The 57,671-nt window shown below is 63.5% G+C and carries 45 protein-coding genes and 1 pseudogene (1 of these 46 running past the window's edge); 22 read left to right on the top strand and 24 right to left on the bottom strand.

Annotation, left to right across the window (positions count from 1 at the left end; genetic code table 11):
* Both ACWV14_RS00230 and ACWV14_RS00225 read left to right on the top strand, forming a co-directional pair.
* Window positions 1–271: the end of a pirin family protein gene (locus ACWV14_RS00230; protein ID WP_454901687.1), read on the top strand. It extends 626 nt beyond the left edge of the window; only the last 271 of its 897 coding nucleotides appear in the window; the start codon falls outside the window, past its left edge; the stop codon is at window positions 269–271.
* A 184-nt stretch (window positions 272–455) separates the two neighbouring features.
* Entirely contained in the window at window positions 456–1,010 is a 555-nt protein-coding gene (locus ACWV14_RS00225; protein ID WP_454901685.1) for a Spy/CpxP family protein refolding chaperone, read from the top strand.
* 106 nt (window positions 1,011–1,116) lie between these two features.
* Here ACWV14_RS00225 and ACWV14_RS00220 read toward each other — a convergent pair whose 3' ends face one another.
* Window positions 1,117–1,548, bottom strand: a complete 432-nt coding sequence (locus ACWV14_RS00220) for a serine/threonine protein kinase (protein WP_454901683.1) — start codon at window positions 1,546–1,548, stop codon at window positions 1,117–1,119.
* Between the two features lie 222 nt (window positions 1,549–1,770).
* Here ACWV14_RS00220 and ACWV14_RS00215 point away from each other — a divergent pair, with 222 nt between their 5' ends.
* The 4 genes from ACWV14_RS00215 (at window position 1,771) to ACWV14_RS00200 (ending at window position 5,485) form a co-directional block, all read left to right on the top strand.
* Complete coding sequence (locus tag ACWV14_RS00215; protein WP_454901681.1) at window positions 1,771–2,544, top strand: endonuclease/exonuclease/phosphatase family protein; 774 nt, start codon at window positions 1,771–1,773, stop codon at window positions 2,542–2,544.
* 10 nt (window positions 2,545–2,554) lie between these two features.
* Window positions 2,555–3,826: a cardiolipin synthase ClsB gene (gene clsB / locus ACWV14_RS00210; RefSeq protein ID WP_454901680.1), complete on the top strand. Its 1,272-nt coding sequence runs from the start codon at window positions 2,555–2,557 to the stop codon at window positions 3,824–3,826.
* 19 nt (window positions 3,827–3,845) lie between these two features.
* Complete coding sequence (locus ACWV14_RS00205; RefSeq protein ID WP_454901678.1) at window positions 3,846–4,829, top strand: lysylphosphatidylglycerol synthase domain-containing protein; 984 nt, start codon at window positions 3,846–3,848, stop codon at window positions 4,827–4,829.
* A 146-nt stretch (window positions 4,830–4,975) separates the two neighbouring features.
* A complete protein-coding gene (locus ACWV14_RS00200; RefSeq protein ID WP_454901676.1) occupies window positions 4,976–5,485 on the top strand; it encodes a polyhydroxyalkanoate granule-associated phasin in 510 nt (169 codons plus the stop codon).
* Between the two features lie 10 nt (window positions 5,486–5,495).
* Here the strand turns inward: ACWV14_RS00200 and ACWV14_RS00195 are convergent, their stop codons facing one another.
* The 3 genes from ACWV14_RS00195 to ACWV14_RS00185 all read right to left on the bottom strand — a co-directional run bounded on the left by ACWV14_RS00195 (window position 5,496) and on the right by ACWV14_RS00185 (window position 7,996).
* On the bottom strand, window positions 5,496–6,743 hold the full coding sequence (locus ACWV14_RS00195; RefSeq protein ID WP_454901674.1) for a metallophosphoesterase: 1,248 nt from the start codon (window positions 6,741–6,743) through the stop codon (window positions 5,496–5,498).
* A gap of 133 nt (window positions 6,744–6,876) precedes the next feature.
* Entirely contained in the window at window positions 6,877–7,362 is a 486-nt protein-coding gene (locus ACWV14_RS00190) for a hypothetical protein (protein WP_454901672.1), read from the bottom strand.
* Window positions 7,363–7,474: 112 nt separating this feature from the next.
* Window positions 7,475–7,996 carry a hypothetical protein gene (locus ACWV14_RS00185; RefSeq protein WP_454901670.1) on the bottom strand — a complete coding sequence of 174 codons (522 nt, stop codon included), beginning with the start codon at window positions 7,994–7,996 and terminating at the stop codon, window positions 7,475–7,477.
* Between the two features lie 287 nt (window positions 7,997–8,283).
* On the opposite strand from ACWV14_RS00185, the gene ACWV14_RS00180 reads away from it, so the two are divergent.
* Window positions 8,284–8,952 (top strand): hypothetical protein, encoded by a 669-nt coding sequence (locus ACWV14_RS00180; RefSeq protein ID WP_454901668.1) that lies wholly within the window; start codon window positions 8,284–8,286, stop codon window positions 8,950–8,952.
* A 3-nt stretch (window positions 8,953–8,955) separates the two neighbouring features.
* On the opposite strand, the gene ACWV14_RS00175 is transcribed toward ACWV14_RS00180, so the two are convergent.
* The 3 genes from ACWV14_RS00175 to ACWV14_RS00165 are packed head-to-tail and all read right to left on the bottom strand — an operon-like array spanning window position 8,956 to window position 17,729.
* Window positions 8,956–11,226: an AAA family ATPase gene (locus tag ACWV14_RS00175; protein ID WP_454901666.1), complete on the bottom strand. Its 2,271-nt coding sequence runs from the start codon at window positions 11,224–11,226 to the stop codon at window positions 8,956–8,958.
* 21 nt (window positions 11,227–11,247) lie between these two features.
* Window positions 11,248–14,526 (bottom strand): AAA family ATPase, encoded by a 3,279-nt coding sequence (locus ACWV14_RS00170; RefSeq protein ID WP_454901664.1) that lies wholly within the window; start codon window positions 14,524–14,526, stop codon window positions 11,248–11,250.
* Window positions 14,526–17,729 carry an AAA family ATPase gene (locus tag ACWV14_RS00165; protein WP_454901662.1) on the bottom strand — a complete coding sequence of 1,068 codons (3,204 nt, stop codon included), beginning with the start codon at window positions 17,727–17,729 and terminating at the stop codon, window positions 14,526–14,528. The genes ACWV14_RS00170 and ACWV14_RS00165 overlap by 1 nt, the downstream gene beginning before the upstream one ends.
* 401 nt (window positions 17,730–18,130) lie before the next feature.
* On the opposite strand from ACWV14_RS00165, the gene ACWV14_RS00160 reads away from it, so the two are divergent.
* The 4 genes from ACWV14_RS00160 (at window position 18,131) to ACWV14_RS00145 (ending at window position 21,739) form a co-directional block, all read left to right on the top strand.
* Window positions 18,131–20,647, top strand: a complete 2,517-nt coding sequence (locus tag ACWV14_RS00160; protein ID WP_454901661.1) for an RHS repeat-associated core domain-containing protein — start codon at window positions 18,131–18,133, stop codon at window positions 20,645–20,647.
* Between the two features lie 12 nt (window positions 20,648–20,659).
* Window positions 20,660–21,037: an Imm8 family immunity protein gene (locus tag ACWV14_RS00155; RefSeq protein WP_454901659.1), complete on the top strand. Its 378-nt coding sequence runs from the start codon at window positions 20,660–20,662 to the stop codon at window positions 21,035–21,037.
* Window positions 21,038–21,136: 99 nt separating this feature from the next.
* The gene (locus tag ACWV14_RS00150) at window positions 21,137–21,361 is read left to right on the top strand and encodes a hypothetical protein (RefSeq protein ID WP_454901657.1); all 225 of its coding nucleotides are present in this window, start codon (window positions 21,137–21,139) and stop codon (window positions 21,359–21,361) included.
* A gap of 51 nt (window positions 21,362–21,412) precedes the next feature.
* The gene (locus tag ACWV14_RS00145) at window positions 21,413–21,739 is read left to right on the top strand and encodes a hypothetical protein (protein WP_454901655.1); all 327 of its coding nucleotides are present in this window, start codon (window positions 21,413–21,415) and stop codon (window positions 21,737–21,739) included.
* Between the two features lie 452 nt (window positions 21,740–22,191).
* Here ACWV14_RS00145 and ACWV14_RS00140 read toward each other — a convergent pair whose 3' ends face one another.
* A complete protein-coding gene (locus ACWV14_RS00140) occupies window positions 22,192–23,214 on the bottom strand; it encodes a hypothetical protein (protein ID WP_454901654.1) in 1,023 nt (340 codons plus the stop codon).
* A 291-nt stretch (window positions 23,215–23,505) separates the two neighbouring features.
* On the opposite strand from ACWV14_RS00140, the gene ACWV14_RS00135 reads away from it, so the two are divergent.
* The 6 genes from ACWV14_RS00135 to ACWV14_RS00110 all read left to right on the top strand — a co-directional run bounded on the left by ACWV14_RS00135 (window position 23,506) and on the right by ACWV14_RS00110 (window position 29,595).
* The gene (locus tag ACWV14_RS00135; protein ID WP_454901652.1) at window positions 23,506–24,312 is read left to right on the top strand and encodes a class I SAM-dependent methyltransferase; all 807 of its coding nucleotides are present in this window, start codon (window positions 23,506–23,508) and stop codon (window positions 24,310–24,312) included.
* Between the two features lie 460 nt (window positions 24,313–24,772).
* Window positions 24,773–25,621 carry a three-Cys-motif partner protein TcmP gene (gene tcmP, locus ACWV14_RS00130; protein ID WP_454901650.1) on the top strand — a complete coding sequence of 283 codons (849 nt, stop codon included), beginning with the start codon at window positions 24,773–24,775 and terminating at the stop codon, window positions 25,619–25,621.
* A 92-nt stretch (window positions 25,622–25,713) separates the two neighbouring features.
* Complete coding sequence (locus ACWV14_RS00125) at window positions 25,714–26,352, top strand: LexA family protein (protein ID WP_454901648.1); 639 nt, start codon at window positions 25,714–25,716, stop codon at window positions 26,350–26,352.
* Window positions 26,349–27,128: a DUF5131 family protein gene (locus tag ACWV14_RS00120; RefSeq protein ID WP_454901646.1), complete on the top strand. Its 780-nt coding sequence runs from the start codon at window positions 26,349–26,351 to the stop codon at window positions 27,126–27,128. The genes ACWV14_RS00125 and ACWV14_RS00120 overlap by 4 nt, the downstream gene beginning before the upstream one ends.
* A gap of 65 nt (window positions 27,129–27,193) precedes the next feature.
* Complete coding sequence (locus ACWV14_RS00115; RefSeq protein ID WP_454901644.1) at window positions 27,194–28,459, top strand: three-Cys-motif partner protein TcmP; 1,266 nt, start codon at window positions 27,194–27,196, stop codon at window positions 28,457–28,459.
* 191 nt (window positions 28,460–28,650) lie between these two features.
* Window positions 28,651–29,595 carry a hypothetical protein gene (locus ACWV14_RS00110; RefSeq protein ID WP_454901642.1) on the top strand — a complete coding sequence of 315 codons (945 nt, stop codon included), beginning with the start codon at window positions 28,651–28,653 and terminating at the stop codon, window positions 29,593–29,595.
* A gap of 36 nt (window positions 29,596–29,631) precedes the next feature.
* Here the strand turns inward: ACWV14_RS00110 and ACWV14_RS00105 are convergent, their stop codons facing one another.
* The 8 genes from ACWV14_RS00105 to ACWV14_RS00070 all read right to left on the bottom strand — a co-directional run bounded on the left by ACWV14_RS00105 (window position 29,632) and on the right by ACWV14_RS00070 (window position 38,689).
* A complete protein-coding gene (locus ACWV14_RS00105) occupies window positions 29,632–31,671 on the bottom strand; it encodes a TniQ family protein (RefSeq protein WP_454905974.1) in 2,040 nt (679 codons plus the stop codon).
* A complete protein-coding gene (locus ACWV14_RS00100) occupies window positions 31,563–32,996 on the bottom strand; it encodes a TniQ family protein (RefSeq protein ID WP_454912669.1) in 1,434 nt (477 codons plus the stop codon). Before ACWV14_RS00100 ends, ACWV14_RS00105 begins: the two co-directional genes overlap by 109 nt.
* Window positions 32,997–33,175: 179 nt before the next feature.
* Window positions 33,176–34,141, bottom strand: coding sequence for a TniB family NTP-binding protein (locus ACWV14_RS00095; RefSeq protein ID WP_454901640.1), 966 nt, complete (start codon window positions 34,139–34,141; stop codon window positions 33,176–33,178).
* Entirely contained in the window at window positions 34,141–36,192 is a 2,052-nt protein-coding gene (locus ACWV14_RS00090; protein WP_454901638.1) for a Mu transposase C-terminal domain-containing protein, read from the bottom strand. The genes ACWV14_RS00095 and ACWV14_RS00090 overlap by 1 nt, the downstream gene beginning before the upstream one ends.
* Complete coding sequence (locus ACWV14_RS00085) at window positions 36,155–36,931, bottom strand: hypothetical protein (protein WP_454901636.1); 777 nt, start codon at window positions 36,929–36,931, stop codon at window positions 36,155–36,157. Before ACWV14_RS00085 ends, ACWV14_RS00090 begins: the two co-directional genes overlap by 38 nt.
* A gap of 246 nt (window positions 36,932–37,177) precedes the next feature.
* Window positions 37,178–37,702, bottom strand: a complete 525-nt coding sequence (locus tag ACWV14_RS00080) for a helix-turn-helix domain-containing protein (RefSeq protein ID WP_454901634.1) — start codon at window positions 37,700–37,702, stop codon at window positions 37,178–37,180.
* 98 nt (window positions 37,703–37,800) lie between these two features.
* Window positions 37,801–38,412: a histidine phosphatase family protein gene (locus ACWV14_RS00075; protein ID WP_454901632.1), complete on the bottom strand. Its 612-nt coding sequence runs from the start codon at window positions 38,410–38,412 to the stop codon at window positions 37,801–37,803.
* 67 nt (window positions 38,413–38,479) lie between these two features.
* The gene (locus ACWV14_RS00070; protein ID WP_454901630.1) at window positions 38,480–38,689 is read right to left on the bottom strand and encodes a helix-turn-helix domain-containing protein; all 210 of its coding nucleotides are present in this window, start codon (window positions 38,687–38,689) and stop codon (window positions 38,480–38,482) included.
* A gap of 113 nt (window positions 38,690–38,802) precedes the next feature.
* Here ACWV14_RS00070 and ACWV14_RS00065 point away from each other — a divergent pair, with 113 nt between their 5' ends.
* Both ACWV14_RS00065 and ACWV14_RS00060 read left to right on the top strand, forming a co-directional pair.
* Entirely contained in the window at window positions 38,803–39,285 is a 483-nt protein-coding gene (locus ACWV14_RS00065; protein ID WP_454901628.1) for a hypothetical protein, read from the top strand.
* A gap of 271 nt (window positions 39,286–39,556) precedes the next feature.
* Window positions 39,557–40,984 (top strand): AAA family ATPase, encoded by a 1,428-nt coding sequence (locus ACWV14_RS00060; protein WP_454901626.1) that lies wholly within the window; start codon window positions 39,557–39,559, stop codon window positions 40,982–40,984.
* Between the two features lie 256 nt (window positions 40,985–41,240).
* Here ACWV14_RS00060 and ACWV14_RS00055 read toward each other — a convergent pair whose 3' ends face one another.
* The 5 genes and pseudogenes from ACWV14_RS00055 to ACWV14_RS00035 form a co-directional block, all read right to left on the bottom strand.
* A complete protein-coding gene (locus tag ACWV14_RS00055; RefSeq protein ID WP_454901624.1) occupies window positions 41,241–43,037 on the bottom strand; it encodes a retron Ec67 family RNA-directed DNA polymerase/endonuclease in 1,797 nt (598 codons plus the stop codon).
* Between the two features lie 866 nt (window positions 43,038–43,903).
* Complete coding sequence (gene istB / locus ACWV14_RS00050) at window positions 43,904–44,707, bottom strand: IS21-like element helper ATPase IstB (RefSeq protein ID WP_454901618.1); 804 nt, start codon at window positions 44,705–44,707, stop codon at window positions 43,904–43,906.
* Window positions 44,697–46,286, bottom strand: a complete 1,590-nt coding sequence (gene istA / locus ACWV14_RS00045; RefSeq protein WP_454901620.1) for an IS21 family transposase — start codon at window positions 46,284–46,286, stop codon at window positions 44,697–44,699. The genes istB (ACWV14_RS00050) and istA (ACWV14_RS00045) overlap by 11 nt, the downstream gene beginning before the upstream one ends.
* 99 nt (window positions 46,287–46,385) lie before the next feature.
* Entirely contained in the window at window positions 46,386–46,847 is a 462-nt protein-coding gene (locus ACWV14_RS00040) for an OmpH family outer membrane protein (RefSeq protein WP_454901622.1), read from the bottom strand.
* A gap of 326 nt (window positions 46,848–47,173) precedes the next feature.
* Window positions 47,174–47,332, bottom strand: a pseudogene (locus tag ACWV14_RS00035) (IS5/IS1182 family transposase); the annotation flags it as partial.
* 98 nt (window positions 47,333–47,430) lie between these two features.
* Between ACWV14_RS00035 and istA (ACWV14_RS00030) the strand changes: the two are divergent.
* From istA (ACWV14_RS00030) to ACWV14_RS00020, 3 genes are all read left to right on the top strand, one after another.
* Window positions 47,431–49,020 (top strand): IS21 family transposase, encoded by a 1,590-nt coding sequence (gene istA / locus ACWV14_RS00030; RefSeq protein ID WP_454901620.1) that lies wholly within the window; start codon window positions 47,431–47,433, stop codon window positions 49,018–49,020.
* Window positions 49,010–49,813, top strand: a complete 804-nt coding sequence (gene istB, locus ACWV14_RS00025; RefSeq protein ID WP_454901618.1) for an IS21-like element helper ATPase IstB — start codon at window positions 49,010–49,012, stop codon at window positions 49,811–49,813. Before istA (ACWV14_RS00030) ends, istB (ACWV14_RS00025) begins: the two co-directional genes overlap by 11 nt.
* A gap of 168 nt (window positions 49,814–49,981) precedes the next feature.
* Entirely contained in the window at window positions 49,982–51,694 is a 1,713-nt protein-coding gene (locus ACWV14_RS00020) for a phage integrase family protein (RefSeq protein WP_454905972.1), read from the top strand.
* A gap of 646 nt (window positions 51,695–52,340) precedes the next feature.
* On the opposite strand, the gene gyrB is transcribed toward ACWV14_RS00020, so the two are convergent.
* From gyrB to dnaA, 3 genes are all read right to left on the bottom strand, one after another.
* Window positions 52,341–54,962 (bottom strand): DNA topoisomerase (ATP-hydrolyzing) subunit B, encoded by a 2,622-nt coding sequence (gene gyrB, locus ACWV14_RS00015; protein WP_454901617.1) that lies wholly within the window; start codon window positions 54,960–54,962, stop codon window positions 52,341–52,343.
* Between the two features lie 134 nt (window positions 54,963–55,096).
* Entirely contained in the window at window positions 55,097–56,203 is a 1,107-nt protein-coding gene (dnaN, locus tag ACWV14_RS00010) for a DNA polymerase III subunit beta (protein ID WP_093054972.1), read from the bottom strand.
* An 88-nt stretch (window positions 56,204–56,291) separates the two neighbouring features.
* Window positions 56,292–57,671: chromosomal replication initiator protein DnaA (dnaA, locus tag ACWV14_RS00005; protein WP_081269782.1), on the bottom strand; the 1,380-nt coding region annotated here is incomplete at its 5' end.

Raw genomic sequence — 57,671 nt, 5'->3', positions numbered from 1 at the left:
TCACAACGCGCTGGTCTACGTGTTCCGCGAATCGCTGTGGATCGCCGGTAGCGAGATACCGACGCGCCGCATGGCCATCCTTGCGAACGACGCGGGCAGCGACGGCGTGGTGCTGCGCGCGGGCGCGACCAACCACAGCCCCGCGCGCGCCTTGCTGATTGCAGGGAAGCCGCTGCACGAGCCCATCGCACAGTACGGCCCCTTCGTGATGAATACGCAGGAGCAGATCAAGCAGGCGGTGCACGACTTCCAGAACGGCAAGCTCGGCTGACCGGCGCCGGGCTGTAGTCGCCCACCTACCGAAAGACGGCATCCGGCGCGGGTGCTCTACGGGCCGGGTTCACCATTCTTTACGCAAGCTCACGCTGGACTAACGGTCGCGATACAGAGGTCTTCCACACTTCTTCTCACCTGCTGCCCATCGGTGGCGGGCTTCTTGAAAGGAAGCACTTCTCATGATTTCTCTTCGCCAACGCATCGTCTGGGCCAGCCTGCTGGGTTCGGCAGCCCTCGCCTCTTCGGGCGCCTTCGCTCAAGCGCCAGCCGCTCCCACCGCACCCAGCGCCGCGGTGGCCCAGGCCGACACCGCTGCAGCGCCCAAGGCGCAGCACAAGCGCATGGACCCCGCACAGCGCATGGAGCGCATGCAGGAGCACCGTGCCAAGCGCCTCGCTGCCCTGAAGGAAAAGCTCAAGCTGAGCTCGGCCCAGGAAGGCGCATGGAGCGCGTTCACCACCGCGACGCAGCCGCCCGCCGGCCCGCGTCCGCACATGGACCGCGCCGAGTTCGCCAAGCTGACCACGCCGCAGCGCCTGGAGCGCATGCAGGCCCGCCAGGCCGAACGCAGCGCGATGTTCGCCAAGCGTGCCGACGCCACGAAGAGCTTCTACGCCACGCTCTCGCCTGAGCAGCAGAAGACCTTCGACACCGAGACCGCGCACTTCGGCGGTCATCGCGGGCACCACGGCGGCCCTGACGGCCAACGCGGCCAGGCGCCCGCCAAGGGCTGATCCCGGCTTCATGGCGCCGTTGCCGGCGCCATCGACAAAAAGCCCGCGGCGCGAAAGCGCTGCGGGCTTTTTCATTGCACTGGCCCGAAGGCGGCCATTACCTGGGTTACTTGGGCGTGCCGGTCTTGTCCGTCGGATTGGTCACGACATCCGGGCGCTCGCCCTTCTGGCCGAACTGCGGCTTGACCTTGCGGCCGGTCTGGCTGACCTCGGCGCGCGACATCTCGCCGGTCGGCTGCGGCATGGCGTTGGGCTGGTGGTTGACCGTGGTGGTCGCCTCGCCCTTGGGCACCATGCTGTTGGCGTTGTTGCGGTTCTGCACGCGGGCTTCGGCCTTCACCGATTCGCGCGAGGCGGGCATTGAGTTGTCCGGCCGCTGCGGCGGATTGGCGACGCCTGCCGGCGTCATGGTGCTGGCCTCGCCGCCCACCGAGGGATCGGGCTGCGCGGGAATGGACGTGGCCTGCGCCTGGGCCATGCTGGCGGCGCCCAGCAGGGCTGCGAGAACGGTGGCGTGGAAGATGGTGGCTTGCTTCATGGTGTGTGCTCCTTGTGGTTTGTCTGTCTCTGTATCGGTGGATGAAACGAAGGGCCGTTGCCTCAAGCCCTGGAACCCACCGTAGGAGCCACCAGATTGGTGCCTTGTGGGGGTGTGGCAGGCGTGGCTGTAGGAGCCCGCCGCCCACGCGCGAAGGGGTCGGAAGAAGGTGGCGCGTTCCTACAGTCGGCGCGCGCGGGGCAACGTACAACCCGGTCAACGATGTCTTCTTCTCCCACCGAATCCGCGCCTGCCTCGCTGAAGGTCATGACCGTGAACACCCACAAGGGCTTCACGGCGCTCAACCGCAAGTTCATCCTGCCCGAGCTGCGCGACGCGGTTCGCACCGTGGGCGCGGACGTGGTGTTCCTGCAGGAAGTGCTGGGCACGCATTCGCGCCACTCGCGCAAGGTGAGCAACTGGCCCGAGGCCCCGCACTACGAATTCCTCGCCGACAGCATGTGGCCGCAGTTCGCCTACGGGCGCAACGCGGTGTATCCCAAGGGGCACCACGGCAACGCGGTGCTCTCTAAATTTCCCATCGTGCATTTCCGCAACCACGACGTGTCGGTGAGCGGTCCCGAGAAGCGCGGCCTGCTGCATTGCGTGCTGCGCCTGCCGGCCCGCGTGGTCGACGTGCACGTGATCTGCGCGCATCTCGGCCTGGCCGAGGCGCACCGCCAGCAGCAGCTCGAGCTGCTTTGCCACATCGTGCGCGACGAGGTGCCTGCCGACGCGCCGCTGATCGTGGCCGGCGACTTCAACGACTGGCGCGGCCGCGCCCACGCCGTGCTCGAAAAAGGCGCTTCGCTGCGCGAGGTGTTCGTGCATGCCCACGGCCGCGCGGCGCGGACCTTTCCGGCGCGTTTTCCGATACTGCCGCTGGACCGCATCTACGTGCGCAACGCCGGCGTGCATGCGCCCGTGGTGCTGCCGCGCCGGCCCTGGTCGCACCTGTCGGACCATGCCCCGCTGGTGGCGGACATCGACCTTTGAGCACTACTCCATGAACAACAACAACCATTGGACCGGCGGCAACCGCGTGGAGCTGCTCGAGAACGGCGAGGAATTCTTTCCGCGCGTGTTCGAGGCCATCCGGCTGGCGAAGCGCGAAGCCATCGTCGAGACCTTCATCCTGTTCGAGGACAAGGTCGGCCTGCAGCTGCATGCCGCCATGCGCGAGGCCGCGCTGCGCGGCGTGAAGGTCGACCTGATGATCGACGGCTTCGGCTCGCCCGACCTGACGCGCGAGTTCATCGAAGGCCTCACGTCGGCAGGCGTGAAGGTGCGCGTGTTCGACCCCGGACAGCGTTTCCTCGGCAAGCGGCTCAACGTGTTCCGCCGCATGCACCGCAAGATCGTGGTGATCGACGGCGAGCGGGCCTTTGTCGGCGGCATCAACTACTCGGCGGACCACCTGCTCGATTTCGGCCCCAAGGCCAAGCAGGACTACGCGGTCGAGCTGCACGGGCCGATCGTGGCGGAGATCCACCAGTTCGTGCTGCGCGCCATCGCGCTCGGCGGAAAGGGCGCGGGCTGGTTCCGCCGCCGGCTGCGGCAGGCGCCGGCTGCTGCTGCGCACGCGCGGGCCGGCGAGGCCGACGCGATGTTCGTCACGCGCGACAACCGCCGCCACACCAACGACATCGAGCAGCAGTACCGCGCCGCCATCCGCGCGGCGCGCGAGCGCATCGTGATCGCCAACGCGTATTTCTTTCCGGGCTACCGGCTCATCAAGGAGCTGCGGCGCGCTGCGCGGCGCGGCGTTGACGTGCGGCTGATCTTGCAGGGCGAGCCCGACATGCCGATCGTCAAGACCGCCGCGAGCATGCTGTACCACCACCTTCTGCATGCGGGCGTGCGCATCTACGAGTATTGCGACCGCCCGCTGCACGGCAAGGTCGCGCTGATGGACGACAAGTGGAGCACCGTGGGCTCGAGCAACCTCGACCCGCTGAGCCTGTCGCTCAACCTCGAATCGAACGTGATCGTGCGCGACCAGGCCTTCAACGGCGTGCTGTGGGAACGGCTGGACCATCTCATGCAGCACAGCTGCAAGAAGATCGACACTGCCGACCTCGCAAGCGAATGGAGCGGCTGGCGGCTGGTGCGCAGCTTTTTCGTCTTCCACATCCTGCGCTGGTATCCGGCGCTGCTGGGCCGGCTGCCGCGCCACGTGCCGCGCCTGACGCCGGCCGAGGCCATCGAACTCGCCAGCCGCCGCGACACCGGCACCAGCCAGCCGACCGGCGGCGCGACGCAGACGGAAGCCGCCTGAGCCGCGGCCCGATACGCACATGAGCACCTTGGCCCTGTCCCGCCAGTCCTGGTGGCCCTGGGTCCGCCGCGCCGCGGCGTGGGGCTTCTTCGCGCTGATCGCATGGCTGCTGGTGAAGCAGGCGCGCACCATCGACTGGGACGACGTGCTCGACGCGATCCGCGCGCTGCCCGCCGCCACGCTGCTCGCGGCCGGCGCGCTGGCGGCCTGCAGCTTCCTGCTCTACAGCACCTATGACCTGCTGGGCCGGCACCTCACGCGGCATCGGCTCGGCACCGGCACTGTAATGGGCGTGACCTTCATCAGCTACGCCTTCAATCTCAACCTGGGCTCGCTGGTGGGCGGCGTGGCGTTCCGCTACCGGCTCTATTCGAGGCTGGGGCTGGGCAACGAGACCATCACGCGCGTGCTGGGCTTCAGTATGCTGACCAACTGGATCGGCTACCTGCTGGTGGCCGGCGTGGCCTTCTGCTTCTGGCCACTGGCGTTGCCGCCCGGCTGGAAGATCGGCAACGACGGGCTGCGCATGCTCGGCGCGGTGCTGCTGATGCTGGCGCTGGCCTACGTGCTGCTCTGCGCCTTTGCCAAGGGGCGTGTGTGGCGCGTGCGCGGGCATGCGTTCAGGACGCCGGGGCTCGCGATGGCGCTGCTGCAGCTGGCGATGTCGTGCGCCAACTGGTCGCTGATCGGCGGCGTGATCTGGTTCCTGCTGCAGGGCGCGGTCGGCTATCCGCATGTGCTGGCGGTGCTGCTGGTGGCGGCGGTGGCCGGCGTGGTCACGCATGTGCCGGCGGGGCTCGGCGTGCTCGAGGCGGTGTTCGTGGCGCTGCTGGCGCACCAGGTGCCGGAGGCCACGTTGCTCGGCGCATTGCTGGCCTACCGAGGCCTGTATTACCTGCTGCCGCTGACGGTGGCGACGCTGGCTTACCTGGCCACGGAGGTGCGTGCCAGGCGGCTGCGCGCGATGTCGCGCAAGACGGAGCCCCCTGGAAACGGAATATGACAACCGTGTGCTCAATTTGCACATCGAAAAGTGGGAATTGATCGACAAAAATTACCGATCTGTATTTGTTGCACTGCAGCAATTTCAGCCCGTGAGGCCTATAGTGGCCTGACCTCCTCCAAGCGTCCTCTCGCGCACACCCCACCATGTCGTCGTCTCTCACCTCCGCTCCCGGTCTGGTTCATCCGCTCATGCAGTGGTTCGACCTGGCGTTCAAGACCAACGAGATGCTGCTGTCCTCCGGCTCCGTGATCCGCATGCGTACCGAACGCATCGCCAAGGCGGGGCTTGCGCCCAGCGCGGCCGATCTCGCGGAATTCCAGCTCATGGGCCATGAAAAGCTCGCCGCCGCGAGCGAGTCTGGCATCGCGATGGTGAAGCAGTGGCACAGCAGCCATCTCTCGCTGGCCAACCGCGTGCTGCAGCAGTGGGTGCAGAGCACCACGGCGTTCTTCTCGCTGGCCGGCAGCGTCACGCCGGCACAGGCGGCGGCGCACGGCGATGCGCTGGTGCAGTCGGCCGCCGGCACGGTGAGCGCGGCGAGTCAGCTGTCCGGCATGGCGGTGCACATCGCACGCGAAGGCCTGGAGCCGATCCACGCAGCCGCCACGTCGAATGCCCGGCGCCTGGCCGAGCTCGAATCCAGCCCCGATTGATCGAAGCCGCTCAGGCGGCCGCAGGCACCAGCGTCAGCAGCGTGATCTCGGAGGGCGCGCCAAAGCGCTTCGGCGGGCCCCAGTAGCCGGTGCCCCGGCTCACATAGACCCACATGTCGTGCAGGCGGTGCAGGCCCGCCGTAAAAGGCTGCTGCATCGGCACGAAAAAATTCCACGGAAAGAACTGGCCGCCGTGCGTGTGGCCCGACAGCTGCAGCTGGTAGCCGGCCGCGGCCGCCAGCGGCGCACTGCGCGGCTGGTGCGCCAGCAGCACACGGGTGTGGACCAGCGGCGGCGCGTCGTGCAGCGCCAGGTGCGGATCGCTGGCATGGGCCGCGTCGAAATGCCCGGCGGTGAAGTCGGTCACTCCCGCCAGCACCAGCGCGCTTTCGAACAGCTCTTCATCTGTCTGGGCGCCGCGCACATTGCGCGTCTGCAGCACCACATGCTCGTTCAGCAGCACCTTCAGGCCCAGGCGGCGCAGCTCGGCGATCCAGGCATGCGCGCCCGCGTAGTACTCGTGGTTGCCCGTGACCACGAAAGTGCCGTGCCGCGCACGCAGCCCGGCCAGCGGCGCGATGTGCTCGCGCAGTTCCGGCACGCTGCCGTCCACCAGGTCGCCTGTGATGGCGATGGTGTCGGCGCCCAGCCGGTTCACCGCGTCGACGATGCGCTGGATGTACCCGCTCTTGATCGTCGGCCCGACATGGATGTCGCTGAGCTGCGCGATCGTGAAGCCCTCGAGCGCCTGCGGCAGCCCGCGGATCGGCACGTCGACCCGCTTCACGCTGGCCGTGCGCCGCGCATTGAGAAAACCGACCGCCGACGTGGCCGTGGCCACGGCCAGCACCGCCAGCGCGGTCCATGGGCGCAGCGAGTTCCATTGCACCTGCACGCCGCCCAATGCGCCGGCCAGCCACGTGAGCAGCAGGCCCGCGTCGCGCACCAGCGTCAACACGAACATCGAGGAGAACCAGCCCATGCTGATCAGCCCGACCCACTTGATCGCCTCGCCCATCGACGCGTTGCGCTCGATGCGGCGCGACAGGAAAGGCAGCGGAATCGTGACCGCCGAGACCACCAGCGCAAGCAGCGCCAGCGGCCATGCGGGCGTGAGCACGGCGAGCGCGGGCAGCAGGCGCAGCGCAATGTAGGCATGGAGCAGCGCGGTCAGCGCGCTCAGGGGACGGATCGGCATCGGGGCAATGGGGTCGGGCATTGCCCGGGATACACCATCTGCAAGGCGCATGCCGCGCATTCAAGACGCCCAAGGGCGCCGCAAACGCTATTTTTTCTATAGCGATAGGCGCCCGGATAGCGGGCGTTATGGCCCAACCGGAGCCAGAAAACCTGCGCCGGCGACATGCGGTGCCGGCGCCCGTTTTCACCCGTTATTGCACCGTGCGCGTGCCGGCCGAAGCCATGTCGGTGCCCGCCGGCCAGACGAAGGTGGCCTTGGCGGACGCACCCTGCGGCACGCGCAGCTGCTGCTTCAGGACCTGGCTGCCGATGCGGGCCTCGACTTCGTAGCTGCCCGGGTCGAGCCGGGCCACCATGAACGGGCCGCCCGACACCACGTCGTCCAGCAGGGCCACGCCGCTGCTGTCGCGCACGGTAACGTGCACGTTGGCGGCGAACTCGGCGCCCTTGTGGTCCTTGATCGCGAACTCGAAACTGGCGGGCCAGCGCGGCAGCACCGTTTCCATCAACTGTGCTTCGTCACTGCCGATGCCGCCGCTCATGTACTCGACGCCGTGCGTCATGTAGATCGGCGGGTTCACCGCGGCCTGCGCCGACGAGAACGCGCCGAGCAGAACGGCGCCGCACAGCATCGCGGCCGCCACGGGCCGCATGCGCGATGAAAAGCGGGAGGTCATGGTCTGGATCCTTTCCTGTTCGTAGTGGCGAGAAACCACAGCGCCACTGTGCGGGGCGCGGCTTAGGAAAGGCTGACCGAAGCGCGCGCCGTCATGCGGCGCGCATCTTTTCTCAGCGGGTCGCCGAGGCGGTCTGCGCCAGCGCCTGCGGCAGCGGCGGCGCGACCGAGGCCATGTCGAAGTTCGACGGCCACACGAACGACGCACGCGCCGGCACGCCGGCAATCACCACCAGCGACTGAGTCAGCGTCAGGCCGCCCAGCGTCACGTTCACGTCATAGGCGCCGGGATTCAGGCGCGCGAGCATGTACGGCGCCTGGGAATCCACGGTCATCACTGCCTGGCCGGTGTACTTCTGGCGCACTTCGACATGTGCCTTGGCAGGGAAGCCGGGCTGCTGCGCACCCTTGCCGTCGCTCACGCCGAACGCGATGGTCGCGGCCCAGCGGGGCGACACCATTTCCATGAAGGCCGCCTCATCCCGGGCGGCGCCGCCGCTCATGTATTCGATGCCCTGCGCCACCTGGATGGGTGGGTTCGAGAACGCATGGGCCGAAGTGAAGGCCCCGAGGAATGCTGCTGTGCCGCCCAAAACCAGCGCGGCCAGTGGCCGGCGGAGACGCGTAGGGTTCATTGCTGTGTGGTCCTCGATCTTGCGTGACGTGAAATCCGACGAGGATTTTGCTTAGCAAGAGTCGGGCTAGATATAGCGTTTACGAGGAACGATCCTCGGATTGAATGTGAATGCTATTGTTTTCATAGCTGGTGACGCCCGTGTGACGGCCATGTAAGCCACATTTGCTGACAGACCTCACGCAAACCCTGATGCGGCCGTTTCCGGGAGGCCTTGCCGCCGGAGTCCGCCAGGGTGCATGGCGCAGGTCTACGGCGGTGCGTCGAGGCCGGAGATACTGCGGTCCCATGAAGCCCGACGACGACTACGACCCGATGCGCGAACGCCGCGAGGCGATGACCGCATGGGAGCAGGGCCTGCGACCGAAGCCGGAGCGTCATTGGGCGCTGTGGCTGGCGCTGGCCGTGCTGGCGGTGTATCTGTTCTATATGGGCGCGGAGTGGCTGCTGGCGCAGCAACGGGCGCCGAAGCAATCCGCCGGGCCGATGGCGGCACCGCCCAGCATCGCGCCGCCCGCGCAGGAGGTCCGGCCCGCGCCCTCCCCGCCCGTGGCCTCCCCTGGCGCGACCGGCCCCGACAGCTTCGAGGTGACCAAGTGCCTGACCCCGTCAGGCAAGGCCGCCTACTCCGACGGCCCGTGTCCCGAAGGCTCGCGCGCCACGACGGTCCGCCTGCGGCGCGACGTGAACATCGCCGACGGCATGAGCCCGGAAGCGCGCGAGGCTTCGATCCGCGACAACGCGGCCGTCGCCGCGAAACAGCATCAGTACGAAAGGCAAGTCGCGCAGAACGTGGCGAACGAAATGGCCGAATGCAGCGGCCTTGCCGAACACATCAACTGGATCGATGCGATCGGGCGGCAGCCGCAAGGCGCGTATTCGCAGGATTGGCTGCGAGACGAGCGCAAGCGCACGCGGGACCGGCAGTTCAGGCTGGGGTGTCCTCAGCAGCGCTGAGTTTCAGCCGGGCAGCGGTCTTGCCACGACGACCCCGTCCACCAGCCCCACCTCCAGGCAAGCCCCGTCCGCGACCGTCCCGAACATCGCCCGCGCGACCGCGGCCACCACATGCTGCTCGACGGCGCGCTGCAAAGGCCGCGCGCCGTACTTCGGGCTGAATCCCTTGTCCGCGACGAATGCCACGACCTCGGGCGAGAAGTTCAGGCGCACGCCGCGGCGCGCCAGCCCTTCGCGCTGCGCTATCGCCTGCAGCTCCTGCACCGCGATGGCCTCGATGGCCGTGCGCGACAGCGGCGCGAAAGGCACGACGCGGTCGATGCGGTTGAAGAACTCCGGCCGGAAGAACTGCCGTATGTCGTGCACCGCGCCGTCGCTCGGCGCCGGCTCGCCGAACCCCAGCGACGCGCCGTGGCGCACGCCCAGGTTGGTTGTCATCACGATCACGGTGCTGCGAAAGTCGGTCATGCGTCCGCGGCTGTCGCGCAGGCGGCCTTCGTCGAACACCGTCAGCAGCAGGTCGAACACCGAGGCATCGGCTTTCTCGATCTCGTCGAGCAGCACGACCGAGAACGGCTGCCGCCGCACGTGCTCCACCAGCTTCCCCGGCCGCTTGCCCGAGCCGATCAGGCGCGCGATCTGGAAGGCGTGCTGGAACTCGCTCATGTCGATGCGGAACAGCGGGTCCGCGCCGCCGCCGGCACCGAAGAAGTAGCGCGCCAGCGCCTTGGCCGCCGCGGTCTTGCCGACGCCCGTGGGCCCGGCGAACAGCAGGGTGGCGATGGGCTTGGCGGGGTCGTTCAGCCCGGCCTTGAAGAGATAGACCACGTCTTTCAGGTGGCCGATGGCCGCGTCCTGGCCGAACAGCTTCTGTGCGAAGAAGCCGTGCACCTGCGTGTCGTCCAGCGGCTGGTCGTCGCGCAGGAAGCTCTCGGGCAGGCCGGTGCTCTTTGCGAAGTGTGCGATGGCGGCAGTCTCGGTCACGATGCTCGTTTGCCCGGCGATGGCTTCGCGCACGCAATCGCCGAAGAAGCGCACCGCCTTGCCCGGAAAGCTGTCGTAGCGCACATAGCGGCCGAGCAGCCGGTAGCCGGTGTCCAGCGCCGGCCGCTCGATCTCGATCGACAGCGTGTTCCTGGCATGGCCAGCGAACAGGTCGAGCACGCGGCGCGCGCGCACGCTGTCCATCTCGGGCAGGCGCAGGGTTTCGAAGCAGTCGATGAATCCGGGCAGCCGCTGGCGCGCAATCTCGAGTTCGCTGGGGTTGGCTTCGCCGACCAGCCGCAGCGTGCCGCGGCGCAGCGCCGGCAGCAGGTAGGCGGCCATCGATTCCTCGGGGCTCTCGCCGCCGATCTGCAGCAGGTTCACGAAGTCCGTGACCCACAGCAGGCCGTTCGACATGTCCAGCCACTCCACCGTCTGGTCGCACAGCGCCTGCCATTCGCCGAGGTACTTCGCGCGGCCGACGAGCCGCTCGGCATGGCTGCGCCAGAAGGTCGGCGGTGCGTCGCGCGCGGCCGTGAGGCGATGCGCCTTGCGGATCGCCTCGAGGATCACCACGCTCTTGCCCACGCCGGGCTCGCCGACCAGCAGCAGGTTGCCGCCGCGCGCGAGCCGCTCCGCCATCTCGTCGCTCAGGGCGCCCTGCTCCCAGGCCACTTCGGGAAACACATGCAGGCCGCGGCGCGCGCCGGTCTCGGGCAGGCGATCGGCCACGGCATCGAGTTGCGCGTAAGCCTCGCGCAGGTGGCGCGGCACATGCTGCCTGTTCGTGGTCTTGTCGTCGCGCCGCACGTCGATCTGGTCGAGCCACGGCGCGGCGGGCATCAGGAAGCGCTGCGCGGCCTCGGGCGAGAGTCCGTCGAGGCATTCGCGTGTGTAGTGCTCGATCAGCACCGGCAGCTGCGCGTCGTCGTAGTAGTAGAAGCTCTGGTCGAGCCAGGGCAGGTAGCACTTGGCGTAGCCGTCTTCCTCGTTCTCGCCGAACACGGCGGCCACGTGGAAGTCCGTTGCCCGGGGCACCGGGAAGCTGCCCTTCCGTGTGCGGTGCGCAAGGTTCACCGGCACATGCACGAGCTTGAGCCGCGCGTTGTCGATGTCCGGCTCGGGCACGTAGCCGTCGCGCTCGCGTTCACGCTGCAGGGTCTCGGCCAGCGCGGCCTTCACGCGGCGGGCATTGCGCTCGATCACCTGGAAGTCGGTGCCGAGCAGGATGCCGCAGACGGACGTGTCGTCGAGCTGCCAGCACACCAGGGGGTACGAAAGCGTGGCCATGCGGGTGCGGGTCTTTTTCTTTCAGTCCTGCGCTGCGGATGTGCGGGCCGCGGCACGGCCGTCCCACAGCAGCAGGCGCCAGTCTTCTTCTGTGAGCGGGCCGCTGAACTTGCGCACGCGGCCGGAGCGCAGGTCGGTCAGGCGCCGGTGGTCGCCTGACCGCGCGGGCTCGAGGCGGATGCGCACGATTTCTGTGGGCAGCGGTGCCGGCGCCGCATCGGGCGCGGCCTGCTCTGCGGAGAGCAACCGCACTGCCAGCGGCAACGGCCGGTCGTCGCCGACGTACCAGAGGTGAATGCCGCATTCCCCGCCGAACGCGTCGCGCAGGCCGATGCCTTCGAAGCAGCGCACGCCGGCGCGTGGCGACGGCAGTTCGTGCAGATCGAGTTGCGCGATCAGCGTTGCGTAGTCGGCCCATGCCGTTTTCACCGCGGCCTCGCCGGCACCGCTCTGCAGCGGCATGATTTCCACCGCCACGCGTTCGATGCCATGCCGGCCGAGGCTGTCGGCACGGCTGGCCAACTGGTCGATCTCGAGCTGCCAGCGCACGAGTTCGGTGTCCATGCCGCGCACCGGCGACGCGCCGGCAAACAGCTGCTCGAAGAACTCCCGGATGTCCTGCTGCGCCATCAACTCGTCGAACACCTGTTGGTGACCCGTCTGGCGCCATTCGCGGGGCCGCGGCAGGCTTTGCCTGACGGTGCGTCCCGGCGCGACGCGGCGCTCCGAAAGATCCCAGCTGCGGCGTGCCAGCACCTCGCGCAGCGGATCCAGCCGCACTTGCAGCACACGCAACGCCAGCGCTTCGGGCTCTGCCGGCGCTGCATCGAGCTGCGCGCGCAGGCGTTCGTGCAGCGCGTCGGCGACGGCTGCCAGCGCCTGGTAACCGGCGGCCGAGCCGGCGTCCTCCGGCAGCGGCACTGTGCGCCGCGTGGCGTAGTCGAGCACGGTAGCGCGGGTCGTCAGGCCGCCCTCGCCGAAGGCCACGTCCAGCAGCATCGGCTGGCCGCTGTGCGAAGCCGCCAGGCGCTGCGCGATGGGCTGGGTCAGTGCGCGCTCGATGCCGCGCTTCAGCGCCCGTGCGCCCAGCGTCTCGTCGTGTCCGAGCCGCGCCAGGTGGTCCAGGGCCTGCGCCGACACATTCAGGAAGGTCAGCCTGCGCACGAAGCCGTCGCGCGCCAGCACGCGCTCCAGCTGCAGCCGGGCGATGGCGGCAATGTCGTCCGCACCCAGCGGCGTGAAGCCGACGACCTGGTCGATGCGGTTCAGGAATTCGGGCCGGAAGAAGCGCTCGACCGCCTCGCGGTAGGTGTGCGCCACGTCGGCCTGCTGCCGCACGAAGCCGGTGTGGCGGCTCGCCGCGCTGGCGCCGAGGTTCGAGGTGAGCACGACCACGCATTGCGAGAAGTCGGTGGTGCGGCCCAGCGCATCGGTCAGCCGGCCTTCGCCGAGCACCTGCAGCAGCAGGTCGTGCACGGACGGATGGGCTTTCTCGATCTCGTCGAGCAGCAGCACGCAGGCGCGGCGCTGGCGCACGGCGGCGGTGAGCTGGCCGTCGGGACGGTAGGCGTCGCCGATCAGGCGGCCGGTCGCGTCGCCGTCGACGTATTCATTCATGTCGAAGCGCACCAGGCCGCCTTCGTCCTCGAACAGGAAGTCGGCGAGCAGCTTCGCCGCCTCGCTCTTGCCTACGCCGGTCGGTCCGATGAAGAGCAGCGACGACAGCGGCTTGCCCGGCGCCGCGAGGCCGGACTTGACCAGCGCGACCACATCGACCAACTGCGCGCGCGCCTCGGGCTGGCCGATCAGCCGTGCCGCGAAATGCGCCGCGGCTTCCGCCGGTGCCAGGCCGATCTGGCGGGAGAACAGCTTCTCGCGGAAGTGGTACGCCGCGGTGTACGCGGCCAGCACTTCGGCGCGGCCGACCTCTGCGCGCGCGTGGCGCACGGCAAGCCGTTCGAGCACGCGGATCGCGGAGCCCGGCAGCACCTCGTCGGCGGCGAAGCGGCGCTCCATCTTCAGCAGCTCGGCCACCGCGCCGGCGGCGATGCGGCACTCGTGCTGGCGCTCCAGCTCGGCGCGGCGCCAGCCGACGATGCGGATGGCAGTCTCGCGCGATGGCGGCTCGACGCGGATCACGCGGAACAGGTCGGAGAAACGGCGGTCGCGCTGCTGCACCTTCTGCCAGGCCTCGGGCGTGGCTTCGCCGATCATGGTGAAGGCGCGTTTCTCGAGCAGCGGGCGCAGCACGTCGGCCAGCGTCAATGTGTTCTGCGAACTCTTGCCGATCGCCAGCAGCGCGACGAGGTTGTCGCAGTACAGATGGTCGGGCTTGGCAATGCGGAAATCGTCGCGCAGGCGGAACTGCAGGTGCTGCAGCAGCACGGCCATGCGGCGTTGCCATTGGCCGATCACGCTCATGCCGGAGATCACGCGCATCGGGTCGAGATGCCAGATCTTCTGCAGCTTCGCGCGGTCGCGGCCCGTCTCGGAGGCCATGAATTGCCGCAGCGCACCGTGCACCAGCGCCGTCTTGCCGGCGCCGCGCGGACCCACGAGCACGATGGCTCCGGCGCCGCCGTCGGGCCGGTAGATCGCGCGGCCCAGTTCCTCGATCGCGTCGTCGCGCAGGATCGCCTGGGTCAGTTCGTCCGGGTAGAGATCGTTCAGGTCGATGGCGGCGCGTGCCATCTCTGTCGGTCCGTCGCCGATGCCGTCGTCGCGCAGCGCGGCGCGCAGGTCGTGCTCGCTCTCGAACGGAAAACGCCCCTGCGCCAGATGCATCGAGATTTCGAGCTCGCCGAGCTCGTCATTGGGCGCAGCCAGGTAGCGCTGCGGGTCGAAGGCGTCGCCCCGCTCCTTGCGCTGCTCGCGGAACCAGGCCTGGATGCTGGCCACCAGCCGCTCGGTGCGCTGGGCCTTGTCGAGGTGCGATTCGCCGAGGTCGGCAACGGTGCCATCGAGCTGCGGCAGGCAGGCGTAGCGGCGTCCGCCGACCGTGAAGTGGGCCGCGGCGAACGCGCCTTCGACCCAGCGGCGCCCGCTGTCGAAGCCCAGCGGCACGAGCTCGAAGCGCAGTTCGGGTGCGAAGCCGAGCCACAGGCGCTCATCGAGCGTGGCGCGCGTGCTGCGCGTGCCACGGAAGTGATGCACCACGGCCTGGCGCAGCTTGTTCAGCGCTGCTTCGTAGCGCATGGCCGTCGCATCGATTTCCGGCAGGAACAGGCAGCGCAGCCGGTAGCCCGCTTCCTTGCGATGCGTGACGAAAACCGGAATGCGCAGGCTGCCGCGTCCGCTCATCAGTCGTCCTCCCCGAGCAGCATGCGGTCCATCAGCACGTCTAACTGGGCGTCGAGCGCGTGCTTCCAGGCGGGCGCATCCGGGAACGGGGTTTTCCAGTCGGTCTGCTGCGACGCCAGCACGCCTTCCCTGAGAAACCGATGCACGGGCCGGCTGTCGAAGAAATGCTGGCGGTGCACGTTGTGCGGCGTCTCGAAGCCCGAGAGCGTGCCGCTGCGCACCGAGACCCAGGCGTCGGCCTTGTTGCGATCTGCGACCCAGATGCGCCAGACGCCGCTTTCCTGGCGGAAGTAGTCGAACACCGCGGGGCCCTTGAGCTCGACCTCGAAGCCCACGAGCAGGCTCTTGCGGCTCGATGCCTGCGGCCAGGGAAACTTCAGGTACGGGCTGGGCGGTGCTTCGTCATCGGTTTTTTCCTCGCGCTTTTCATCGCGTGCCTCGGTGTCGGCAGGCGGCGCGGGCTTGCGGGGCTCGTCGCCGAGCCTCACCTCCTGCGAGCGGAATTCGAAGCCGGCGAGCGCCGCGAGTTCGCACCACGCGTCATGCAGCATCGTGGCCAATGCCGGCGCGGCGTAGAGGCCCACGGTGCAGACGCCGCTGTCGGGCCGCACCGCATGGAATGCCTGCTGCTTGAACGCGGTGAAGCGGGCGCGCCACGCGGCGATGTCCGGCGGCGCATCGGACTCGCCGACCAGCGCGAGCAGGGCTTGCCCCTCGAGCGCCGTGATCTCGGCGAACAAGCCCTGCGCCGTTTGCTGCACGGCGCTCAGCGTGCGGGCGCGGCTGGCGGACGGCGTGCCGTCCCAATGCGGCAGGTGCGGCGCGCGCTTGCGCTTCTTTTCGTAGCGGCGCCGTTCGTCGTCGAGGCGGAACACCTGGTTCACCAGGTTCACGAAGAGCGGGCCTTCGGTGACGCGTTGCCAATGGCGGCGCGCGTCGGCCAATGCCTCGGCGGTCAGCAGCGGTGCGTTGTCGATCGGGCGCTGCAGCGGGTCGACCCGCACACCGAGCGCCTGGCCGTCGTCGCCTGTGCCGATCCGCACGGCCAGCGGCGTGACGTAGGCATGCGGCGACAGCGCATGCGCGAGCGGCAGCAGCAATTGCCGGCGCAGCACGCGCTGCACGTCGCGGGCGCCGTAGCGCTCGTCACCGGGCAGCGCGGCGAGACGGTCGGCAACGCCGTCGTCCAGCGTCATTTCGGCGCTGCGTTCGAGCAGGCCTTCCCGCTTGCGCAGCAGCGTCATCTCGCGCCCGAAGATCGGTGCGCGCTCGGCGGCCGACAACGTGGCGAAGGGCACGATGTGGTCGATGCGATTGAACAGCTCCGGGCGCAAGGCCTGCTGCACCGCCTGCTCGAAGTGGGCACGCGGATCGCCGCGCACCGCGCCCAGGCCCATCGGCATGCGCTGCATCGCCTCGGCGCCCAGGTTCGACGTCATCACCACAAAGCTGCCGCAGAAGTTGGCGGTGAGGCCGTCGCCGCCGGTCAGGCGGCCTTCTCCGAGCACCTGCAGCAGCAGGTCGAAGAAACTGGGGTGGGCCTTTTCGAGTTCGTCGAACAGCACCACGGAGAACGGTTGGCGCCGCACCGCGCCGATCAGCACGCCCTCGTCGCCGCCGAGATCGCCGAGCAGGCGCAGCACGGCGGCGGGGTCGGCGTATTCGCTCATGTCGATGCGGATCATGCGGCGCGGGTCGCCGAACATGAACTCGGCCAGTGCCTTGGCCGTCTCCGTCTTGCCCACGCCGGTCGGGCCGATCAGCAGCATCGACGCGATCGGCTTGCCACCGCGCGCGAGGCCGGCCTTGGTGGCCACCAGCAGGTTCGTCACGACCGACAGTGCCTCGGGCTGGCCGAACAGGCGGCTGCGGAAGAAGCCGTCGACTTCGTCGAGCGAGAGCGGCAGCCGCGCGTCGAGCATGCGGCGCGGCATGCCGGTTTCGGCGCAGAACGCGGCGAGCGCGTCGTCGCGCCCGATCACCGCGCCCTGCTGGCCGCGCACGTGCAGGATCAGTTCCTCGAAGAAGCGGATGCCCTTGCCCGGAAAGCCCGAATACGGCGAGAAGCGGCGCTGCAGCGCGATCAGCTCGGACACCGCATCGGGCGACACCGCGACACGGTGTTCCGCCGCGAGCGCCGCCACTGCGGCGAGCATCGTGCGCTCCTGCTCGGCCTCGGGCAATTCGGGCAGGCGAACCGTCTGGAACAGCGCCGAGAAGCCGGGGCTGCGCAGGTCGATCTGCGAGAGTTCGGCCGGCGTGGCTTCGGCCAGCAGCATCAACTGGCCGCGCGCCAGCGGTTCGCGCAAGGCATCACCCAGGCTGACGCTGTTGCCCTGGTACTGGCCGACCTCGAACAGCTCGGCCAGGTGGCCGACGTACAGCACCACTTCGCGCGCGGCCAGTTCGCGGCACAGCGTGGTCAGCGCCTGCTGCCAGCTACCGTCGCGCGTCAGGCCCTGGATGAGCCGCGCCGCGCTGGTTTCCCACGGAGAACCGGCGGCACGGTCGCGGCGTTCGCGTGCGTACTGATGGATCAACGCCGTCTTGCCGCTGCTTTCCGCGCCGACGATCAGCACGCTGCGCGCGAACCGGCCTTCCGCCGCGCGCTGCAGCGCCGTCAGCGGCTCAGCCAGCCCGACGGCGGTGCGCGAGCCGATGCTCATCTTGTCGGCCACCGTGGGAAGCAGCGGCTTGGCGCGATCGTCCTTCAGCTTGCGCAAGGCTTCGGCGCTGTGGAACACGAGGTCGAGCGGCAATTGCGCCAGCTCCACCTTTTCGAACCATTGGGCTGCCACCTGGCGACGCACGTCGGTCTGCCGGCCGGTGCGGCGGTGTTCGAGCACGATGGCCTCGCTCACGGCTTCGCGCAGACGCTCCGCCTCGGCGAGCGCGACGATGCCCAGCGCGGGGACGTAGCCGATGCAGGGGGTGTTCGCCGGGCCGCTGGATAGAAACGCGACATGGCGGCAGCGGCGCGGCGGGTGCAGCAGCGGGTCGCTGCCACCCGGCAGGTCGACGTCGAACTCATGCCGCTCGAATGCCGGCGGATCGCTGATCTGCACGGCCTCGAGGTAGCGGCCCTTGTCGATCAGGTGCGACTGCACCGCCTGCGTCATGCGCCGCGCCATCGCATGCGCGCTGCTGCCGAGCCACGCCATCTCGGGAAAGGCCAGCGAAGTGACGACGGTCTCGCCGGCCACGGTGGTCAGTTCGAAGAAAGCGAGGCTGGAGGGAATGGGAGGAGTCCTGTGGGCGCGAACGAAATTGGCGCAGATTCTGCCTCAAGGGTTTGACGCATCCGCCAAGCAAAACGCCCGGCAAAGGCCGGGCGTTCTGGGGTGCCGGGGAACGTGGACGGCTTTGTAGGTCCTCAGAGTAGACGCAAAAGTGGTGTCAACCTTGCCAGCAGGTTACGCATCTTTTCTGAGAATCGTCTGGGCATGTTTCTCAGAGAACATGCAAAAAACGGCCTAGGTGTGAAGGCTATCCGACGGTTGGCCGAGGTGGGGGCGTGCCGCGCATCTGCTTTCGGTGCAAAGGTCACTTCACGACCGTCAAATCAGGCGGCCTTGCGAAGCGCAGCAGTGACCTCGCTTTGCAGATGAGCGAGTTCAACCACAAACGAAAACAGATCGATCCGCTGGGCCAGCGTACCGTGTATGCCCACGGCACCCGCGGCGAGGTGGTCCGAATCACCGACGCCACCGGCAAGCACAAGCATCTGCGCTGGGACGAGCGCGGCCTGCTACGGGAGCACATCGACTGCTCCGGCCAGCGCACCCGCTTCGCCTGGGACGCGATGGGCCACCTGCAGTCGGTGACCGACGCCATCGGCGAGACCACCCACTACCAGCACGATGCAAGAGGCCGGCTGCGGCAGGTGTTGCTACCCGACGGCCGTATCGAGCGCTACGAGCGCGACCGCGCCGGCCTGCTGCACGCCTTCACCAACCCTGCCGGCCACGTCACCGCCTATCGGCGGGACGCCGGCGGCGAGGTATGCGAGCGCCTGGACCCGATGGGTCGGCGCGTGCGCTTCGACCATGACGCCTATGGCCGGCTCATCGCCTTGCACAACGAGAACGGCCAGGCCTATCGCTTCGATTGGGACGAAGGCGACCGGTTGCGCGCACAGACCGACATCGACGGCAGCGAACGTCGCTACCGCTACGACGCGCTGAGCCAGGTCACCGAAGTTGCGTGGATACCGGCCCCGCCTGATGCGACTGACGCGCACGACGATTCACGGGCCGCGGGAGGCGCAGCCAACGAAGCGCTTGTCGAGCCCGGCGACGAAGAACCCATCGTCCATCGCCTCGAGCGCGACGCCGTCGGCCGCCTGCTTGCCAGGAACACCGGCGATACCTCCTTCAGCTACCGCTGGGACACCGCCGACCAGTTGCTGGCCATCGAGCAGACCAGCGCACAAGGCGTCCGCCAATGCCTCGGCTTCGCCTACGACGCCCTGGGCCGGCTCACCGAAGAAAGCAGTGCCGGCGGCGCGCTGCGCCATTCCTACGACGAACTCGGCAATCTGCTGAGCACACGCCTGCCCGATGGACGCAGCATCAATCGGCTGTACTACGGCTCAGGCCACCTGCATCAGGTCAACATCGACGGCAAGGTCATCAGCGACTTCGAGCGCGACGGGCTGCACCGCGAGGTGCTGCGCAGCCAGGGCCGCATCGCCACCGCCACCGGCTACGACCGCGTTGGCCGCCTCGCCCACCGCCGCCAGCGGCTGGCCTGCGACCCTGGCGGCCAGGCCCCCGCGAGCGGCCTGCTCGACAAGACCTACGGATACGACTTCGCCGACAACCTGATCGTGTGCGCCCGCAGGCGTCATGGCGGGCACGGTGGTCTCGTCGACCTGCAGGGGCGCGGCGTCGGTGCTGGCGGCAGCCTGCCGCCGGAACGCCGCCAGTCGCTGCGCTACGACGCCACCGGCCGCATCCTGCAGGCCCAGTACCACCAGGCCAACCCCGGCGTGCCCGCCGAGACCTTCCGCTACGACCAGGCCGCGAACCTGCTCGACGGCGACGGTTCGGCCACCGGCGCCGGCACGGGCAGCTCCGGCTACGTGCGCAACAATCGCCTGCACGTCTACCAGGACAAGCGCTACGAATGGGACCGCTTCGGTCGCCTGCTGTGCAAGCGCATCGGCCACCACACGGTGCAGCGTTTCCGCTATGACAGCGAACACCGGCTGGTGGCGGTCGTCATCCGGGACCGCCAGGGCGAGAGCATCGTGCGCTTCGAGTACGACCCGATCGGGCGACGCACGGCCAAGACGCACGTACGGGCCGACGGCCACGTTCTCGGCACGACCGAATTCCTCTGGGATGGCATGCGCCTGGCAGGCGAGCACAGCGCAAGCCAGCACAGCCTGTACCTCTATACCGCCGAGGACAGCTACGAACCCTTGGCGCGCGTGGACGGCCTCGGCGCACACCAGGAGGTGGTGCACTTCCACACTGACGCCAACGGCGCACCGGAAGAGATGACCGGCGCCGATGGCCAGTTGCTGTGGCAGACGCGCTACCGCGTGTGGGGCAGCACGGTGCAGGAGGAATATCACCCCGCGCAGCTTGCGCGGCAGAACCTGCGTTTCCAGGGCCAGTACCTTGATCGCGAGACCGGGCTGCACTACAACACGTTCCGGTTCTTTGATCCGGATGTGGGGAGGTTCACGACAAACGATCCGATCGGGCTGTCAGGCGGCTTCAATCTCTATCAGTACGCGCCAAACCCAATCGAGTGGATCGACCCTTGGGGCTGGTGTGGAACGTCCAGGCTCTCGAAGGCGATGCGCAACAAGATGAAGCGCATCCTCAACCAGACTGCGGCGGGCGGAAACCGAGGCATCACCGGAAGCGTTTCGCCGAAGGATGCGATGAAGCTGGGCAAGGCCTTCGTCGGACCGGAGCATCGTCCGATGTCGAACGGCAAAGGCCTGGTGTCTGCCGATGGCAAGCGGACTTTCCGCTTCCCGGCAGAGAAAAGGGGTTTCGACAGGGTCAACGGTCGGCCGTGGTCAAGAACTGGAAAGCAAGTCAACTTCGAAACGAAAAACGCCGATGGCGATGTCGTCGGCAATGTCCACCTGGATGTGCACTGACAGAGAACAATCATGCGAAAAGCCAAGTACCAACTCGTCCTGCGGGAGATGTCATCGACAATGACCGATCCGCTCGAGCAATGGCGCCCCCGAACGCTCGAGGACACCTACACCACGCTCGACCTCGACGTCTCTATGAGCGACGGTGCACGAGGCAGCAATCTGTTCTACGTGAAGGTTGCGACACCCGAGGCCCTGCGCCGCCGGGCCAAGGGCTTCTTGATCGCTGGGCACAGCGTGCTGGTGGTCGAGAAGTTCGACTACGAACTGCTCAGGCAGACGATCGAGGACATCCTCGAAAAATGCACGCGTGACACCTGGGAAGACTCGTGCGTGGCGCTGCAGCGCTATTTCGCGTGGGAGTACGAGGATTTCGCGCACGAGGATTGACACGGCCCCGGCTGCCACGAGGACGAGCGTCTGCGCTTCAATCGCCTCCGTCCGAACCAAGAAACAAGACGCCCATCGAGACAGCCACTTCAAAGCAACATGGACCTATTCAGCGCGGTCAGGGTGAGTTCGAAGGCGCAGCAAAACAGCGCGGTCAACGGCAAGTGCGGCGTCATTCTGGGTATTTCACCAACCGCCGAAGGCAACTGGTACGCTGTTTCCATAGACGATCAATCGTGGATGGTCTTCGAGAGTGAACTTCAAGATACTGGCTCGAAAGCTGCTCCCGACGACATCTACCCTCCGCCACGTGCAGGCTCCTGATTTGTCCCATGACCATCACTGAACTGTCTCTCGCCGCCTGACCGCTTTCTTATGGCAGCAGAGTTCTACGTTTCATTCCGGGACACTGGATGGCTCCCGAGGCATGCTGAAGGGCTGTCGGCGCAGATCAGAATGCTCCCGACTTTCTCGAAGACCGATGGCAGCGAGTATTGGTTGCAGGGGTTTGAAGACAGGGCTGTGAACGGTCGTTGGACCTATGACGTCCGGATCTTTCTGCAGGACTCCAATCAGATCCTGCTGGAACTTGGTAGCCGTCCTCCCAGCATCCAGGCGGACCTGCTCAGATTCCTCTCCTGGCTCAGAAGCCGGACGGAAGTTTCCGTCACCGACGAGGACGGAGAGCCCATCGGCTGGTAGCTGCGAAACATGAGACTGACCAATGCTATCGTGCCGGCCAAGTCACTCGGTGGCATTGCTTGCAAGTGATGAGAATTTTTGCATCTACTCTGAGAACCTACAGGTGAGGGGTGCCAAGATATGTGAAATTTCGCCCGTTGATTTATAAGGGATTTTTCATTTTCTGTGTCACAGGGAAGGCTTGTTGGTGCCACAGAAATTGAAAGGATCGGATTCTTGTGCCACAGAAAATGAAATGAATTTTCCGCGTCCTTCAGTACTCAATTTCTAAGCAGCGATGACTGCTAACGTGGCGTCAACGCGCACTCGTTAAAAGCGCGGGAGCACGACGAGAGTGATAGCTCCCACGATGACAATGACGGATCCCATCAATCGCTTGAGCCGTCGATTGGTCACCCCTTCCCATCTAAAGGCACCGCTCCCTTTTGTGAAGTCGGCCTCCAAGAAAATTTTCATGGCTCAACTCCTTCGCGCTGAAGGAGCTTTTTAAAGTAGCGGAACGTCTGTGAATATTCAGGCGTTGCAACAATGCGAGCCCACTCCTTGGTCTCTTTAGCAACAGCAGATTCAGGAATCACATAGTCGTCCGGGTGCCACGAGATGTGGCTCGGATTGCGTCGGAGGACTGTGGCGGGTAAGGCCTCACCGTTCATCAGAAGGTCATAGTCTGCCGGTGAAAGGTGCCTGCCGTTGACGTAGATGTCGAGATGGCGCGCAAAATAAACGACGAGCTTGATGTGCTCTCGGCACGGCTGGTATGACCAGCGCCCCTCGTCCCAGACTTCGAATGTCTGGAGGGTTTCTCCGCCTGGCAGCGCTTTGCTGCGAGTCAGCACTGGCAGAAAGTGCGGCTGGCGGCTCCAGTCGTGCGTGTCGTCGACCATCTCAAGATCGGCGCCTTGCTTGATGAACAATGTCAACTCTGTCTCGGTGCAGGAATGCTTGGCCTCGACCAGTTTGTCTGCTGCAACCTCCATCGACTTGTACCAACAATGCGGCGTGGCCCGGAAGACTTGATCGCCCTTGCCAGCCAGCCAGTCATATTCGACATAGAAGCGCTCTGCGACGCTGCGCAGCACAGGAGACGACAGCTTGAGCTGCAGCGACTCTACTGACGCCAGATCCGCGAGCGTGATCCCGAGGTCGGAAAGCGCTTCCACCGCAGCAGGGAAAGACAGGTCGTGCTCTTTGATCAGAATGCCGAAGCGCTCCGCGACCCCTCGCAGCGCCGCGGCACCGCTGTCGCGCCCCTGCGTGGCCATGGCAACGCCATCAAGAATGGCGCCGGCTACCCCGGCGATGGAGCCTCCCAGGTATGCAGCCTGCGCTTCAAGAAACGCCCGCGTCTCCGGACGAACCACGACAGGAAAACGGCCCGGGTTTGCCGATGTCGGTTGCTTCAGCGAAGCGTCCGTCGCAGCACCGACCAACCGGTAGAGAATTTCTTGCAGGGAGGGAACGAAACGTGTTGCCATAAGAGCGATTCATTTTGATTCATCAAATCTAAATGAATCAAAATGAATCGTCAAGCGGTTTTAATGCTGCCTCTGCCATGGGTTGGTGCCCAGCAACGGCCAGCCATCAGTCTTGAGGCATTGAAGAAGTGTTCCTTTTCATTAATGGCTTAGATAGCGTCTTGATGTCTGAGCCAAACATGAAGTCAGTTCAGCCCCGATGATCAGGAGCCAGTGTCATGGTCTCGGGGCAAAATCTTTTACTGGAGCATTGCCTGCTGTGAGAGTACTGCGATCGCTGTCGGACCCTTCATGTTAGATCGCGGCCAGAAATCGAGCCATGCGGACTTAGCTGTAGCCTGGGCAGGGCAAATCAACAACCAGAAAGGAATCGTGATGCAGATCCGGATGGACCCCAAGACATATGCGGAACATTGGGGAAAAGAGTCCTCGGTCTTTGAGAGCAACGGCGTCTACAAGCGCCTGAGTGAGATTACCCCTCAAGAGAACGTACTGGAAATCGGTGCAGGCATCGGCTTGGGCACCCTGGTATTGGCCGCCTCGCGAAAAGTTCTTGCACTCGATAACAACGTTCATCTCGTCGACTTGGTCCGGACGCGCCTTGCGGCTGCTGGGGCGAACGCCGAGATCTTGTTCTCCGATGTCTTTGAGCCTCCGACAGAAAGCGTCGATGCCATAAAGGCGTTTGCGCCCAAGGTCATTGGGGGCTGGTTTCTAGGTTCGAACGCCGACGACCAAGATAAGTACGTCACCTCCGAAACTCCGCAAGAGGAGCGGGCGAAGAAGTACCGGGAGAATGTGGAAGACGCCATGCTGAAGGCGAGCATTTGCCCGCCGTCGGTAGAGTGGGTGCACTTTGCTCTTCGTGGTGGAGTTATTGCCGGCGTGACGGAAGCCTTTGCAAATCAAGAGACGAAGGCTGACTACGACAAGTATGTTTTCCTGCCGAACGGCTTTGAGGTCGTGGATGTTCAGATGCTGGATTGGGATGCTGCTGGAAGTAGCTTTAGCTACGGAGCAGCCCCGAATCCGAACTTGCTTCTAGGTCAATCCATACCAAAAGTAGTCTCGGTGTTGGCAAGACGCAAGAGTTCGTAAGTCGCAAACTTGCGTCATGGGGACCTGCTTTTGCCACGAGCCGACGCGAAAGGCCTCGATTCGGTCCAGCATGATCGGCAAATCCGCCTAGCGGCGGGTGCAGTTCGGCGTCTTGGTGCTCCTAGCGCATCGACCAAAGCCGCCTGACGCTGCCAGAAGAGACTTCACCGAAAATCTCGGTTGTATACGCGAAGGCCCTGCCGTAAGGCTCATATGGTCGGACAGCTGACTGGACACGAGAGCTACACAGCCAGTCAGCGGCAGTCACTTCCCCATTACCCATCAGCCGGGAGGAATTCTCTCCCAAGCGCGGTGCGCGATTAGGGCGTGAATTCGACCGGAAGGCGCCTGCCAAGGCCCACTTTCATGGGATGCCTGTCAGACTTTGGCACGTTACATTTCGGGGACGACATGGACCCAGCCAGAGGTGTCCAGCCAGGCCGTGTCGCAAGGAGCGCCCTTGAATACAGACATGTCAGTTGGCCACTCGCAGGATCCATGTCCGGACCTTCCCATTGAACGCGGCCCGCACGAGCGCGGAGTGGGCAAGTGGGTGCCCCAAGACAAGCACTTCTATCTCACCCGCTACCTGGACGCCACGCGCGAAGCCCGCAAGAAGTTCAAGCAACGTGTGCTCATCGACCCATTCTGCGGCCCCGGCCGCATTCAGGTCGAAGGCGAGAATTTCACTCGCGATGGTGGTTCGATGACAGCGTTCCGCCAAGCGCTGGCTTCCGACGCGCCTTTTACCCGCGTCCTGGTGGGCGACATCGACGGCGAGCGCGTCCGGGCCAACGAGTCGCGCCTCGCTGCGGTCGGCGCGTCCGTGCAGAGCTTCACCGGGCCGGCCGTGCAGACGGTCGACTCCATGATCAGCGCGGTTCCGTTCGGTGCGCTCGCACTGGCCTACATCGACCCCTACAACCTCGAGTACCTGTCCTTCTCGATCATCGAGCGCCTCGCCAAGCTCCAGTATGTGGACTTTGCCGTTCACTTCAGCCTGATGGATCTGACTCGCAACATCGACATGGAGCTGGACCCAAAGCGGGATCGCTTCGACCACGCTTTGCCCGGCTGGCGCAGTGCCGTGCCAACCTCTGTGCTGTCCAAATCTAGCTTGCCGCGCTGGTTCTTCGACACCTGGTGTCAAACCATCGAGGAACTGGGCTTCAAGGTCAGCGGCCAGATGCCTCTGATCACTGACGGCAAGGGCCGGTCGATCTACCGGCTCGTCTTCTTTTCTCGCCACGCCCTGCCCGATCGCATCTGGGGTGATATCGCGCGCAGCCGCAATCTCGACCTCTTCTGAGGTTACTCGCCCAATCCGCAGCTACATCGCGGCACAGACCGTGTCCACCCATTTGATTAATTAGTGGACGCTTGTCCACTAAACTCCCCAGCATGGCACGCCCCAACAACGACCACGTGCACCTGCGCCGTCTTCGCGACATTTATGCCCGCATGGGATGTTTTCCCTCGTACAGCCGGATGGCAGAGGCGCTCGGCTTCAAGGCAAAAAATGCCGCGTTCAAGTTCACTCAGCGATTGATCTCCAGCGGTCACCTGGCGAAATCGGTCGGTGGACGACTCGCGCCGGGGCCGGAATTTTTCACACTGGACCTGAGCGACGACGAAATACGCGCTGGATTCGGCGCGGATGGAAACGCCACGGGCCTGGTACAGGCCCAGGCGCTAGACCAGCTGCTGGTGAGCCGACCATCCAAGACAGTGTTCGTGAGAGTTCGGGGAGAGTCGATGGTGGACGCCGGGATCTTGGGTGGTGACATAGCCGTGGTGGAAACGAGTGCGCGGGCCGCCCACGGTGACATCGTGGTGGCCGAGATCGATGGCGACCACACGATCAAGGAATACAGGACAGCCCGCGGGCGGCCTCAGCTGATGCCGCATGGTGCGAACCCACGCGCCGTAGACCCTCGTGACACGTTGAACATCATTGGCGTTGTCAGAGGAATCGTTCGAAGTTACAAGCCGCTTGCGTCGACGAACGCTAAGCTCAACCAGCACGGGAAACGCCAATGACGACCACCAGCAAGATCGAATGGACCGAGCAGACCTGGAACCCGACCGTTGGGTGCACCAAGATCTCGCCCGGTTGCAAGCACTGCTATGCGGAGGCGATGGCCAAGCGTCTCAAAGCCATGGGCACGCCGGGATACGAAAACGGATTCGCGCTGACCCTGCTGCCTGAGCGGCTGAACGACCCCATCAAGCGCAAGAAGCCGACGGTCTACTTCGTGAATTCCATGTCGGACCTGTTCCACGACCGGGTGTCCGATGCTTACATCGGCAAGGTGTTCGAGGTAATCGCGCAGACGCCCCAGCACACCTACCAGATCCTGACCAAGCGAGCGGCCCGGATGGCGCGCTACTTCCGTACGCGCTCGGTACCGGACAACGCGTGGTTGGGCGTCTCGGTGGAGGACCGAAAGTACGGTGTGCCGCGCATCGACCACCTTCGCACCGTGCCCGCCTCGATCCGGTTCCTTTCGGTCGAACCTCTGCTGGCCGATGTCGGCGAACTCGACCTGACGGACATTCACTGGGTCATCGTTGGCGGGGAGTCCGGACCGAAGGCGCGTCCGATGAAAATGGAGTGGGCCGAGGCCGTGCGGACCCAGTGCCAAGAGCAAGAAGTGGCTTTTTTCTTCAAGCAGTGGGGTGGCTGGGGCGCCGACGGCAAGAAGCGGGCAAAGGCCGCCAACGGCCGCGAGTTGAACGGCCGGACCTGGGACGAGATGCCGGCAATGGTGGTACAGCAGGTCGCTTCTGTCGGGGTGGCACCACAGCGCGCTTGATTCCTGGCGCTCGCGGGGGCACATTCCGCGGCAAGAGAACAAGAGCGCGCCCGGCGCGCCACGCGATGCCACATTACGACTGGGACTGGGGAACCCCGCCACCGCTGCTCAAGCGGCATAGCGAGGTTAAGCATTCGCTCTTGCGCAATTACCTGGTCGAGTACTTCCTGACCTTGGTGCCAATGCCCCAGCAGGACAAGATCCGGTTGACCATCGTAGACGGCTTCTGCGGCGGCGGGCTGTATGTGAATGAGTCCGGGCAGGAGGTGCCGGGTTCGCCCCTCGTGATATTGGAAGCCATCAAGGAAGCGGAAGCGCGTGTGAACATGCGGCAGGAGCGCCGCAAACCGGTCCGTATCGACGTCCAACTCATCTGCATCGACGAGTCCCGACGAACGCTGGACCACTTGCAACGCGTGCTGGAAGCCCGCGGCTACGGTTCGGCGCTGCGTGACGGCAATGTGCAATTGGTCAAGGGCAAGTTCGCGGACCACTGTGCCTCGGTCGTCCAGCGTGCGCACGAGCGCAGCCGCCAATCGGGACGTGCGCTGTTCGTGCTCGATCAGTACGGGTACAAAGCCGTGCCCATGCATTGCCTGCGGGACATCTTTGCCAGACTCAAGCGTGCCGAGGTCATTCTTACTTTCTACATTGACTCGCTGCTGAACTACCTGAGTGGCGACAACCTGGCGCACTTCCAGCGCGCCACGGGCATCACTGCGCGCGTACAGGCCGCCGAACTCGACGAGCTCAAGCTATCCCCGCGTTGGCGTGTCCATCTGCAGTCCTCGCTCTACCAGAGCTTGACGGCCCAGTGCGCTGCCCAGTTCTACACACCGTTCTTCGTCAGGCCTGCGCGCGGGCATGGCGACTTCTGGTTGTTGCACCTCTCACAGCATTGGAAAGCGCGGGACGTCATGGCCACCGCGCATTGGACGCATCACAACCACTTCGCGCACTATGGCGATGCCGGCTTTCACATGTTCAGCACAGGCTACATCGACAAGCTGAACGATGAGCACAAGCTACAGATGGGTTTCGATTTCAGCGAAGTGGCGGCCGAGGTGAGCAACGACACCATGATGGAACAAATCCCTGCCCTGCTGTTCGATGGTGCAGAGGGCATGACCTTCGAGCAATTCTTCGGACAGCTCATCAACACGACACCGGCCACGCGCAGCATGGTGCAGGCCGCAGTCCTGGAGCTTCACCGGAGCGGAGAGATCCGGGTATTGGACGAACACGGCGGCGCATCTAAAGCCCGAGTCCGGATCAAAGCGGACCATGTCCTGCGGCTGCCGTCACAACGCACATTCGGTTTTTCTCTCTGACCTGCTCAAATACGACGTGGGAGCGGAATGCCGCATCTCGCAAGAGTGCGGGAGGTTCAACGAGGAACTAACCGCCGCAAGATCGGTATTTGCTTGCTCCCGGCTCAAATTTTTTGAAAGAACCATGATCGGGTTGACCTTGCCGCTCATCAACAGACACCCATCGATCGGCTGGCGCCGACCCAAAATTCGTGACTGATGTCGTGCCAGCGGTAACTCCCGCCAATGCCTTGTGCAAGGAGTGGGAGGCGCAGCAGACCTACTGCGCCTCCTGGGACGCGCCGTACCTGGGTACACCTTCCATCGTCGTTCTGGAAGTAAGTGCCCGAGAGCCTTCGACGGGTGCTCTTGGCCCAAAAACGCCGGGGCAGCAAAGGCCGCTTCACTTCATCCTGGTCGAGCGGCGGCTCAACTTCACGCGAGCCGAAGACGGCGAGATTGAAGAGGCTCGCATCGATCTGCGGTATTCCCGGATCGGCGGATGGACAACGGACTCGCGCAGCGAAGCCAAGGGCTCCATGAGTGCCGGGTATTCTCGCCGTCTCAACACCATCAGTCTGGCCAAGAGCCAGGTCAACGGCACGACCGGGGCCGTTTTTCTGACGATGCAGGGAGGTATTCCCCGAGGCGTGCGCATCGGCACCTACCTGATGAACGAAATCGTCGCTTGGGCCAAACACTGGCCCGAAGCCGAGGTGCAGCACATTGCGCTTGTGCCGGGCCAAGCCGTCGACGAGGAAGACCGCCGAACCCGCAATGCGTTCTGGCGGAAGTTTGGCCTGAAGCTTCGTTTCGATGACCCCCAAGAGCGTGGCGGCCACTCCCTCCCGATGAAGGCGGCAGACCTCACCCCCTGCACCAGATGGAAGCTGAACATCACGGTCACGCCGCTGCTGAAGTTTGCGGCGCAGCAGCAAGAGGCGTTGGCGAGTGAGCGTCAGCTCAACAACCGGTTGAACAGCAATGCCAAGGATTTGGAGATTGAACGTCTGGCACAACGCCGCCACCCGTTTCTCTGGGCTTGGAAGGTCTTTTACGAAACGCGGATCGAGCCTTTCCAGGGGAGATTCGTCACGCTGTTGCTGCTGGCGAGCCTCATCTACGGAATTGGAAGATTGTTCTCTTGGTGGGGTTGAATCTAGGGTGAAGCTGGCAGGGGCGGCATTGATCGGTCAGGTGGTGCGCGCCACCGTGGTTCCTGCTTGCCAGGCATCCACCTCGCAGCGCAGGTAAAAATACTGCCTGACCCCATTCAGCGTCGGGCCGCAGACCGGGAGAAGCGGGCAGCCTTGCATCCAGGCTTTTGGGCTTTGACTGCAGCCGCGGGCAATATCGGCTAGCGCGACATAGGTGCTGCGAAACCGCGCGATGTCGTCGGTGCAGATGCGCCGACCGCTTCGCGTTTTCCTCGGGCCCTCTTTCGCTTCTTCCGATCGATGACCGGCCGCATCGATGTGCGATTGCAGGAGGCCCGTGCGCACCAGCCCATAGACCACTTGTTGCTTGAGCCCGAGCATGCGTGCTGCTTCGTCCACCGACATTGTCAAAAAGACAGGCCGCCTCATCGCTGCGATGAATCTTTTCACAGCGGCAACATCGAGCATCAGATCTCCCAGTGCCGACGCTCCGGCCTCGCGCTCGAATGCGACAAGGTCGCCCCGACAAACCGCATGCACCAGCGTGCAGAACTCGAACGCGCTCAGGTGCCGGTCCCGAGCGGCCTTGCGCACCGATGCTGCCTTGACAGTAATGCCTGCGTGCACTTGCCGGTGCGCAGGCCGCCACGCAGCCAGCGTGGCTCTCTTGATCTTCCACCGTGTGCCCGCCTGATGTGAAGACCCAGGGCCGGTGTGTTCTCCTGCTGAGGCTTGAGGAAGCACCCTGTTCGCACAGTGCTCGTCTTCAGCCAGGGCGAGACGATGCTGATCGTGCGCAAGAAGCTGTCGCACCCGCTCGGCTGGCAACGCGAGCAGTTGCGCCGCCTCGTCCAGGCAGACCAGGGCCGCAGCATTCGATGCGAGTGACCCGATCATCTGCGCATGAACTGTTCTGAACCGCCGGCCTTTCGGCGACAGGGTTTCGTGAGCAACGAGCAGGCCCTGCTGCACGAAATGCGTCGTGGTCGCCGCGTCGGTGCGCGACAGCACCGCTGCTTTCCCCAGGCTCATGCGCGGATGAGTCTGGATCGTGGATTTCTGGAGCGAGCGATTGCGCTTGCACAGCAGCCCCCACCAGTTGTCGTGAAGATAATTTTCGAACGCATCGCGCAGGAACTGGAAGCACGGTGATGGCAGCCGACGGTAGAGCACCGCGTAGATCGGACCGAACGCGCGCGCAAGACTGGCGGTGTTGTCTTGCATGGCCGCCGCGTCACGCAGTAGCGCATGCAGCCCCATAGGCCAGCCACCAAGAATCCGCGCCGCCGCCTGCGCGTATGTCGTCGCCACTACCAGGTCGTCCAGGCGCGCTGCCTGGCCTGCCCTGGCCGGGCGAGCCGAGCTGGCGAACGCGCCAAGGTAACGCACGAGCTTGAACCACTGCGCGGCCGTCCCAGGGGACGGGCCTGATGGGGTGGCAACTGCAGTCCCCGATCCCGCCTCCGATGGAAAACCGGGTGCAATGTCTCGCTCAAAAACCGCATCTGCAATGAACGCAGTCAGGTCGACCAGATCGCAAGACGCACCCCGCTGCTCACCTGCATCCAGTCGAGCGCCACAGCGGCAGCGCAGGAGATCGCCCCGCTCCATGCGCTGTGGCGCGCCGCAAGCCTGGCAGCGGTCTCGCAGGAGGCACGCATGCCGGGTGCAGACACAGCACAGCTTGAGCCGCCATTCACGCCGGATGTAGCCCTGCTCCCTCAGGCATGAGGGACACCAGCGCATCCTGGCCTGCAGGAAGTCCTCCCTGCTCAGCCCATAGAGCCGGTTGTCCGCAAGCCAGCAGGCCGGCACGTCACTGGAGTGTGAGGCGGTTGAACGAGGCTCACTGCTGTCGCGAGTGGCGGAGACCAGATCGACGTCCAGCCGCATCTGCAACGCATGCATGTCGGCACCCGAGCCGTCGCCGGCCCCGCGCAGCGCGCGCCAAAGCCGCCGGGGAGGCGCTAGCGCGTTGGCTGCCGATACACGTATGAGGTAGGCATATTCTGATTCGTCTCGGTGACGTGGTGGTCGAACCAGCAGTAGGCCGCGCTGCAGTCCGGCCGCTGACACGTCGTCTCGAAAGTGCAGGATGTCCAACGCGGTACCCCGTGATAGTCGAGAATTTCGCACAGATGTTTAGGCCGCAACCCATCGGGCAACGCCAGCTCACGGACCAGCCGACGAAAAGTCCCTCGGTGCAGGCGCGGCTCATGGAGCATTCGCATGGCCTCGACCAGGCTGCCCGGCTGCGGCACCAGGGGAGACCGGGCAATTTCCTCAGCCATCGCCGGCCAGGTGCGGTGCAGGTCTTCTCGCACGTGCGCCCCGTCGGCGTGCATCAGCCGCGGATTGAAGTACAGCGCCTGGCCCGGGCGCACCGGCGACTCGCATGCCTGCAGCGTGCGCGCAAGGCTTTCGCGCACAAGGTTCAGGCATGCCGACATGGGCGCCGCTGCCAGCGCGTCTTGGACACGCGCCAGACCCTCGTCCTTCAAGCCGAAGACCAGCCATCCGGCGCGATAGCGGAAGTTCCACAGCAAGAGCCGTCTGGTCAAGCGGTCGCGCTGCGCATCGCTGTAGGCCAGCCATCGTGCCTCCCACCATCCCGGGGCGTGCCGGACCACCTTGCCGCGCTTGACGCGCCATCGGCTCTTGAAGAAATTGCCGATGCGCGGTTTTGGCGGCAGGCGGCGCAGCTCCTCGCGCAGCGCGTGCCCGAACGCGAGCGCATCCGTGATCTCTTCGACAGGGTATGACGTCTCGCAGGACGGTTCACACGATGGTTGACACGATGGCTCACCCTGGACGCCCGGCCCGGAAAGACGCAACTGCACTGCGGTCGCGAAAACCTGTGCAGTGCGCCACTGCGCCGGGCTGCAGGAATTTGTCTCAGGCTCAAGGTCTTGAAGCGGCTGGCCGCATGTGCAGGTCCACGCGAGCAGATCATTCCAGTTCAGTGCCCCGCGGCATTTCGTGCATCGCCCCTGCAAGGGGAGGCGATGTTCCGGGCAGACCTGGACCAGCGGAATCTCCCATAGCGCTCTGTGCAGGCGTTTGTGTCTGATGCAGACTGAGCAAACACGTGGCGACATGACCAATGGTCCCCACCACGTTTTCTTCGCGCGCAAGCCAGCCTCAAAGGCTCTGTACGCGCTCGGGCTCCAAGCCAGCGTCCCTGCGCCGTTCGACTCGGATGGTGCGGTCTGGCTCGAAGGCTGACCCAGGTGCAGCCACGACTGCGTGGACACACCCTGGTCCGCTGCATTCGACAGTTGCGGGACGACCCAGTCCGGCAACATGTGGCCGTTGGCACCGCACAGTCTGACGAGATAACCGAGGGTGCTTTCTCCAGCCTGAGCGCGCGGGCGCACAGGGAAGTGATCCAGCGCAATCACGTGGTTTCTCGACGACCCCGCCAGCGGCGGCCCTGCATGGGCTGTACGGGTTGTGGGCGCCGGCGCGCCCTCGCGCAAGGTCTTCTTGATGGTTCGAGCGCGCCTGGCTGGCTGGGGCGGCGGTTCTTGCCTGTCTTGCTCGAGCCCGTCTTGTTCGTGCCCGTCTTGTGTCCCTGCCGTCATCCCCCTCTCCTGCGCGGGGCCCCGGCCCCGGCCGCGTCGCCCCGCTGGAACGGCTCGCCTCCGCGATCAAGACGGCGGAACACGAACTTCGGGTTGAAGGGGTTGAGCGGGCCGATGCCCTCCTGCCAGATCTCGTAGGTGTACACGTCCTCCAGCGTCTGGAGATCGATCATCTTGCAGTGCGTGCGCGATGCCAGGCGCAGCGCCGCCCCCAGGATCTTCTTGACGTACGCCACTCTGCCGTCGGTGGCGTAATGGATGCGCATCGCCATCTCCTGTGTCGAGAAATTGATGTAGTCCAGAGGTATAGGCAGCGTCTGGCCAAGCGAGATGAACAGCTGCAGGCACTCCTCGTGAATGGTCATCTCCTCGTTTTGTCCGAGCGCCAGGTGCAGCCGCCTGGAAAACCGCCGGCGCAGCTGCTCGTTCGTCTGCAGAAGCAGCTCCAGGCGCGGCAAGCCGAGGAACACCGAAGGCTTGGCCGTCTTGTCGATGAAGCTCTTGATCCAGTCACCGACCATGTAGTGCGTTGCCGCCTGGCCGCGATCGTGCAGATGCTGCGCTTCGTCGAACAGCGTGATCTGCACCCCGCACGCGCGATGAAGGTGCGCAATGCGCATCATCTTGTCCGCGGTCGAGCCCAGGATGGGCCATGGGTCTCCAAGGCTTTCCAGCATCGCGCTGGCCATGCCCGAGACCGTCGCAGCCGCCGGGATGGGGACATACAGCACGGGACAGATGTCGCGCTCGGGCAGTCGCTCGCGCGGATAGCGGGTTTCAAGCAACTGACACAGGCTGCTCTTGCCGGTCCCGCTTTCGCCCAACACCAGGAGGTGCTGGGCGATCTGGTGAGACTGGTACATGGCGATGGAGTCCTCCACTGCTGCCAGCGCGGTATTGAACGGAGGAAACTCGATGTACTCCTCGTCAAAGCGTTTGAAGGCTGCGTACTCGTCGATCATCATGATCCCCTCGCGTCGCGAGGTTGCGGCCTTGCGCCCATCCGGAAGCTGCCCAGCGGGGGCGGCAAGCTGAAACCCTTGACCTCTGGCGGACTGGCTGCGCTGCGCGGGCCCGATGTGCCATCCTTGTCGTTGGCGGCCTGCGCGGCAACCTCGATCTTTGGCGACGGGGCGCCACTGGGACTGGGAGCGACTGGGGGTAGCGCTTGTTGTTGCAGCGTGGCAGAGTCGTCGCCACGCATGGCGGCGCCCTGGCGCCGCTTGCTCTGCTTCTTGCTCTGGATGAGCTGCGAGACGGCCTCGGAGATCTGGGCCTGCGCTTGGCTTGCGGAGACAGGACTGCTTTCATTCTCCTTTTGCACTTCCATCATCAGATCGTGCTGCAACGCGGTGAGTCCCTTGGCGTATGCGTGGTTCAGCGCCGGGACCACGATGGGTTCCGTGCTGTCGGGGCCCCAGACAAAAACTTCGCCAAGATCATTGGGGTCGTGCAGCACGCGCACCTTGGTGCCCACGCCGAACGTGTTGAGAACGGGCTGAAGCGCGTCGCAGTTGTACTGGATCTTGTTCAGCGTAATTCCGTCCGGCCTGAGCGACCGCTCACTAATCAGGCCGATTTGCCGGCGCAAGAGGTCCAGGTTGGCAGGCAGTACCGGCTCGTTCATCGCGGCACTCTCATGCCATTTGGCCCACGGACTCATGCGGGCCAGACCGCGATGAGGGCGCTGCGCGTACACGTCGAGCAGCCATTTTTCGAAGACGTGCAAGAACTCTCCAAGGGTCAGGACGGTGTGTTTGAGAGGGTCATAGTCACCGCGCTTGTGAAACCGCGCCAAGCTCGTGCCTGGAAGCTGGTGGGCGAAGGTGTAGTTGACGGTCTTGAGGAACCGCTCGATGGCGCCTTTGTACCGAGGTTGCCGCTTGGGACAGTACTGAATCGTGATGCCCAGTCCCAGGGCGACGAGTTCAAGGTCATCGCCATGGAACTCCAGCCCGTTGTCCACGACCAGCGTCAAGGGCAGCCCATAGCAGGGCCAGCCATGTTCGACTCTGATGCCAGCTACCACAGGGTTTGCCGGGTGCTTGGGCATGACCGCATGCCGCAGCGCGCCCATGACTGCCGCGGCGCTCGCGCCTCTATAGCTCAGGTAGTAGCCTAAGGGCATGCGGCTGTGTCTATCGATGATCATCGTCAACATCGGACGACCCAACGGCAACGAGGTGCGCTCGTCGATGAGAAAAAGATCCAGCGGCGTGTGGTCGACCTCCACGCGTTCGAGGATGCGCTGCGTTCGCGGCCCCAGGCCGACCGTGCGAAACCGGCGATCGGCCGCGGGCTTGCCGTCGTGAAGGATCGCAAGGTCGTAGGCCCCCAGATCGGCCATCATGCGGTAGACCGTTCGCATGCTCGGGGCGACCAGCTGGTCATGCGGCAGGCGGCGCTTGTTCTCGATCTCGATGCTCGTGCTCAGCGTGTCGTAGACCGTCGTCACTGTCATGGCAGGTGACTTCGCAAACTCTTTTTCCACCACCTCCACGAAGATCCGCTGCACTTCGTTGTCCTGCTTGGAATGCCGGCGCCCACGCAGATCGGTGCGCGGAACCAGGCTTCGGGTCTCACCCGACGCACGAAAGCGCGCGTACCACCGGTAGAACGTTGCCAGGCTGGGCGGCTTCAGGTCGTTCAGCTTCTCGGCGATGCCGGCAAGGATGGGCTTCAGGTAGTGGGCCGTGAAGACCGGCTTGCCCAGCTCGAGCACCTGCGTGACGTAGCGCCACCTGCGCGTTGTCTCGTCCTGCATCTCCTTTGGGAGCTCCTGCAGCGGCCTGCCGAAGAATGGCCTGCGCGCCGGGTGCTGGTCGCTCGCTTCTGGTACGACGATGTCGCCGTTGGAGTAGGCCTGCAGGATCCGCGAGCGGGTCACCTTCTGCGTGGCCCCTGTGTCGGCCTGTTCGACGATGAGCTCGTCGCTCGGCAGCAGCCGTTCGATGAGGAAAGGGGTGCCTTTCCACTCAAAAGCCATGCGCTTGCGAAACATGAAACCAGTCATGGGCGATCTCCTTGGAAAGATGGATGGTGGTGGACGGTCCGACGGGCGCATCGAGGGAGCAGCGCAGGAAGCCGCCGAGCAGCAGGCTGAAAGCGTTGATGCCCGTGGGGGCAAGCAGAGAAGGCAGGGCGTCAAGTCGAGCGGGTAGACAAGCCGCGATCGACGCGGTGGCCACCGCCGCAGCCGCGGCGCTGGGCGGCCCCCGGTGTGTCTGGGGTTCGAGCGCCTGGCGCTGCAGTGCCAGGCGATAGATGCCCTTCAGTGTGGACAGACGTGGCTCCAGACGCACGACGTCGTCTGTCAGCACGGCGAAATTGACCCCTAAGCGACACAGGTGCGACTCGATGTGGTCCAGGCGCTCACGCCTTGGTGCTTCCTTGAGCCCATCTGCGTACATGACCTCGACCAGGATCCTCTCGCCACTGCGCAAGAGCAGCTCGAAGGCCGGCGTGTAGCGCCGCAGGCGCGCTCCGTGCGGGTAGCTCAGGGCGCCCGGCCGCTCCTGAAAGCTCGCAATGAGCGGAGATGTTTCGAAGAGGTAGATCGCATCAAGCTCGAGCAGGCCTCGGTGATGGACCATCCGCGCGTTCTTGCGGCTTGGAAACTTGCCGCGCACGATGCCTCCGGACGGGCTGATCCGCCTGCCATTGGCAGGGATGCTGGTGGTGAGGGTGCTGCCAAGCGTGCTGGCGTGCAAGGTTTGGCCGGCGCGCCGGCCGCATGCGGGTGTATCGGGCATGGGTGCTCCTTGGCACGCAGCGCCGCGAAGGCCCTGCGCACCGATGGCGTTGTCGATAGGCCTGTTTCTGGGCATGGCTGCGCCCACGCCGGTCAGGGACCGGTCAAAAAACAGGTGGTCAGATGAAGGTTTTCGACTTGACGCTTGCAGGAGCGCTGCCAGATACTGCGGTTGCAAGCCGGTGCGTATCTCTGTGCGATGCGTTCCCTAAGAAGCGGATCAGGCCGAAAGGCTTGGTCCGTTTTTTTAATTCATGGCGGCCTCCTCGCCCTGGCGGCGGCGCAGCCGCCGCACAGGCTTGTCGAATTCATCGTGCGGCTGATCGCTCATGTTCAGCACACTGAGCAGTGCCTGCACGGCTGCAGGGCCCAGGCGCGGGAGCTTGTCGCGCAGTTGGTTGACCAGAAGGTAGAGGTCCTGCGGCGCGTCCGTCGCAATCTCTACCTTCCTGCCTGAAGCCTTGAAAGCCCAATCAAGATTTGCCTGTTCCATCGGCGACAGCTGCAGCGTGGCCACCAGTCGATCGACGAACGTCGGCAGTGGCGGTCCCTTGTGTCCGTTCTCCAGGGCCGAGATGTAGCTTTGGTCGCAGCCGATCAGGCTGGCCAACTCGCTCTGCTTCATCTGGCGGCGCATTCTCAGCGCTTGAAGGTAGGAGGAAAACGGACTCATCGGGTGCGGGCTTGGGTTCCAGTTATGCACGCGCAGAGTAATGTGACGGACCGGAATTTGCAACAAAAAAATGCCAAAATATCCTTTGTTTTCAAGCACTTAGCGTTATGCTGCATATTGCAGCGACAAAGTTGCGCATTTCGAAACGGCTAGATGATGCGTTTTGTAATCACCCTTGGCATGCGGTTTCGGCGAACTCAGGGGGCCGGCCTGCGCCACACGCCACCTTGCCTTGTCACTTCCAGCAATTCGCCGTTGCAAATGGGGTTGCCTGCATTGAAGGACCAGAAGCTGGCCATGACCTGCCTGGCTGTCCACTGTGGGTGCGACAGGACCAGGCGCACCGCCTGCATGAACTGGCCGTGGCTGAAGGCGTAAACCAGGGATTGCGGGGTCAATGCCTGGAGCATGCTCAGCGTCTGGTCGACCCGGCCCAGAAAATCTTCGAAGCTCTCCGCGCCCGGTCCGTCGCGGTAGGTCGGATCGGCGGTTCTCCAGAAAGCCTCGATGTGCGGCACCCGCTCGATTCGCAACGTTCCGTTCCATCGGGAGGGTTCCAGATAGGTGAACTCCTCCATGGGTAGAACCTTCACCGGCACGCCTGGAAAACGCGCGATCGTCGGTTCGGCGGTCAGCCGTGTGCGCAGAAAAGCCGAGGTTGCGATCAGATCAGGGCGAGCGTGCCAGCTGTGCGCGAGCGTGGCTGCCTGAGCGCGTCCCAACGCGGTCAGCGCCATCGCCGAATGGTCGGCGGCCGCAGCGCCGGCGTTTCCCGTGCTTTCGCCGTGGCGAACGAAGATGACTTTCAACGCGGTTCCCCTTGCCTTTGGGCTGCGGCGCATACAGGGGGGCGGCTGCCGCGGGCAGCGCGGCTGTCTAGATTCCTGCGTCCGCGATCAGTTCTGCAAGGGGCAAGCCCAGCGCGTTGGCAACCTGCACAAGCTTCATCACGCTCGGATTTTGATTGCCGCGCTCGATGGAACTTATATAGGAACGCTCGCTGCTGCTGACATCCGCCAACCCTTCCTGAGACAGTCCGCGGGCCTTGCGAGCCCTGCGGATGGCTGCTCCCAACGCGACGAGCACGGTGTCGCCAGCGAAGGAAGGGGATGGGTCAGGCATACCCCCAAATGGTTTCGTAAAGTATACGATCGGACTACGTCAGATATGACCCAAAAACGGGTTTGGAGATAACGACAATGCTGCGCGTTGAGGACTGTTTCGAATGGAGGGATTCCGTGTTGCGAGCTCGCGCGCCGCAATTTCGGCAATACCACGTGGTCGAGCAGGTGTTCGAGCGCCCGCTCTGGTTTGCTCGTGTGCTCCCGATGCAGGAGCTCGAGCCCCCCGGGGACTTGCGCCGCTGGAGGCGCTACATATCGTCGAGCACCCGCGGGCTGCTGGGCATCGCGACCAGTCCGGACTGGGAGCGTGTGCAGGTCCATGTGATGTTGCCGGACTTCATGTCGACCCAAGGTGACGTGAAGCTGACGAGATGCACCGGCATTTGGGATGCTGTGTCGACCGGGGGGCCTGCGCGCAGCACTTGGGTGTTCGAGACCGACTGTGGTGCATTCACCGATCCGGAGTTAGGTCTGGATCTAAGTGATGTGCGCCGGGACACGCTTTGCTGGAGAGATTGCGAAGACGATTGGGACGAAAACGGCGGCCTCAAGTTCTGAGGATTGCGTCTAACCAGACGATGCCGGGACGCCACGCGATTTCGTCTTGAAGGCTGCAAGTTTTGTCCTTCTAAGCTAAGCCGACGGCGCATGGACTCTTGACGACCCTGTGGAATTCGTGAAGCTAGAAGAAGGCGTAGAAATCTTCGGCGACTACGACCTGATGGCCTCGTAGAGGTCAATCGGACCACGCAGATGGAAAGCGCGTTCGCAGCATGTAAGGAAAAGCGATACGTCCGCCTCGCCGAGACAGCTGTGCGGTGTTATACGCATGAGTGAAGGATTTAAAATCTATTTCTCGACACCTGAGGCCTTAGAGGACACCATGCTCAAAACTGCGTTAGACGAACATGCTTTCGGAAGCGAGATGGCTAGCCTCATATCCCCTGCGCGGCCAATACAAAGCATTGAGTACTTGCACGGTCGTGAAAAAGAGCTTGAGCGAATTAACCGAGCACTATTTGCTCCGGGCCGACATGTGTTCATCTATGGCGACCGTGGTATTGGGAAATCATCTTTAGCTGCTTCGGCTGCAGCGCAAGCCCAATCATCAGACTCGCCATACATCGACGTCTCGTGCTCGACCGACTCGACGTTTCGCAGCGTGATCGCAAACATCGGAGCCCAAGCTCTGCGATTAAGTCGAATTCATAAAACGAAGAGGACGCTTACGGCGGGGATTGAACTGCGGTTCCTTAAGGCAAGCGCCAGTGAAGAAATAACCGACCATGACTTGGTTGATGTTATTCGCACGGTCGGTGACGCTGTGGAGGTCTTGCGTGAAGTTGCCGCTGTACACTCGATCAGGCCAGTCGTAGTTCTTGATGAATTCGATCGTATGATTGACGAACGTGAGCGTGGCCTATTTTCTGATTTGGTAAAGCAGCTTGGCGACAAAAAGATTGACGTTACGTTCTTTTTTACGGGTGTGGGCCACACACTCGACCAACTGCTAGGCGCACACCCCTCTGCTATTCGTCAATTTGAGACTATTGAACTCGAAAAACTGAACTGGACCGCGCGCTGGAATATTGCAGTGAATGCTCTAGGTAAATTCGAGGTTGAGATCGAGGACAACATTCGAATACGAATCGCCGCGGTAAGCGATGGCTATCCAGCCTACGTGCATCTCATCACTGAAAAGCTGCTTTGGCGTTTGTGGGACGATCCGGCTGAAGTTTCAAACGTTGATTGGGATCACTACAACGGCGCCATTCAAGATGCTATCGTTAGTGTCAATGCGGAGCTAAAGCGGCCGTACGAGCAGGCGGTAAATCAACGAACTGAGGACTTTGAAGAAGTGCTGTGGGCAGCGGCGGATTCCGAATATCTCGATCGTGACCTCCGTCAAATATTCAGCTCGTATTGCTACGTAATGCGCCAGCGTTCCGGTCGATTGGCAATGGAGTACAAGCAATTCGCAGCCATCTTGACCAAACTCAAAAGTAAATCCTGTGGCGAAATTATTGTCGCGTCAAGATTTGATCGCCGAGGTTGGGTCGCCTACCGTGAGAGCATGTTGCGAGGCTACGCCCGTATGAGAGCTGAGGCGCGCAACATCAAGCTTGTGGGGGAGCAGGAAACGCCTAGGCAAGTGATGCATGCGCCAAGCAGCGGGGGGCGCACGTTCGGATCTGCAGTTCCAAAAGGTGTTCATATGGGTCGCATTCGATCGTCCGAGGAAGATGCGAGCGAGTGAGTCTCATGGCTCGCCGAACCGGCGCCTCATCGAATGCGAATTTGCATCGTCAAAACAAAGTTTACACACTGTGCAGCGTCGTTGAAACAAATCGTCTATCCCAATAAATTTGGAGCAAACGGGGTTGCGCATGCTCGTAATTGCTTAGCAGGGATACCGAAGACTAGCGAACCGTCTATTAGTCGAGTACTTATTTCGTCAGAAGTGACTCACTGGATCCGTTTAGGACGGCACTACATGCACAACGCTGGATAACCTAGGCAAAGCTTTTATGGTGATCAATAGCCGCACAAATATTTTTCAGTAGCGGATGGAAACCGGTCCAATCAATAGAATCGGCATTTTGGTCGACGTATTTAAAGGCAAAATCGGCCTTGCCAGCCAGCGAAGAATCATTGTCATTGGAAAATACCAGCTTCTTCCCGTCGATGGAGGTCGGGATATCTTTTTCATGAAAAAGATCTTCTATGCTTGTCTCAGGTTTTTTTCCCTTCGGTATAGGCACCAGGTACAGATTTGCAAATACCCTCACGAACGGCTCATCGCCCGTGACATGCGTCAGCTTTGGATGTGAATTTTCTTTTGCAACACTAAAAACTTTTTTTCCCGCCACGTCATTATCGACAATGAAGATCACGGGATGGTGACCTGGCGAGGCGCGGAATTTTGGCAATTCAGATTTATAGGCGATGATCATATTTTTTAGATTATCTACGCCCCCGCTACCGGCACCTAAGATCGAAACGGTAGAAAAATTCGGCAAGTGAAAAGAATTCTTATTCTTGTGCTTCCGATCATATTTCATCAAAAGGAACGACAGAACATCAATTTGCTCCGCCGACTTATGGATCAGCTGTGGAAATAGTTTTTTACTTTGGTGCGCGGCGTTAGTGATGTAGACGTTGTCAGTTTTCCCTTCGCACACGATCATCGGCGCCGAATTGGAGAAAAAATTTGTGTAAAGTAAAAATCGTCGATATATCTCAAGCTTTTTATCTGATGCATTGTCTTTGCCGAAAAACCGCGGGTGGTTCTGCGGGTTCGCTCTGACATCTGACCTGAACACGTTGTCCACCGAATGGATAAAACCCAACATGCCATGAAGTTGCGCGTGCGTGCCATAGACCGAAGTTGGAATTGGTTTTTCGCCAGCGGATTTGGTAATTGATTTTATTTGATATTTTCCGTGATTGATCAAGGAGAATACATAGGCTCTCACCAACTTTCGATACTCAGCCGGTACATTAACTTTCTTATTTACAACGAGTCCCGTGACTTGTTGCCGTGACGTTCGGTACTGCATGCGAGTCTTCTGATCATTGACGTCAAAGCCCGCTTTTTTTATTAGTCCACGGAGCGGCTTACTCAGAGTCCAAGAATGCCCGTCTCCCGACAGAGTTGCTACAGAATGAGGAAAATCTTTCTTGTTAGTAGAGAACGTAATATCATCCACGTAGCGTGTATATCGGCAGCCGGCCTCCTTGGCCAATTTAATCAAATGGAAATCGAGAATTCCTGCGATCAAATTCGATATCACTGGGGAACTTGGCGCCCCTTGCGGTAAACAGTCCTCATAGCAAGAAATATGCGCTATCGCGGTAGCAACTTCTGATGCTAGTTCGAAGTTTTTTTCCTTAACGAAAAAGCCCCGAATACGCTTGGCGGTTATCGAAGGGAAAAAATCCTGTAGATCAATGTTCAGAACGTAGCGCTTATTGCGATGAGCTTGCGCGTTTGTAAGAATGCTTTTATTTGGCTGGAAGCCGTGAGAAGCGGAACTTCGTCGACCAGTGAGCTTCTCGATGTCTAGAGAAGCCTCCTGTAAGACTCTTCCGAGTCTTCGCTGAAGCGACTTGAGTTCCTCTTCTGGCGCGGCAATAGTTCTAACACCACCACTGCGTTTTGGAATGTCAAACTCTTTATACTTTGCCGCGCCAGATTTGCCATATAACAAATATGTCAAATGGCTATGCTCAATTTCCAGCAAATGAGCAAGACCCGCTCTTGTCTTAGCGGCTCGCAACTGTTCTAACTTGTTGGGTTTGGCTGTCATGTAGAAGGTGGCTTCACAGACACTCCATCGCAACCTCGCAGTCACTCAAAGTGCTCGTGCGAGTCAGATAGTCATGGGGCATCGGCCCTCACATTGTTGTCAAGTGCCACGATTGCATGGCAGAAAGTCTGTCTGCGAAGCCGACGTGAGCATACAGTCTGAGGTAACGGGGTGCAACAAAAGTGCGATTGTGACGCCAGCGAAGGCATCAACTTGGCCGAAATTTGGCACCGGCGTGACGTTGAACAACCTGAGTTGCGCGGAATGAGCGTCGCGATTGGTCGATTGTTAACAACCTCCCTTTCCTAGCTGGCTTGCAGATCGCGTGCTTTGCTCTTCGAAGATCCGGTATTGGCCGAAGCTGTGTGGAAACATTTGCCGGTGCCCATCGCTTCGAAAGTCGACCTCTGAGATGGGCGCAGGCCGCGCTTTTTGGATGTGCCGAGGGGCCAAGGGTCCGTAAAGGAGTTATTCGTGAACATCTACCAAGCGCGATCATCTTCGTCGTAGGAGACGTAGAGGGATTAGCGCTGGTGTGCAAGTTCGCTGAACAGGACGCGCGTCGGTAGCGTTTTCTCGTCCCGTTTGCACATCCCAAGTTGCGGCTGCGGAACGCCAGTGAACTCTAGCGGCTAGAACTCCAGGCCGCCCTTTGTTGCAATGCTGGCGCCATCAGACCTTCGCGCAGCGCGCCGTTGAACCTTCGCAAATTTCGATTTCTCGCCACCGAATCCGCGCGATGTGTGCCGCTCTCGCACCGATCTGGGCTCGCGACCGGCTGCTTTGGGCGAGGTGTTGAGTTCCATGGAATCCTGACCCGCGATTTCCATCGAATATTGACCCACCCTCTTTGCGAGCCAGCCGGCTCACGGTGTGGATAAGTTCTTGGCTTTCTCCTTTTTAGGTTGGACTGCTTGAACGGGTTGAGCCGAGCTGTGCTTGAAGCGGAAGCTGTCGTTTCCGGTCTCCAGAATATGGCAGTGATGCGTGAGCCGGTCCAGCAACGCCGTCGTCATCTTCGCGTCGCCGAAGACGCTGGCCCACTCGCTGAAGCTCAAGTTGGTTGTGATCACCACGCTCGTGCGTTCGTAGAGTTTGGACAGCAGATGGAACAACAGCGCGCCACCTGATGCGCTGAACGGCAGGTAGCCCAGTTCATCGAGCACCACCATGTCCGCGTACATCAGTCGGTGCGCGATGTGGCCGGGATTGCCACTGGCCTTCTCTTGCTCGAGTGCGTTGACCAGTTCTACCGTCGAGAAGAAGCGCACCCGGCGGTGTTGGTGCTCGATGGCCTGCACGCCCAGCGCCGTGGCGATGTGGGTCTTGCCGGTGCCCGGACCGCCCACGAGCACCACGTTCTGCGCATCGTCCATGAACTCGCATCGGTGTAGCTGACGCACCAGCGCCTCGTTGACCTCGCTGTTGGCGAAGTCGAAGCCAGCGAGATCGCGATAGGCTGGGAAGCGAGCGAGCTTCAACTGGTAGGCCACCGAGCGTACCTCCCGCTCGGCTGTCTCTGCCTTTAGCAACTGCGAGAGCATCGGTTGGGCCGCCTCGAAGGCCGGCGATCCCTGCTCGGCCAGCTCCGCGACGGCCTGGGCCATGCCGTGCATCTTGAGTTCGCGCAGCATGATCACGATGGCGCCGCTGGCAGGGTCATGTCGCATGGCGCACCTCCTGGCTACTCGACTTGGAGTTCAGCGGCCCGCGCAGGCCGCCAGCAGCGCTGGCACGCCCCCGGAGCGTGTCGTAGCGCAGCACATCGGCCTTCGGCTCGTTCATCAGGCGCAGTGCCTGCGGTGCCGTGACAGGCGCCGGCGCAATGGGCTTGGCATCGAGCAGTCGGTGCAGCACATTCAGCACATGAGTCTTGCTGGCCACGCCGGCTTCCAGCGCCAGTTCGACCGCGGTCAGCACTGCCTGCTCGTCGTGGTGCAGCACCAGCGCCAGGATCTCCACCATCTCGCGGTCTCCGCCTGGCTGCTTCAGCAGCGCGGCCTGCAGCCGCCGGAAGCCCTGCGGCAGCTCGCTGAAGGGCGCTCCGTTCCTGAGCGCTCCTGGCTTGCGTTGCAGCACTGCCAGGTAGTGCCTCCAGTCGTAGACGGTCTGACCTGCGGTGTCGTGGCGACGGTCAATGATGCGCGTGTGCTCGCACACGATCTGGCCCTCGGCCGCCACGACGAGGCGTTCGGCGTACACGCGCAGGCTCACTGGCCGGTTCGCGTAGGAGGCCGGAACGCTGTAACGGTTGCGCTCGAAGTGCACCAGGCAGGTGGGCGAGACGCGCTTGGTGTGTTCCACGAAACCATCGAAGGGTCTGGGGATCTGCAACAGTAGTGGCCGTTCCTGCGCCCAGACATCGGCTACGGTCCCTGGCAGCTTGCCGTGGACGATCTCGCCCCACAGCGCCTTGCAGCGGTCCTCCAGCCAGTCGTTGAGCAGCGCCAGCGTGGCGAACGCCGGCACAGGTTGCCACAACCGGTGGCGCGCATCACGCACGTTCTTCTCGACCTGGCCCTTCTCCCAGCCCGAGGCCGGGTTGCAGAACTCGGCCTCGAACAGGTAGTGACTGACCATGGCGCTGAAGCGCGCGTTGATGTCGCGCTCCTTGCCGCGGCGTACCTTGTCCACGGCGGTCTTCATGTTGTCGTAGATGCCGCGCCGAGGCACGCCCCCGAGTACCTCGAAGGCCCGGTTGTGCGCATCGAACAGCATCTCGTGGGTCTGCAACAGGTAGGCGCGCACGATGAACGCACGGCTGTGGCTGAGCTTGAAGTGCGCCACCTGCAGCTTGGTGCGTTCACCAGCGATGACGGCCCAGTCCTCGCTCCAGTCGAACTGGAATGCCTCGCCGGGACCGAAGGCCAGAGGCACGAAGGTGCCGCGCCCGGTCGTCTGCTGGACCTCGTGGAGATGCGCATGCCACGCTCGTGCAAAGGCCGCCACGCGGTTGTAGGAGCCCTGGTAGCCCAGCGCCACCAGATCGGCGTGCATCTGCTTGAGCGTGCGCCGCTGCTTGCGTGACTTAGACGCCTCGCTCTTGAGCCAGCCGCCGAGCTTCTCGGCGAACGCGTCGAGCTTGCTCGGGCTGATGCGCTTCGCGTAGCTGGGCGCCGCCTCGCCCTCGCGAAGGTACTTGCGGATGGTGTTGCGAGACAAGCCCGTGCGCCGGGCTATCTCTCGGATGGACAGTTGCTCTCGCAGTGCCCAACGCCTGATGACACTCAGTGTCGCCACGTCAATCACTCCTGTGCTCCTGCTGCTAAAAGCAGCAGGTTAGGGTTATCACGTGGGTCAGATTTAGATGGAAATCACCGGGCCAAGTGGGTCACTTCTGGATGGAAATCAACACTGCCGGATCGCACGGTGTGTCAGGTCCCAGAGCTCGGACTTCTGCTCGTTGCTGCGCTGAGCCACCTCTTCATTGAACTCAATGAGCTTTCGCCTGAGGTCGCGTTCCTGATCGAGCAGTTCGCGCCGCCTGCGACCGATATCGTGTTCGGACAGCGTGGGTCCATCCTTATCCAGTTGGTCGGCCACGGCCTTGAGGTGACCTTCCAACTCATCCAGTTGCTTCTGTCGAGGGCGGATTTCGGCAGCCAGCTTGTCCTGCATAGCCCTGGCGGGGAGCGACAGGAGCATCGCGCGCTCGAAGTCTACGTAGCCGATCTTAAGTTGCTGAGCCAGCGCGGATGAAGGAGCCAGAGAGAGCATGCACGCCGCCGCCGCACCGGCGGCAAAGACAACCGCTTCACGGCGGGCCACCGCGCAGGCAGCCACCGCAATGGTCTGAATAAGTCTGTTCATTAGAATGCCCCTCCGACGTGGATGTGAAAGCACTGGATGTTATGCGGCGCCCCAATAAACAGCCGTTCCTACACGCAACGCTCAGACGTCATTGGGCAGCTCTGCAGGTTTCAAAAGCCTCTTTATCGACTCTCTGTGAAGACGGTCACCGACCGTCCGCTTTTGGCCGAGGCTGTGTGGAAACTCCAGCGGTGCATCCAGTATGCCGAAGCATCGCGTTTACAGAGCTCTGACGACGTCTCGAGCGATCCGACGGTCTTGTTCCGCGTGTGGGGGTTTCGCAGGCATTCGATGTGCTGCGCAAGCGCTGATGTGTTGAAGAAGGCTCACGCCCCTACCAAGCGCACCGCCTTCATCATCTTCGCCACCCCCAGAATCCGCATCACCCGCTTGAGGTTGTACGCCAGCACATGCAGGCTCATCTCGGTGCCCACATGCGCCAGCGTCTTCGTCAGGAAGTGCGTCGAGCCCATCCAGTTGTTGATTTCCATCCAGAAGTGACCCACTTGGCCCGGTGATTTCCATCTAAATCTGACCCACGTGATAACCCTAACCTGCTGCTTTTAGCAGCAGGAGCACAGGAGTGATTGACGTGGCGACACTGAGTGTCATCAGGCGTTGGGCACTGCGAGAGCAACTGTCCATCCGAGAGATAGCCCGGCGCACGGGCTTGTCTCGCAACACCATCCGCAAGTACCTTCGCGAGGGCGAGGCGGCGCCCAGCTACGCGAAGCGCATCAGCCCGAGCAAGCTCGACGCGTTCGCCGAGAAGCTCGGCGGCTGGCTCAAGAGCGAGGCGTCTAAGTCACGCAAGCAGCGGCGCACGCTCAAGCAGATGCACGCCGATCTGGTGGCGCTGGGCTACCAGGGCTCCTACAACCGCGTGGCGGCCTTTGCACGAGCGTGGCATGCGCATCTCCACGAGGTCCAGCAGACGACCGGGCGCGGCACCTTCGTGCCTCTGGCCTTCGGTCCCGGCGAGGCATTCCAGTTCGACTGGAGCGAGGACTGGGCCGTCATCGCTGGTGAACGCACCAAGCTGCAGGTGGCGCACTTCAAGCTCAGCCACAGCCGTGCGTTCATCGTGCGCGCCTACCTGTTGCAGACCCACGAGATGCTGTTCGATGCGCACAACCGGGCCTTCGAGGTACTCGGGGGCGTGCCTCGGCGCGGCATCTACGACAACATGAAGACCGCCGTGGACAAGGTACGCCGCGGCAAGGAGCGCGACATCAACGCGCGCTTCAGCGCCATGGTCAGTCACTACCTGTTCGAGGCCGAGTTCTGCAACCCGGCCTCGGGCTGGGAGAAGGGCCAGGTCGAGAAGAACGTGCGTGATGCGCGCCACCGGTTGTGGCAACCTGTGCCGGCGTTCGCCACGCTGGCGCTGCTCAACGACTGGCTGGAGGACCGCTGCAAGGCGCTGTGGGGCGAGATCGTCCACGGCAAGCTGCCAGGGACCGTAGCCGATGTCTGGGCGCAGGAACGGCCACTACTGTTGCAGATCCCCAGACCCTTCGATGGTTTCGTGGAACACACCAAGCGCGTCTCGCCCACCTGCCTGGTGCACTTCGAGCGCAACCGTTACAGCGTTCCGGCCTCCTACGCGAACCGGCCAGTGAGCCTGCGCGTGTACGCCGAACGCCTCGTCGTGGCGGCCGAGGGCCAGATCGTGTGCGAGCACACGCGCATCATTGACCGTCGCCACGACACCGCAGGTCAGACCGTCTACGACTGGAGGCACTACCTGGCAGTGCTGCAACGCAAGCCAGGAGCGCTCAGGAACGGAGCGCCCTTCAGCGAGCTGCCGCAGGGCTTCCGGCGGCTGCAGGCCGCGCTGCTGAAGCAGCCAGGCGGAGACCGCGAGATGGTGGAGATCCTGGCGCTGGTGCTGCACCACGACGAGCAGGCAGTGCTGACCGCGGTCGAACTGGCGCTGGAAGCCGGCGTGGCCAGCAAGACTCATGTGCTGAATGTGCTGCACCGACTGCTCGATGCCAAGCCCATTGCGCCGGCGCCTGTCACGGCACCGCAGGCACTGCGCCTGATGAACGAGCCGAAGGCCGATGTGCTGCGCTACGACACGCTCCGGGGGCGTGCCAGCGCTGCTGGCGGCCTGCGCGGGCCGCTGAACTCCAAGTCGAGTAGCCAGGAGGTGCGCCATGCGACATGACCCTGCCAGCGGCGCCATCGTGATCATGCTGCGCGAACTCAAGATGCACGGCATGGCCCAGGCCGTCGCGGAGCTGGCCGAGCAGGGATCGCCGGCCTTCGAGGCGGCCCAACCGATGCTCTCGCAGTTGCTAAAGGCAGAGACAGCCGAGCGGGAGGTACGCTCGGTGGCCTACCAGTTGAAGCTCGCTCGCTTCCCAGCCTATCGCGATCTCGCTGGCTTCGACTTCGCCAACAGCGAGGTCAACGAGGCGCTGGTGCGTCAGCTACACCGATGCGAGTTCATGGACGATGCGCAGAACGTGGTGCTCGTGGGCGGTCCGGGCACCGGCAAGACCCACATCGCCACGGCGCTGGGCGTGCAGGCCATCGAGCACCAACACCGCCGGGTGCGCTTCTTCTCGACGGTAGAACTGGTCAACGCACTCGAGCAAGAGAAGGCCAGTGGCAATCCCGGCCACATCGCGCACCGACTGATGTACGCGGACATGGTGGTGCTCGATGAACTGGGCTACCTGCCGTTCAGCGCATCAGGTGGCGCGCTGTTGTTCCATCTGCTGTCCAAACTCTACGAACGCACGAGCGTGGTGATCACAACCAACTTGAGCTTCAGCGAGTGGGCCAGCGTCTTCGGCGACGCGAAGATGACGACGGCGTTGCTGGACCGGCTCACGCATCACTGCCATATTCTGGAGACCGGAAACGACAGCTTCCGCTTCAAGCACAGCTCGGCTCAACCCGTTCAAGCAGTCCAACCTAAAAAGGAGAAAGCCAAGAACTTATCCACACCGTGAGCCGGCTGGCTCGCAAAGAGGGTGGGTCAATATTCGATGGAAATCGCGGGTCAGGATTCCATGGAACTCAACAGTCTGATCTTAAAAAAGGGAAAAGCGGCCCTGCGATCCGGCAAACCAGCCAATACTCGGACTCAGATTCGGATTCAGATTTCAGTTTTCGAGAAAATGAAAATCGTCCCATTCGCCCAGGATGTTCTTGAAGAGATCGGCATGGACTGGCCGTCTGTTTCCTCGCTGAGTGCCTTGCGTGCTTGGTACGAGGGCATGAGCTCGAGTGACGCGGTGGCGCGTTACCTGCCCAACATCAGGGCCGACGGGCATTCGTCACGCACGGCTCTTGCGCTCGTGCGCCGGCAGCTGGCCGCGCGTGCACGGGCGTGTCACCGCGAGGATCTGGCCGTTTTGTTCCTGGAACCCGCGGCGGGCCGGACGCAACGCTCGCGCAGGGTCTTGGATGCGATCGAGCTTCTGCGCCATTTGCGTGCGCCGCTGCCGCTTCTCACCGATGCGGTCGCGCACTGGTTCCCGCCTCGTTTGAGCCATGCCTTGACCGCTCATGGACTGCTCACCTTGGCCGATCTGCTGGTGCGCGCAACGCACCGGCGGACCTGGTGGGCGGCTGTCCCGGGTGTGGGCGCTGCCGGCGCGCGCCTGACCTCTGAGTTTCTGGCTGCTCACCCGGACCTGACGCGGCGTGCTCAAACGCTTTTGCCTGCGCCGGTGCCCGCTGGTCATGAGATCGTGCCTTGGGAGCGGTTGCACCTGCCGCGTGAGCTCGATGGTTCGAACGGAGCGTTCCGCGCGCCACCGTCCAGCTGCGTACTGGGCGCTGGCAACGACTACGAGGCAGTGCAGGCCTGGCTGTCGCTGCACGAGGCCGCCGCGACGCAGCGCGCCTACCGCAAGGAGGCCGAGCGCCTCATCCTCTGGGCCATCGTCGAGCGTGGCAGGGCGCTGTCCTCGCTCACCACCGAGGATGCGGTGGCGTACCGGACGTTCCTGCGGCGTCCCGTCCCGCGCTCGCGCTGGGTGGGACGTGCCGCGCCGCGCACGGCGGCCGGGTGGAAGCCCTTCACCGGAGATCTGTCCACCAATTCGGCTGGCTACGCGCTCTCGGTGATCGGTGCGCTGTTTCGCTGGCTCATCCAGCAGCGCTACGTTTTGGCGAATCCGTTCGCCGGCATCAAGGTCCGCGGCGACTCGCGCTCACTTCCACAGGGACCGCAGCGCGCATTCGGCGAGGGCGAGTGGGCCATCATCCAGGCGGTGGCAGAGGGCTTGGAGTGGGTTCATGGCTGGGACGCACCCGCAGCGCAACGTTTGCGCTTTGTTCTGGATTTCGGGTACGCGACCGGGCTTCGTATCGGCGAATTCACTCAAGCCACCCTGGGGCAGATCGAGGTCGATCACCGCGGCGACCATTGGTTGCGGCTCACCGGCAAAGGGGCCAAGCCCGCAAAGGTCGTTCTTCCACTAATGGCCCGTGCCGCGCTCGAGCGCTATCTGGCGCATCGCCATCTGCCCACCTCTCCCGAGCGGTGGGCCCCCGCAACACCACTGCTGACAGGCCTGGACTCTGCGCAGGGCATCTCCAGCGCCAGGCTGTGGAGCGTCATGCGCAGGTTCTTTCGGGATGTCGCACGGATTGTTGCCCCTGACAGCCCTGCCCTGTCCGAGCGGCTGTTGCGGGCGAGTCCCCATTGGATGCGACACACGCACGCGACCCATGCGCTGGCGCACGGGGCAGAACTCACCACCGTGCGCGACAACCTGCGCCACGCCTCCGTTTCGACCACCTCAACCTACTTGCATACCGACGAGGTCAGGCGCGCTCGGCAAATGGAAGCGGCTTTTGAAGTGCCGGGACGTGGAAGTTGACTACCTGCTGACACCCGCCCAGTCAGAGTGGTTCAGTTTCTAGCGGTGTGCAATAGACGGAAGTCGCGAGTACAAGCTTCGACCAGGTGAATCGCCCCAGGACCCGTGGAAGCTGACCCGGGTTACGTTGGGACTGCCCTCCGCTGCGGATAAAGAGGGCCAGCTCGGTGCAGCGCCGCCAGCACCGGAGCATGCCGCTGCGCGATGCACATGGGTTAAGGCGCGACCCCGACCATGTGCGGCATAGCCGCTTGCGCGATACTCAGCGAACTCCTCGTACGCTGTACGATGCCGCCGCCGCGGTGTGCAATAGACGGAAGTCAGGGAGGGCAAACTTTGAACGGGGAGTGGCCTGCAGCACCGTAGCTCAGGAGCTACTGCGGCAATTGTTTTCCAGCAGCTCCGTGGGCGTTGAGGTGTGTTGTCAGGCCCTAGAACCTGACAAGCAACGCACTGCGGAAAGCGCCCATGTCGCAGTGACAGGCATAAACCGCCCGCACACACGCTATCTCACTTGCCCACCTGTCTGGCACGGACCAGACGAAAAAGGCCGAAGGCTTTCACCTTCGGCCATTTCATTTTCTGTGGCAGCGCTTTTGCAGGTACCTGGCAAAGTTTTCACTTTCCATGGCACCCGACAACAGGCTTACACGTCGATATTCGCCGCCCGCAGCGCGTTCTGCTCGATGAATTCCCGGCGTGGCTCCACTTCGTCGCCCATCAGCATCGTGAACACGCGGTCGGCCTCGATCGCGTCGTCGATCTGCACGCGCAGCAGGCGGCGCACGGCCGGGTCCATGGTGGTTTCCCACAGCTGCTCGGGGTTCATCTCGCCCAGGCCCTTGTAGCGCTGGCGCGAGGTGGCGCGTTCGGCTTCGCTGATCAGCCACTTCATGGCCTGGCGGAAGTCGTCGACCTTTTCTTCCTTGGCGCGATCGCCCTCGCCGCGCTTCACCAGCGCGCCTTCGGGGCTCAGCAGGCCGCGGAAGGTGTTGGCGGCTTCGGCCAGCGCGGCGTAGTCGGCGCCGTGCACGAAGTCCTGCGTGATCACGCTGCTCTTGATGTTGCCGTGGTGGCGCCGGCTGATGCGCAGCAGCGGCTTGTCGGTGCGGGCGTCGAACTCGTTGCTCACCTCGGCCGGCACGCCGGTCGTGTTGAGCTCGCGCAGCTTGGCCTGCAGCGCCACGGCCGAAGCCTCGGCGGCGGGCGTGGTGTCGAGGTCGAGCGCCACGCCGTCGGCGATGGCGCGCAGCGCCTCGGCGTCCATGAAGTTGCGCAGGCGTGCGATGACGGCCTCGGCCACCTGGTGCTTGCGCGCCAGTTCGGCCAGGGTGTCGCCGCTGAGCGTGGTCGAGCTGGCACCGCCGGTCTCGATGCGCGCGTCTTTCAGCGCCACCTTGAGCAGGAAGGCGTCGAGCGCGGGGCCGTCCTTCAGGTACTGCTCTTCCTTGCCGACCTTGACCTTGTACAGCGGCGGCTGCGCGATGTAGATGTGGCCGCGCTCGACCAGCTCGGGCATCTGCCGGTAGAAGAAGGTGAGCAGCAGCGTGCGGATGTGGGCGCCGTCGACGTCGGCGTCGGTCATGATGATGATGCGGTGGTAGCGCAGCTTGGCGACGTTGAAGTCGTCCGCGCCGCCACCCGCCGTGGTCGCGCCGGCGCGGCCGATGCCGGTGCCCAGCGCGGTGATCATCGTGAGAATTTCGTTGCTGGTGAGCAGCTTCTCGTAGCGTGCCTTCTCGACGTTCAGGATCTTGCCGCGCAGCGGCAGGATGGCCTGGAACTTCCGGTCGCGGCCCTGCTTGGCGGAGCCGCCGGCGGAGTCGCCCTCCACCAGGTAGACCTCGCACAGCGCCGGATCTTTTTCCTGGCAGTCGGCCAGCTTGCCGGGCAGGCCCATGCCGTCGAGCACGCCCTTGCGGCGCGTCATTTCGCGGGCCTTGCGGGCGGCCTCGCGGGCACGCGCGGCCTCGACGATCTTGCCGCAGATGATCTTGGCGTCGTTCGGGCGTTCCTGCAGGTAGTCGGTCAGCAGCTTGCCGACGATGTCTTCCACCGGCGCGCGCACTTCGCTGGACACCAGCTTGTCCTTGGTCTGGCTCGAGAACTTGGGCTCGGGCACTTTCACGCTCAGCACGCAGCACAGGCCTTCGCGCATGTCGTCGCCGGTGACTTCGACCTTCGCCTTCTTGGCGAACTCGTTCTCTTCGATGTATTTGTTGATGACGCGGGTCATCGCGGCGCGCAGGCCGGTCAGATGGGTGCCGCCGTCACGCTGCGGGATGTTGTTGGTGAAGCAGAGAACCTGCTCGTTGTAGCCGCTGTTCCACTGCATCGCCACTTCGACGCCGATGTGCGTGCCGGGAATGCCGCCGTAGGTGTCGGCCGGGCGCTCGCCTTCGGCGTAGAACGAGTTCGGGTGCAGGACGGTCTTGCCCTTGTTGATGAACTCCACGAAGCCGCGCACGCCGCCGGCGCCGGAGAAGTCGTCTTCCTTGCCGGTGCGCTCGTCCTTCAGGCGGATGCGCACGCCGTTGTTCAGGAAGCTCAGTTCGCGCAGGCGCTTGGAGAGGATTTCATAGTGGAAATCGTTGTTCTCCTTGAAGATCTGCGTGTCGGGCAGGAAGTGCACCTCGGTGCCGCGCTTGTCGGTGTCGCCGATGATCTTCATGGGCGAGACTTCGACGCCGTTCACCGTCTCGAGCAGGCGGTTCTGCACGAAGCCGCGGCTGAATTCGAGCTCGTGGATCTTGCCTTCGCGGCGCACGACCAGGCGCAGCATCACGCTCAGCGCGTTCACGCAGCTCACGCCCACGCCGTGCAGGCCGCCTGACACCTTGTAGCTGTTCTGGTTGAACTTGCCGCCGGCGTGCAGTTCGGTCAGCGCGATTTCGGCGGCCGAGCGCTTGGGCTCGTGCTTGTCGTCCATCTTCACGCCGGTCGGGATGCCGCGGCCGTTGTCGGTAACGGAGATCGAGTTGTCGGAATGGATGGTCACGACGATGTCGTCGCAATGGCCGGCCAGTGCTTCGTCGATGGAGTTGTCCACCACTTCGAACACCAGGTGATGCAGGCCGGTGCCGTCGGAGGTGTCGCCGATGTACATGCCGGGGCGCTTGCGCACGGCCTCGAGCCCTTCGAGGATCGTGATCGAGCCTTCACCGTAGCTGGTGTCGGCGGGGATGTCCTCCGGCGGCACGACCTGGACTTCAGGGGTGTAGACGGGCTCGGTGTGCGGCACTTCGGGCTTGTTTTCTTCAGCACTCATTCGGATATTCCTCTGTCTCTCACGGCATTCACGTGATTTTTCGGGCTCTCAAAAGCTCAATTCGCCGCCTCTTGAAAGCGCAAACCCGCGGGGGGCCGCGGGCTGTGTGCGCAAGGCGCTTCGGGGTCTGTCTGCTAGATACGCATCGGCATCACTACGTATTTGAAGGATGCGTTCTCGGGGATGGTTAACAAGGCCGAACTGTTGGAGTCGGCCAGGTCCAGCTTGACCATGTCCTGGTCCATGTTCGACAGCGCGTCGATCAGGTAGGTCACGTTGAAGCCGATCTCGATGGCGTCGCCACCGTAGTCGATGTCGAGTTCGTCCTGGGCTTCTTCCTGCTCGGCATTGTTCGATGCGATGCGCAGGGTGCCGGGCTCGATGTTCAGGCGCACGCCCTTGAACTTCTCGCTGGTCAGGATGGCGGTGCGCTGCAGGCTGGCCAGGAGCGGCGCGCGGCCCAGGGTGACGGTGTTCTTGTGGTTCTTGGGAATCACTCGGTTGTAGTCGGGGAACTTGCCCTCGACCAGCTTGGTTACGAACTCCATGCCGCCGAAGCTGAACTTGGCCTGGTTGTTCGCGAACTGCATCTCGATGGCGCCTTCGGCGTCGGACAGCAGGCGCTGCATTTCCAGCACGGTCTTGCGCGGAAGAATGACTTCCTGGCGCGGCACTTCGACGTCGAGCGTGGCCGACGAGAACGCCAGGCGGTGGCCGTCGGTGGCCACCAGGCTCAGCTGCTTGCCTTCGGCAACGAACAGGATGCCGTTCAGGTAGTAGCGGATGTCGTGCACGGCCATTGCGAACGAGACCTGAGAGAGCAGGTCCTTCAGCGTCTTCTGCGGCACGCTGAACACGGGGCCGAAATTGGCGGCTTCCTGCACCAGCGGGAAGTCTTCGGCCGGCAAAGATTGCAGCGTGAAACGGCTCTTGCCGCCCTTGAGCACCAGCTTGCTCGCGCTCGATTCGAGGCTCACGGTCTGGTCGGCAGGCATGGTGCGCAGGATGTCGATCAGCTTGCGCGCGCCGATGGTGGTGGTGAAGTTGCCTTCGTCGCCGCCGAGCTCGGCGGTGGTGCGGATCTGGATTTCGAGGTCGCTGGTGGTCAGCTGCAGCTGGCCGCCGGTCTTGCGGATCAGCACGTTCGCCAGGATCGGCAAGGTGTGACGCCGTTCGACGATGCCCGCCACCGACTGCAGCGCGGCGAGGACTTTGTCTTGGTTTGCCTTCAAAACGATCATGTCTTCTTCCTCTTCTCTATCTCTTTGAATCAGCTTGTAAGACGCCATTCTCCGCTGTTGCGAGGGGCATCCTGGATGACATCCGGCTTCAGCCCTTGAGCGTCTGCTCGAGCACGTGGAGCTGCTGGTTGAGTTCGGTGAGCTGCTGGCGCTCGCCCGAAATCTTGCGCACCGCGTGCAGCACCGTCGTGTGATCGCGCCCGCCGAACAGCTCGCCGATTTCCGGCAGGCTCTTCTGCGTGAGTTCCTTGGCCAGGTACATCGCGATCTGCCGTGGCCGTGCAATGCTGGCCGGGCGTTTCTTGCTGTACATGTCGGCGACCTTGATCTTGTAGTAGTCGGCCACCGTTTTCTGGATATTCTCGACGGAGATCTGCCGATTCTGGATCGACAGCAAGTCACGCAGCGCCTCGCGCGCCAGGGCGATCGAGATTTCCTTCTGGTTGAAGCGCGAATAAGCCAGGATCTTGCGCAGCGCGCCTTCGAGCTCGCGCACGTTGGAGCGCACGTTCTTGGCGACGAAGAAGGCCACTTCTTCAGGCATTTCAGCCGATTCGGCGCGCGCCTTGTTGATCAGGATGGCCACGCGCATTTCGAGCTCGGGCGGCTCGATGGCGACCGTGAGGCCCGAATCGAAGCGCGAAACCAGGCGCTCGTGGATGTCGGCCAGCCCTTTCGGATAGGTGTCGCTGGTCATCACGATGTGCGACTTCTTGGCGAGCAGGGCCTCGAACGCGTTGAAGAATTCTTCCTGCGTCCGGTCCTTGTTGGCGAAGAACTGCACATCGTCGATCAGCAACAGGTCGAGCGAGTGGTAGCGCTCCTTGAACTCATCGAAAGTCTTGCGCTGATAGGCTTTGACCACATCCGACACGAATTGCTCGGCGTGGATGTAGAGAACTTTGGAATCCGGCCGGTCGGCCAGCAGCCGGTTACCCACAGCGTGCATCAGGTGGGTCTTGCCCAGGCCGACGCCGCCGTAGATGAAAAGCGGGTTGTAGAGATGGCCGGGCATGCCCGCCACGTGCATGGCCGCGGCGCGCGCCATGCGGTTGGCCGTGCCTTCGACGAGGGTGTCGAAAGTGAGGCCGGAATTGAGGCGGTTCTTGAAGCCGGCGGCGGCGGGCTCCTCGCCTGGGCCGGCCACGTCGCGCGGCACGTCGGTTTCGGTCATGACCGCTACAGGCGCAGAACGCACGGGCGTTTCGCGAGGAGCAAGCGCTAACTCGATGGCAACCGGCTGGCCGTACATCTTCTCGGCCATGGCCGCGATCTTGCCGGCGTACTGGGCCCGGATCCAGTCGAGCTTGAACCGGTTGGCGACGAACACGGTCATGCGGGACAGGTCGTCGGCGACCTGTGCCGTCAGGGGTTTGATCCAGGTGTTGAACTGCTGCTCGGACAGCTCCTGCGCGAGCTGGTCGACGCAGGCCTGCCAGAGGCTTTCGCCGATGCCGTCAGTCGACAT

The organism is Variovorax durovernensis, from assembly GCF_977011995.1.
Note: the sequence above shows the minus strand (reverse complement) of the source record. Positions and strands in the feature narration are given on the sequence as shown.

Bases quoted from the DNA above. Each gene is read 5' to 3' on its own strand.
- ACWV14_RS00220 (WP_454901683.1), bottom strand. From the start codon at position 1,548: ATGAAGCAAGCCACCATCTTCCACGCCACCGTTCTCGCAGCCCTGCTG.
- ACWV14_RS00170 (WP_454901664.1), bottom strand. From the start codon at position 14,526: ATGAGCGGACGCGGCAGCCTGCGCATTCCGGTTTTCGTCACGCATCGC.
- ACWV14_RS00185 (WP_454901670.1), bottom strand. From the start codon at position 7,996: ATGAACCCTACGCGTCTCCGCCGGCCACTGGCCGCGCTGGTTTTGGGC.
- clsB (WP_454901680.1), top strand. From the start codon at position 2,555: ATGAACAACAACAACCATTGGACCGGCGGCAACCGCGTGGAGCTGCTC.
- ACWV14_RS00090 (WP_454901638.1), bottom strand. From the start codon at position 36,192: ATGACTGGTTTCATGTTTCGCAAGCGCATGGCTTTTGAGTGGAAAGGC.
- ACWV14_RS00135 (WP_454901652.1), top strand. From the start codon at position 23,506: ATGTTAGATCGCGGCCAGAAATCGAGCCATGCGGACTTAGCTGTAGCC.
- ACWV14_RS00195 (WP_454901674.1), bottom strand. From the start codon at position 6,743: ATGCGCGGCATGCGCCTTGCAGATGGTGTATCCCGGGCAATGCCCGAC.
- ACWV14_RS00175 (WP_454901666.1), bottom strand. From the start codon at position 11,226: ATGGCCACGCTTTCGTACCCCCTGGTGTGCTGGCAGCTCGACGACACG.
- ACWV14_RS00120 (WP_454901646.1), top strand. From the start codon at position 26,349: ATGACGACCACCAGCAAGATCGAATGGACCGAGCAGACCTGGAACCCG.
- ACWV14_RS00020 (WP_454905972.1), top strand. From the start codon at position 49,982: ATGAAAATCGTCCCATTCGCCCAGGATGTTCTTGAAGAGATCGGCATG.
- ACWV14_RS00150 (WP_454901657.1), top strand. From the start codon at position 21,137: ATGGACCTATTCAGCGCGGTCAGGGTGAGTTCGAAGGCGCAGCAAAAC.
- ACWV14_RS00190 (WP_454901672.1), bottom strand. From the start codon at position 7,362: ATGACCTCCCGCTTTTCATCGCGCATGCGGCCCGTGGCGGCCGCGATG.
- ACWV14_RS00115 (WP_454901644.1), top strand. From the start codon at position 27,194: ATGCCACATTACGACTGGGACTGGGGAACCCCGCCACCGCTGCTCAAG.
- gyrB (WP_454901617.1), bottom strand. From the start codon at position 54,962: ATGAGTGCTGAAGAAAACAAGCCCGAAGTGCCGCACACCGAGCCCGTC.
- ACWV14_RS00160 (WP_454901661.1), top strand. From the start codon at position 18,131: ATGAGCGAGTTCAACCACAAACGAAAACAGATCGATCCGCTGGGCCAG.
- ACWV14_RS00145 (WP_454901655.1), top strand. From the start codon at position 21,413: ATGGCAGCAGAGTTCTACGTTTCATTCCGGGACACTGGATGGCTCCCG.
- istB (WP_454901618.1), top strand. From the start codon at position 49,010: ATGCGACATGACCCTGCCAGCGGCGCCATCGTGATCATGCTGCGCGAA.
- ACWV14_RS00225 (WP_454901685.1), top strand. From the start codon at position 456: ATGATTTCTCTTCGCCAACGCATCGTCTGGGCCAGCCTGCTGGGTTCG.
- ACWV14_RS00180 (WP_454901668.1), top strand. From the start codon at position 8,284: ATGAAGCCCGACGACGACTACGACCCGATGCGCGAACGCCGCGAGGCG.
- dnaN (WP_093054972.1), bottom strand. From the start codon at position 56,203: ATGATCGTTTTGAAGGCAAACCAAGACAAAGTCCTCGCCGCGCTGCAG.
- ACWV14_RS00205 (WP_454901678.1), top strand. From the start codon at position 3,846: ATGAGCACCTTGGCCCTGTCCCGCCAGTCCTGGTGGCCCTGGGTCCGC.
- ACWV14_RS00055 (WP_454901624.1), bottom strand. From the start codon at position 43,037: ATGACAGCCAAACCCAACAAGTTAGAACAGTTGCGAGCCGCTAAGACA.
- ACWV14_RS00215 (WP_454901681.1), top strand. From the start codon at position 1,771: ATGTCTTCTTCTCCCACCGAATCCGCGCCTGCCTCGCTGAAGGTCATG.
- ACWV14_RS00085 (WP_454901636.1), bottom strand. From the start codon at position 36,931: ATGCCCGATACACCCGCATGCGGCCGGCGCGCCGGCCAAACCTTGCAC.
- ACWV14_RS00095 (WP_454901640.1), bottom strand. From the start codon at position 34,141: ATGATCGACGAGTACGCAGCCTTCAAACGCTTTGACGAGGAGTACATC.
- ACWV14_RS00200 (WP_454901676.1), top strand. From the start codon at position 4,976: ATGTCGTCGTCTCTCACCTCCGCTCCCGGTCTGGTTCATCCGCTCATG.
- ACWV14_RS00040 (WP_454901622.1), bottom strand. From the start codon at position 46,847: ATGAACAGACTTATTCAGACCATTGCGGTGGCTGCCTGCGCGGTGGCC.
- ACWV14_RS00065 (WP_454901628.1), top strand. From the start codon at position 38,803: ATGCTGCGCGTTGAGGACTGTTTCGAATGGAGGGATTCCGTGTTGCGA.
- ACWV14_RS00060 (WP_454901626.1), top strand. From the start codon at position 39,557: ATGAGTGAAGGATTTAAAATCTATTTCTCGACACCTGAGGCCTTAGAG.
- ACWV14_RS00140 (WP_454901654.1), bottom strand. From the start codon at position 23,214: ATGGCAACACGTTTCGTTCCCTCCCTGCAAGAAATTCTCTACCGGTTG.
- ACWV14_RS00125 (WP_454901648.1), top strand. From the start codon at position 25,714: ATGGCACGCCCCAACAACGACCACGTGCACCTGCGCCGTCTTCGCGAC.
- ACWV14_RS00155 (WP_454901659.1), top strand. From the start codon at position 20,660: ATGCGAAAAGCCAAGTACCAACTCGTCCTGCGGGAGATGTCATCGACA.
- istB (WP_454901618.1), bottom strand. From the start codon at position 44,707: ATGCGACATGACCCTGCCAGCGGCGCCATCGTGATCATGCTGCGCGAA.